The sequence below is a fragment of the Virgibacillus salexigens genome (assembly GCF_014905415.1).
Taxonomy (GTDB): Bacteria; Bacillota; Bacilli; order Bacillales; family Amphibacillaceae; genus Virgibacillus; species Virgibacillus salexigens.
This window is the reverse complement of record NZ_BNEO01000001.1, coordinates 57,672-115,342: the sequence shown is the minus strand read 5'-3', so window position 1 is coordinate 115,342 and position 57,671 is coordinate 57,672. Positions and strand designations below refer to the sequence as shown.

Genomic DNA, 57,671 nt, shown 5'->3' with positions numbered 1-57,671 from the left:
GCATTAACAATTAAAGAGACGTTAAAGCGTGCAGGGGATTACGATGGAAATATAGACGATGTCATCATTGGATGTGCAATGCCAGAAGCAGAGCAGGGAATGAATATGGCCAGAAATATTGCTGGCCTTGCAGGGTTAAAACATGATGTGCCAGGTATAACCATTAATCGTTATTGTTCATCTGGATTACAAAGCATTGCTTATGCTGCCGAGCGGATTATGGTAGGAGCAAGTGATTCTATAATTGCTGGTGGAGCAGAATCAATGAGTTTAATTCCAATGGGAGGACACGTGATTAAACCAAATTCATCCCTTGTGCAAAATGCTCCTGGCTACTATATGGGAATGGGGCATACAGCAGAAGAAGTTGCCAATCGATTCAACATATCTAGAGAAGATCAAGATGCGTTTGCTGTGCGCAGTCATGAGCGTGCAGCAAAATCCTTAGAGGAAGGGAAATTTAAAGACGAAATCGTGTCAGTAGAAGTAACCCATCGGTTTATTAATACAAATAATAAGCCAGAAGAAAAAACAGTGACATTTCAAATAGATGAAGGAGTAAGGCCAGGTACCACCATAGATGTTTTAGCAAAACTGCGACCAGCCTTCCATATAGAAGGAACGGTTACTGCAGGTAATTCTTCGCAAATGAGTGATGGTGCGGCTTCCGTTTTATTAATGGACCGTGAAAAAGCAGAAGGGGAAGGGTTAACACCGTTGGTTAAATTCCGTTCTTTTGCGGTGGCAGGTGTCGAACCAGAGATTATGGGGGTTGGCCCAATTGCTGCTATTCCAAAGGCTCTAAAGATTGCAGGTTTAGAACTATCTGATATTGGATTGTTTGAATTAAATGAAGCATTTGCCTCTCAATCAGTAAGAGTGATTCAAGCGTTAGATTTGGATGTTGAAAAAGTCAATGTCAACGGTGGTGCCATTGCTCTTGGTCATCCGCTCGGTATGACAGGGACAAAATTAACATTAAGTTTGATGCATGAGATGAAGCGGAGAAACGTACAATTTGGTGTCGTAACCATGTGTATCGGAGGTGGAATGGGAGCTGCTGGAGTATTTGAACTTGTTTAACTATGGAACTTTTCTCTTCAATAAATAACAAAAAGGGGTAGATGATATTGAGTGAAACAAAAGAAAAAGTTTTTAAAGGCGGCGGGTTTCTTGTAGAAGATTTAACGGCAGAAGATATTATTACGCCAGAGGATTTCACAGAAGAACATAAAATGATTGCTAAAACAACCGAGGAGTTTGTAAACGGAGAGGTACTTCCTAAAGTAGATAATTTAGAGAACCACGAATTTGAATATTCGGTAGATCTATTAAAAAAAGCTGGTGACTTAGGCTTACTGGGTGCAGATGTCCCTGAAGAATACGGCGGATTGGGTTTAGATAAAATTAGCTCTTCCTTGATCACCGAGAAATTTTCACGTGCTGGCGGTTTTTCTGTCACGCATGGTGCTCATGTTGGGATTGGGTCCTTACCGATAGTGTTTTTTGGTAACGAAGCGCAAAAGAAAAAATACCTTCCTAAATTAGCATCTGGGGAATTGCTTGCTGCTTATGCGTTGACAGAACCTAGTTCTGGATCAGATGCCTTAGGTGCAAAAACAACAGCAAAATTAAATGAAGCAGGCACCCATTATATTTTAAACGGAGAAAAACAATGGATCACCAACTCTGCATTTGCCGACGTGTTTATAGTGTATGCAAAAATTGACGGAGAGCATTTCTCAGCTTTTATTGTCGAAAGAGCATTTTCTGGTGTATCCACAAGCCCAGAAGAAAAGAAAATGGGAATTAAAAGTTCTTCTACACGAACCTTAATATTAGAAGATGTTGAAGTACCAATTGAAAATCTATTAGGAGAAAAAGGTCGAGGTCATGTTATTGCGTTTAATATTTTGAATGTTGGTCGTTATAAATTGGCAATTGGCGGTGTTGGTAGTTCGAAGCGAGGCTTAGAAATAGCTACAAAATATGTAAATGAGCGAAAGCAGTTTAATACACCTATCTCTAGCTTTGCTTTAACGAAAGAGAAATTGGCTACGATGGCATCGGAAACATATGCAAATGAAAGTGCTGTTTATCGTACAGTGGGACTTTTTGAGCAACGCATGGGTTCGTTAACACAAGAACAATTAAATGATGGAAGAGAAGTTGCTCGTGCCATTGCAGAATACCAAATTGAATGCTCCATGAACAAATATACTTGTACAGAGCTGTTGGATTATGTTGCGGATGAAGCAGTCCAATTACACGGTGGATACGGTTTTATGCAAGAATATGAAGTAGAACGTATGTATCGTGATTCTCGAATTAATCGTATTTTTGAAGGTACAAATGAAATTAATCGATTGCTTGTGCCAGGTACCTTATTGAAGAAGGCAATGAAGGGAGAACTTCCTTTACTTCAGAAAGCACAAGGGCTCCAAGAAGAATTAATGATGTTAATGCCAGAAGAAGTTGGAACGGAAACATTGGAACAGGAAAAACATTTACTCAAAAATGCCAAGAAAATCATTCTATTAGCAGCTGGACTTGCGGCTCAAAAATATATGCAAAAAATTGAGCAAGAACAAGAAATCTTAGTAAATCTTGCCGACATGGTGGCTGAGGTTTATAATATGGAATCTGCAATTCTTCGTACCGAAAAAGCGATTAATCATACGGGTGAAGAAAAGAATAAACAAAAGCTGCTATACACACAAGTATACGTACAAGAAGCATTTAACCGAATAGAAGCAGATGCAAAAGAAACATTAATTGCTGTTGAAGAGGGAGACACCTTACGAATGATGCTTTCTTCTTTACGTAAATTAACAAGACATACACCAACAAATGTAATAACGAAAAAACGTGAAATTGCCGGTGCTATTATTGAGGCTGAAAAATACGTCCTTTAATTTATCGAGCTGTTCATCCCTTGCCATAGTGCAAGGGATATTTTATTTGTGATTTATGTGACATACGAAAAAGAATACGGATAGCTGCTCTCTTTTGCTCGATCTTTTCACAGCTCGTTTGCTATAATAATGCTCAATATAGGATTAGGAGGTTTATATATGGAAGTAATATTTTACTGGTACCCAAATTGCGGGACATGCAAAAAAGCAAAAAAATGGTTCGAAGATAATCAGGTTACATATCAACCGATACATATCGTTGAAGAGACACCTAGTAAAGAACAATTGCTTGATCTAATTCAAAAAAGCGGGCTTCCAGCCAAGAAATTTGTTAACACGAGCGGCAAAAAATATCGTGAGCAACATATCAAGGATAAAATTAAAGAAGCAACAAATGAACAAATAGCAGAAATTCTTGCATCGGATGGGATGTTAATAAAACGTCCAATTGTTACAGATGGCTCTAAAGTAACGGTTGGTTTTAAAGAAGAATTGTTTCAAGATCACTGGCTATAAAAATTTAAAAAGAAATGCTGGATAAATGTCATGGAAACTTGTATAGTGAAAGTGGAATGATATATTGGAGGGGATTGTTTTGAGCTTACCAAAGGAATTATTTTACACAAAAGAACATGAATGGGTAAAAAAAGAGGATGGCAATGTACGTATTGGTATTACGGATTTTGCCCAAGATGAACTAGGAGATATTGTTTTTGTTGAACTCCCTGAACCAGGTGATGAATTAGAGATCAATGAACCCTTTGGAAGTGTAGAGTCTGTTAAAACCGTTTCAGAATTATATGCTCCCATTAGTGGCAAGGTTGTCGAAGTGAATGAAGAATTGGAGGACAACCCGGAATATGTAAATGAGTCACCTTACGAAAAAGCTTGGATGGTAGTAGTAGAACCAAGCCAAAAATCAGAGTTAGACGAATTATTATCTGCTGATGGTTATGGAGAAATAATAAGCGAGGATTAATTAAATTTAGTTACAGTAATGGCTGATATGCAATTCAATTGCAATCAGCCTTGTTTTTACAATGAAGAAAATGATTCTATTCAGAGCAGAACTTGTACATTTATTATGAAAACAATCACTAAATAACAGTTTTTCATCATATAATATATGAAAACCTGTCGCTTGATTTTCTGAGGAGTGCTATGTGATGATAACGGATGAATTAGAAAAAATAATCATTGTAGAAGGATTGACAGATAAGAAACAGATTAAAAAGGTGATTTCTGAAGACCTAACCATCATTTGTACAAATGGAACTTTAGGTGTAGAACGTTTTGATCAACTTTTAGAAGATTATGCACTTGATTATAAAGACGTTTATATCCTAGTGGATGAAGATGAATCTGGAATAAAGTTACGCAAACAATTGGCTAGAGAATTACCACATGCTAACCATATTTATATTAGTAGTGAATACCGAGAAGTAGCTACAACACCTGAAAATATACTTGCTCAAACATTAGTGAGCAAACGGATCGCTGTTAATCCGATCTTTTTGATTTAAATTTCATATAGTAAGGTGATATTTTGCAATTAATTACGAATGATCAGCTGAAACAGGATAACTATCTGCTTTATATTTTTACCCCTTTTTGTGGAACATGTAATCTTGCAAGGACGATGCTTTCAAAAATAGAGTCGGTGCATCAAGAAGACATTTTTTATGAAATGAATGCATCCCTCCATCCAGAGTTTATGCAAGAACATCAAATTGAGAGTGTGCCTTGTTTATGTATAAAAAGAGATGGTGAAATTATAGAAAAGGTTTATGCTTTCAAAGATATTCCGAACATCTATAACTTTTTACTAACTTACAAACCTGAAATGTTTGCAAACAAATAAGTGAAAAGTCATTGACATGGGTATAACGGCATGCTAACATTTAGTTTATCGAAAATAAATAGATTCTTTACTCTTATCTTGAGCGGTGGAGGGACTGGCCCTATGAAACCGCGGCAACCTTCGACGAAGTTTATTCGAAAGGTGCTAATTCCTGCGAAGCATAGCTTTGACAGATGAGAGGACGAAATGACGAATTTCAAACGTCTTTCTGTTCTCTTACAGAAAGGCGTTTTTATTTATTTTATAGGGTACAATAATAGATAGTTTGGAATGAAGGAGGAAGACATGTGATATCGATAGAGGGTTTGAGTAAGATTTTTACATCAAACAAGACAGACACAACAGCCGTCGATAATTTGACCCTTTCGATTGATCAAGGAGATATCTTTGGTGTTATCGGTTATAGCGGTGCTGGTAAAAGTACTTTCGTTCGATTACTCAATCGCTTAGAGGAACCAACGAATGGACGAGTAGTTATTAACGATCAAGTCGTGACAGCATTGAATAAAAAGGATCTTAGAATAGCTAGACAAGATATTGGTATGATTTTTCAGCATTTTAATCTGTTATGGTCACGTACGGTGGAAGAGAATATTGCATTTCCATTAGAAATAGCAGGTGTATCGAAAGAAGAACGTTTAGAGCGTGTACATTCATTAATTGATTTAGTTGGGCTTTCAGGAAAAGAACAGTCCTATCCTTCACAATTAAGCGGCGGCCAAAAACAACGTGTTGGAATTGCGCGTGCATTAGCTAATAAACCATCTGTTCTATTATGTGATGAAGCAACTTCGGCTTTAGATCCAGAAACAACAAATGCGATTTTGGATTTATTAGTGGATATTAACCGACAATTAGGTCTAACGATCATTTTAATTACCCATGAGATGCATGTCATTCGCAAAATATGCAATCAAGTGGCAGTGATGGAAAATGGGAAAGTGGTTGAACAAGGAAATGTCTTAGATGTATTCTTGCATCCACAGCAGTCGGTTACCAAAAAATTTGTGAAGCAGGTAATGGGATCTGACGAGGAAGATAATGATATTAACCAATTAATTAAAAACAACGAGCAAGGGAAAATTATTAGGCTTCATTTTGTTGGGGAAACAACCAACGATGCTTTGATCAGCCAAATTATTAAAACATATCAGGTAGATGTGAGTATATTGCAGGGGAAAATCACACAAACTCAGGCAGGGGCTTATGGCACATTGTTCATCCAAATGGGTGGTAATCAGGATGATGTCACCCAAGCGATTACGTTTATTCGTGAACAAACCTCGGTAGAATTGGAGGTTGTCCGTGATGCTGACTGAATTATTTCCAAATCTTAAATTAGAAGACTTAACGACGGCAACATATGAAACATTTTATATGACAATTATTGCTTTAATTGGAACTTTCGTATTTGGAATATTATTAGGTTTATTATTATTCCTTACTAGAAATGGCGGTATGTGGCAAAATAAAGTACTGAACGTTACAACAGCATCGTTTGTTAATATCTTTCGCGCGATTCCATTTATCATATTAATTTTATTGTTATTTCCATTTACAGAGTTTTTAATGGGTACCATACGTGGGCCAAAGGCTGCTTTGCCGGCATTAATTATTGGTTCTGCGCCATTCTATGCAAGGCTAGTGGAAATTGCTTTACGTGAAGTTGATAAAGGGGTTGTAGAAGCTGCCAAAGCAATGGGAGCCAAAACAAGTACTATCATCTTTAAGGTGTTGTTACCAGAATCCATGCCAGCATTAATCTCGGGAATTACGGTAACAGCAATTGCATTAATCGGGTACACAGCTATGGCTGGAGCAATAGGTGCAGGTGGGTTAGGAAGTTATGCATATTATTCTGGTTTCCAACGAAGAGATTTTGATGTCGTACTCATCTGTTCCGTTATTATTGTGGTCATCGTATTTATCTTCCAATTCCTTGGGGACTTTATTACACGAAAATTAGATAAGCGTTAGAAAAATAAGACAAGCAAGAGGAGCGAAAACAATGAAAAAACTAATTACTTCAATCGTACTTTTTATTAGTTTAGGTATTATCTTAGCTGCATGTGGAGGAGAAGAAGGTTCTTCAGATCCAAATACAATAAAAGTAGGCGCTTCAAGCGTTCCTCATGCAGAAATTCTTGAACAAGCCAAGCCAATCCTTGAAGAACAAGGAATTACGCTTGAAATTGAAGAATATGAGGATTATGTTCTTCCTAATGATGACTTAGCAAATGGCGAAATTGATGCCAATTATTTTCAGCATATTCCTTATCTGGAACAAACAATTGAAGATACAGGATATGATTTAGATTATATTGATGGGATTCACATTGAGCCAATGGGTGTTTATTCGAAAGGGATTTCTAGCTTAGAAGCTATTCCTGAAGGAACAGAAGTTGTAATGAGTAATGCCGTAGCAGATCATGGCCGGGTACTATCTTTATTTGAGAAAAATGGTTTAATAAAATTAGATGAAAATGTAAAGAAAGCAGAAGCAACCATTGATGATATTACGGAAAATCCGAAGAACCTGAAGTTTTCGCCAGATTATGGTCCAGCAATGCTTCCTGATTTTTATGAATCAGATGAGAATGCATTAGTTGTGATTAATACAAACTATGCAATTGGGGCTGGCTTAAATCCGCTAGAGGATTCATTAATGGTAGAAGATGAAGATTCTCCATATGTGAATGTAGTTGCAGTGAAAGCAGAGAATAAAGATAATGAAGCATTAAATAAACTAGTGGAAGTATTACATTCAGATGAAATACAGCAATTTATGGAAGAGGAATATGGTGGTGCAGTTGTACCGGTAAGTGGGAATCAAAAATAATGATGGACAAAGGCTATCTCTTTTTAAGGGGATAGCCTTAATTTTTAAACAATTTTGTAATTGGGAGAATAATGAAGGATATGATCGTAAAAAGCGGAACAGAATTTTTTCAGCAAAGTTATAGAGGAAAATTTATTATATAAATGGATAAATGCGTTTTAATTCACTTTGTTTAGGGAAATAAACTTGTGATACGCTTATTAGTGTCAAAAACAAGAAAGGATGATTCCCTATTAATAGTGGAATAGACATGAATTACACTTCAGAAATGGAAAAGGCAATGCAGCAAACCCATCACATTGGTTTTGCTGAATACGAAAGAAAATTAGATAAACGCCTAGCAATTGAGAAAAAGCGTCAACAAGAGCATGAGAAGTGTAAGCATTTTGCTGCTGAATATGAAGGGCATATGAAAAAGTGAAGAATAATTATTAACTATATATGATAACGAAAAAAGGTGCGAATACAATGCGTATTCGCACCTTTTTATTTTGAACTTTATCATGGTGGCATGATATCCTATAAACAAAGGATTTTCCATACTTCAAGGTCTCTGTTTAAAAGAGTTGATAATAAATTCGAAATGATTTAAGATTGTAATGAGAATAAAGTGAGAATGAATCTTACATTCCTTACAGAGTAACAATAAAACTATTTGTATTTGGAGGTATCAATATGGCAGGATCAACATTAGAAATTAAAAACTTACATGTCTCAATTGAAGATAAAGAGATACTTAAAGGTGTAGACCTTACTATAAAAGGTGGAGAATTCCACGCAGTAATGGGACCAAATGGTACAGGGAAATCTACCTTGGCTTCTGCAATTATGGGGCATCCTAAGTATGAAATTACCGAAGGATCGGTTCTTTTAGATGGTGAAGATGTATTGGAAATGGAAGTTGATGAACGTGCACGTGCAGGTTTATTTTTAGCTATGCAATATCCAAGTGAAATTAGTGGTGTTACAACTTCAGACTTCCTTCGTTCTTCCATGAATGCTCGTCGTGGTGAAGGTAATGAAATTTCACTAATGAACTTCATTAAAGAAATGGATAATGTCTTAGACTATCTTGAAATTGATAAAAACATGGCCCAACGATACTTAAATGAAGGATTCTCCGGCGGTGAGAAAAAACGTAACGAAATCCTTCAGCTCATGCTATTGAAACCAGAGATTGCGATTTTAGATGAAATTGATTCTGGACTAGATATTGACGCTTTAAAAGTTGTATCTAAAGGAATCAATAAACTACGTGATGAAAACTTTGGTTGCTTAATCATTACCCACTATCAACGCTTACTTAACTACATTACGCCTGATAAAGTACATGTAATGATGCAAGGCCGTGTGGTTAAGTCGGGTGGTCCTGAACTTGCACAACGCCTTGAATCGGAAGGTTATGAATGGATTAAGGAAGAATTAGGTATTGAAGACGAAACTATCGAGCAAAATGCGTAATGGTAAGGAGGGGTAATATGACTGTGGAAACAAAACTGCCATACGATAAAGAATATATTGATCAGTTTTCGAAAGAAAGAAATGAACCAGAATGGATGCGTGAATTACGCTTCCAAGCACTAGAACAAGCTGATGCTCTTGAATTACCCAAACCTGATAAAACAAAGATCGGTAAGTGGAACTTTAGCCAATTCAAACATACAGCCCCTGGTGATGCTATTCAGTCGCTGAGTGAGTTACCAAGTGAATTACAAGAATTTCTTGATCAGGATAATCTACCTGAGAATCTTCTAATTCAACGAAATCACTCTGTTGCGTACAGTACATTAAGTAAAGACCTCCAAGGCAAAGGAGTAATCTTTACGGATATTTTCACAGCTTTAGAAAAACATGGTGATTTAGTAAAGCGTTATTACATGAAAGATGCAGTTTCGATTGATGAGCATCGTTTGACTGCATTACATGCTGCTTTAATGAACGGCGGTGTCTTTGTATATGTACCAAAAAATGTTGAAGTGGAGGTTCCATTACAGACGATTTTTTGGCAAGAAGACCCAGAGCTAGCACTGTTTAACCATGTTCTTGTTGTAGCGGATGAAGGTAGTTCATTAACTTATGTGGAAAACTATATCTCGCACAATGAACAAGAAGCAACTGTTGCGAACGTTGTAACCGAAGTGATTGCACAAGATAATGCAAAAATTTCATTCGGAGCAGTGGATAATTTTGCTCAAGGTACGACTGCTTATAATAATCGTCGTGGCGTAGCTTACCGTGATGCAACGGTGGATTGGGCATTAGGACAAATGAATGATGGAAATACAGTATCTGAAAACATCACACATTTAGTTGGTGAGAATTCCCTATCCAATGCTAAAACGGTATCGGTTGGTCGAGGAAATCAAACACAGAACTTCACTGCTAAAATCGTTCACTTTGGTAAAAACTCTGAGGGGTATATCTTACAACATGGTGTTATGAAGGATAAATCAACAGCCATTTTTAATGGTATTGGAAAGATTGAACACGGTGCTTCTAAATCAAATGCAGAACAAGAATCTCGTGTACTGATGTTAAGTGAAAAGGCACGTGGTGATGCAAACCCTATTCTGCTGATTGATGAAGATGATGTTACAGCTGGTCATGCCGCATCTGTCGGCCGAGTAGACCCAGTTCAATTGTATTATCTAATGAGTCGTGGTATTACGCAGGAAGAGGCAGAACGCTTGATTATTCATGGTTTCTTAGCACCAGTAGTTAATCAATTACCAATTGAAGCTGTTAAAAATCAATTAACTCAGGTAATTGAAAGGAAGGTTTACTAATGGATGTAAAGGCCATTCGAGAACAATTTCCGATTCTTAATCAGGACGTGAATGGTCATCCTTTTGTATATTTAGATTCTTCAGCAACATCACAGAAGCCAATTTCTGTGATAGAAGCTGTAGATAATTACTACCGAGGCTATAATTCAAATGTGCATCGTGGTGTTCATACACTTGGAACGAAGGCAACAGAAGCGTATGAAGGTGCCAGAGACAAGGTACGTCGGTTTATTGATGCTGAAAGCACTGCTGAGATTATTTTTACCCGTGGTACCACAACATCAATAAATACCGTTGCGTACAGTTATGCAAGAGCAAACTTACAAGCAGGGGATGAGATTGTTATAACTCCGATGGAGCATCATAGCAATATCATTCCTTGGCAACAAGCAGCAAAAGCCACTGGTGCTACATTAAAATATATTCCGTTGCAAGAGGATGGCACATTAAGTCTAGAAGATGTTCGTCAAACCGTAACGGACCGAACGAAACTTGTTGCTGTTACACACGTTTCCAACGTATTAGGGACGGTTAACCCAATTAAAGATATTGCAAACATTGCACATGAGCACGGTGCTGTCATAGTTGTTGACGGTGCTCAAGGTGCACCGCATATTAAAGTAGATGTAACAGATCTTGATTGTGATTTTTACGCATTTTCTGGTCATAAAATGGGAGCACCAACTGGAATTGGTGTTTTATATGGCAAGAAGAAATTACTTGAACAGATGGAACCAGTGGAATTTGGTGGAGAGATGATTGATTTTGTTAATTTATATGACTCTACCTGGAAAGAACTTCCTTGGAAGTTTGAGGGTGGTACACCAATTATCGCTGGGGCTATCGGGCTAGGCGCAGCAATTGATTTTCTTAACGAAATCGGCATGGATCAAATTACAGCGCATGAGCAGCAGTTAGCTAAGTATGCAATGAAGCAAATGCGTACCATTGATGGTATTTCAATCTTTGGTCCAGAGGAACGTGCTGCTCTAGTTACCTTTAATCTAGATGATGTTCATCCACATGATACAGCCACTGTACTTGATGCAGAAGGAATTGCTGTTCGCGCGGGCCATCATTGTGCTCAACCTTTGATGCGTTGGCTTGATGTAACTGCAACTGCTCGAGCAAGTTTCTATCTTTATAATACTGAAGAAGATATTGACCGCTTAGTAGATGGACTTCAAAAAACAAAGGAGTATTTTGGTAATGTCTTTTAACAACCTTGATACACTTTACAGACAAGTTATTATGGATCATTATAAAAATCCAAGGAATAAAGGAAGTCTAGAAGGGGATATTTTAACCGTTGATATGAATAATCCTACTTGTGGTGATCGTATACAACTCCAGTTGCAAGTGGAGGATGGGATTGTCAAGGATGCGAAATTCCAAGGAGAAGGATGTTCTATTAGTATGGCTTCCGCTTCAATGATGACACAAGCAATTAAGGGCAAGAAGATAGAGGATGCAATGAAGATGTCTACCATGTTCTCACAGATGATGTTAGGTGAGGAAGTAGACGAAGAAGGTATTGATCTTGGAGATATTCAAGCATTACAAGGAGTTTCGAAGTTTCCTGCACGAATTAAATGTGCAACCCTTTCTTGGAAAGCGATGGAAAAGGGAGTTAATGAAGGGTAACGTGAGTGTTTAATAGTTGATTTCTACCAATACCTGAAGGAGGGTTTACGAATGGCAAAAAATATGCCAGAAATCGAAGAGTACAAATATGGATTTCATGATCGTGACGTTTCGGTTTTTCGCTCAGGCAAAGGGCTAACACGTGAAGTAGTTGAAGAGATTTCTAAAATGAAAGAAGAGCCACAGTGGATGCTTGATTACCGTTTGAAAGCACTAGAGCATTTTTACGAGCGTCCAATGCCACAATGGGGTGGTGATCTATCTGAGTTGAATTTTGATGAGATTGTATATTATGTAAAACCATCTGAACGACAAGGAAGAACGTGGGATGAAGTACCTGATGAGATTAAACAGACATTTGATAAATTAGGTATTCCAGAAGCAGAACAAAAATACTTGGCAGGCGTATCTGCTCAGTATGAATCTGAAGTTGTTTATCACAGCTTAAAAGAAGATCTTGAAGAGCTTGGTATTGTCTTTAAAGATACAGATACAGCATTAAAAGAAAATGAAGAACTCTTTAAAGAATATTTTGGTAAAGTAATTCCTGCAACCGATAATAAATTTGCAGCATTAAATTCTGCTGTTTGGTCAGGTGGCTCATTTATCTATGTTCCAAAAGGGGTACAGACTTCAACACCATTACAAGCCTATTTCCGTATTAATTCGGAAAATATGGGACAGTTTGAACGAACATTAATTATTGTTGATGAAGGTGCATCCGTGCATTATGTTGAAGGTTGTACAGCTCCTGTTTATACAACAAATTCATTGCATAGTGCTGTGGTTGAGATCTTCGTTAAGAAAGATGCATACTGCCGCTATACAACCATCCAAAACTGGGCAAATAATGTGTATAACTTAGTTACAAAACGTGCAACTTGTGATGCGAATGCAACGATGGAATGGATTGACGGAAACATTGGTTCCAAATTAACAATGAAATACCCAGCTGTTCTGCTAAAAGGAGAAGGTGCTCGCGGAATGACACTTTCCATTGCATTGGCTGGTAAAGGTCAATTACAAGATGCTGGTGCAAAAATGCATCACTTAGCACCAAACACTTCTTCTTCGATTGTTTCCAAATCTATCTCGAAACATGGTGGAAAAGTTTCTTATCGTGGTCTGGTTCACTTTGGAAGAAAAGCAACTGGTGCCCGTTCCAACATTGAATGTGATACCTTGATTATGGATAACGAGTCAACTTCAGATACGATCCCATATAATGAAATTAACAATGACAATATTTCATTAGAACACGAAGCAAAAGTATCTAAAGTCTCAGAAGAACAGCTTTTCTACTTGATGAGCCGTGGCTTATCAGAAGAAGAAGCGACTGAAATGATTGTAATGGGCTTCATTGAGCCATTTACAAAAGAACTTCCAATGGAATATGCAGTCGAAATGAACCGTCTGATCAAATTCGAAATGGAAGGTTCCATCGGTTAAAACAGATAAAACCCTTGTCACAGCAATATTGTGGCAAGGGTTTTTTATAATGGGATATATGTTTGTGCCCGATTTATGCCCTGTAGATTTTCTTAGATCATGTTACAGATGTTGCTTTTGAAATAAACTCTGATAATTTATAAAAAATTTTAATACAAGGACATTGACAATATGGGATGTGACAATACAACAAACGGGCCAGATCGTGGCACAATACTTGCTTTTGATATGTTGTAGTTTACATAAGAGTTGCTCGGAAAAATAAAAGGTGGTGGGAATTTGTTTGTATATATGTTTTTAATAGGGTTGTTAATAGGCCTTGCAATCTATGCACTTACTTATCTTTTTGTAAAAGCAATGGATAATAAGAAAAGGGTTTTAGTGGTTGCGATAATTGGAGGTCTATCTTTAATTGGAAGTCTTACTGTAATAGGTGGATTTGAAGGTATGCCCTTTGGAGTATTAAGTTTAGGAATTCTGGCAATTTCAATTGTATTAGCTTTGTTTGGCCAATGTTCATTAGGGAAAAAGTTAATATATACCATTGTCATTTTGTTTATAATTTCGTATAGTGCATTGATCTATTTCAATCAAGTTGATTACTGGATAGTGAAAAAAACACAATATTCTGGTGGAGATGATTTTGGTTCATATACGGAGCAACTTCAGACAGATACAACTATTCAAGGATACGAAACCTTTACTATTTCAGAGGGAAATAAAGCTGTTATTTTATCTTTAGGTGAAGAAATGGCAGGTAACAACATAGAAGTTCTAGATGTCGAGGAATACGGAAACACAACTGAAATAAAAATAAGAACATTTTATAATAACTCAGTTGAAGCGAACCCTGTCATTGCCATTGGACTAAATCGAGTGCAGTCTGAGATTATTATTACGGATACCGATGGAAGGATTTATGAGAAAGCAACAAAAGATGATTAAAACAAAGTTATCAAATCAACTCTAAGTATATGACTTTAAAAAATTTGTTTTTACTTTTAAACAATCGGGCGCGATTAACTAATAAGCATCGCGCCAATATTCATATAAGGACCCTTTCGCGGAAGACGGGGGGATTATTATTAGTTACAAGTTTTATAAATGGGTGATGATAATTGACTTAGTTGCTATTGGTGTACTGCAATTCTTGGCTGGGACATTTTTTGAATACACAGTAACGATTAGAATTATAGATGGGGTATTGTACATCCTTGCCATTGCTTTTGCCGTGATATACTTGCAGAAAAGGCTAAGGATTTCAAACACAAAAAAATAAGCAATCGGGTGCAATTCCAGAACAAGCGTATGCCATATTAGGAGCAGATTGTTGAGTAAGGGAGGTAATCAGATGGTTCATCTCGAAATTGTAAGTTGTACCAAAACAATACGCCGCATTGGAGGGAATAGAAAATGGATGTAAGGACACTTTTGTTAAAACAATGGGCAAGCTGCTTAGATAAAGAAGACTGGTTTCCACCGCTTGAAAAAGTACTAGAGAATATTACTTTGGAACAGGCAATTTGGACACCAGTTGAGGGGGAACATTGCATTTGGGAATTAGTTTGTCATTTACTTTTCTATGAAAAGAGAATTCTGTTACGCTTTCTTGGTGAAACAGCAAATGAACCAAAGGCAGAAAATAATGACGCTACATATCGATTACCAACTGAGACCTTTCAAAATTGGAAGGAAACAAAACAAGAATACTTTTCTGTTCATCGTGAACTTGAAAAAATACTAGCAAAATCAGAACTAGAAGATTTGTATAGACCGATTCCTGATGATAATCCATTAGTGCTTGAACTGAAGAGTTTAGCAATGCACAACGCATATCATATTGGGCAAATTGTATTCCTCAGTAAAATGCAAGGAGCCTGGGCAGGGAAACGCAGCTTTTAAAAAAGCTTCATTAGCTTTACAGTTATTCGTTTACCGGGCGCTTTTCTTTAATAAGGATTAGCGCTTATTTTCATTATAGATTTAACCCTGCCTATACCTTACTTAACCACCGTGCTCTCTTTTACTTCTCAATAAAAACTCTTGGATATACTATAATGAAATAAGAGTGTTTGAATGAAAAGAATTCTTCTTGGAGTTCTGACAGTTAGTTCAATTCTTGTAGTCATATTCAACTTTATGAATAATAATGGGAAGCCGCAGAGTCAAGTGAATGCAAATGACTCTACAGAAGTTAAAAGTGTAGATATAACTCAATCTGAATTTGGAGAAAAGGTTGCTGAAAAATTGGAATCTAAAGGTTATAGCTCAACTGGTTTAATCATGAGTCAAGACTATGAAAAAAGGATAAAGTATATTGTGGTAATCTCGGAAACTGAAAATAAAGGAAAGGCCACAAAAAAGGATATACAACAAACCTTTGAGAAGGTTGCTAAGTCCTATGAGTCAAAACCATTTACTGTTCAGTTACAGGAAAAGCAACAGTAATATTAGAAAATATGATTCATGTTGTATATCAACCCCCTCAACTAACGGGTGCAGTTGTTGATTAACCACCTCTGTGCGGGAATTGGACCATTTTGTTGAACAAGAAAGCAATTTAAAGTTTAAAAGTTCTATTAAGAAAGGTTGGTTTTAAATTTGGAATTTAAGGAATTCACTGCAGCACAGGTAAGAATAGCTAGACCTACTGATAAATTTGAAGAAATCATAAATTTTTATCAATATGGCTTAGGACTTAAACAAATTCAACAATTTAAAGGGCATAGGGGTTATGAAGGAGTCATATTTGGATTGCCAGATGTTGATTATCATTTAGAATTTACCCGCCATATTGATGGTAGTCCTTGCCCTGCCCCAACAAAAGATAATCTCTTAGTATTTTATATAACTAGTAAAAATGAAATCAATAAAGTATCAGAACGGTTAAGGAAAATGGGATATACAGAGGTTAAACCGGAGAATGGATACTGGAAGGAACAAGGGATTACAATAGAAGATCCCGACGGTTGGCGAATAGTATTAATGAACAGGTCTTATGTCCAATAAATTATTAACTCTGTTTTTTTAGCTGGCTTATTTCATTAACGGGCGCGTTTATCGAATAACGCGTCCTTCTGTTATAGGGCCATTTAATGGAATAAGCAAGGTATCAAAAAAAATTTTAGAATTGAACTTGACAACAAACAGATAATCTTTTATATTTGTTACAGTCAGTACTGACAGTTAAAAAGAATAGAGGTTATTTGAATGACTTCAAGTAGAAAACAGGCTACTTCTGATAAAATCATGAACGTTGCTATAGATCTTATGGCAGATAGAGGATACAATGGCGTATCGACTGAAGAAATTGCAACAAAAGCCGGGTTTAGTGAAAAAACGCTGTTTAGGCACTTTAAAAGCAAACAAAATCTGTTAGAGACAGCCTTTCAACGTTATCATTATGCAGGAAGGATGAAAGATCTCTTTGATGAGAACATAAAATGGGATCTTCATGCAGACTTACTAATGATAAGCCAAACGTATCACAGGATCATGTATCAGAATCGAAAAATGATTCAAATTAGTGCAAGGGGACATAAAGATCTTCCTGGATTTCAGGAGGCTACTCATAAGCATCCTCAACAGTTAAAGGAGTTCTTAACTGAATACTTCAGAGAAATGTGTGAAAAGGGAAAAGTTATTAAAACGGATCCTAAAAGGCAGGCTGTTGCATTTCTATACATGAATTATGGTGCAGCTATGGGACGAATCAATAAGGACCCAATACTAGAAGTTATTCCTATTGAAACCTTTATCGAAGAAAGTGTCTCGATATTTACTAGGGGTTTAACCCCCTAGTCATTTTTTGAAAAATATGTCAGTCAGTAGTGACGATCAAAGGTGGGTATGGTTACTAATCAAATACTTATTCTTGTCATCGTGCACCCTGACCGTTTAGTTGGAAGTATTTTATGGTTTTATGTGATCAGTTTGGAGATGGCAATCACTTATTGTAGTAAAGTCGCGTTACCAGACAAAGTTGTTATTTAATTTGAGGAGGTTAATTAATATGCCGAGAATAAAAGAGAACGAATTTTTTACGGTAATGGTAGAGTTCGAGGTCGACCCAACATATCAACAAGCATTGATTGATGGAATTGCTGATCAAGTCGAACAACACTTTACCCATTTCACTGGATTTGTTTCAGCAAGCTTTCATGCAAGTGAAAATGGAAGTCGGGTGGTGAACTATGGGCAATGGTTGTCAAAGGAAGCTTGGGAGAGTAGCTCTCCAGCAACTGGTTTTGATATAGCCAAAGCATCCATCGCTGAAGTTATTAAGCGCTGTGGGGCCAGGACTGTAGAGGTCGATACCTTTCAAGTTACACGAGTGATCGAGAAAACATGAAGACAAAAAAGTAGCTCTTTATCAATAATACAATGCTTATTTCAAAAAACAATTTTGTTTAAAAGCAACAAAGTTAAAAGTTCCCCTGGATAGAAAGTATATATTTTTATTGGAGGAGTAAAACATGATTAAGATAGCAATTATTATTGGGAGTACGCGTCCGGGTCGCAATGGGGAGGCAGTAGCACGTTGGGTACATGAAATAGCAAATAGACGCAGTGATGCCGAGTTCGAGATTGTGGATATTGCAGAGTATGACTTACCATTGCTCGACGAGCCCATGGGAGCAGCATCCGAGCAGTATACCAAGTCTCATACAAAAAATTGGTCTAAGAAGATTACTTCTTTTGATGGCTATGTTTTCGTTACTCCCGAGTATAACCATGCAACATCCGGCGCTCTTAAGAATGCTATTGATTATTTATATAAGGAGTGGAACAATAAAGCTGCTGGTTTTGTAGGATATGGTGCCAATGGAGGTACTCGTGCAGTCGAGAACTTACGGCTTATCATGGGTGAACTTATGGTTGCCGACGTGCGTGCTCAAGTCGCATTATCACTATTTACTGACTTTAAAAATTTTAGTGATTTTAAACCTGAATCCTTTCAAGAGGAGTCTGTCAACAAAGTAATTGACCAAGTCATTTCTTGGAGCAATGCATTGAGAGTTCTTCGAAATATTGAGTAGATTTATCGTTGAATACTAATTATTGTTGTATAAAAATTAGTAAATGAGTTTCCGTTATCGTGCGCATTTCCGAAGTTGAAATGCGCTCTATTTTTGAATAGGACAATTTAGTTGAAGAAGGACTTTTATAGTTAAACTAGAATTAGAAGTATAAGGGTACTGACAACAATTGTCAAGGAAGTTGTTTAATCATTTATTTGTAAAATGATCAATTTTAAAAAGTGAAATAGGAGGATCTTTAAAATGACGCATCCCGTTTTAAAAATGTACGACTACCACGCATGGGCAAATAGAGTGATCATTGATCGTTTAAAAGAACTGCCAGAGGACATTTATCATAAGGAAATTCAAAGTGGTTTCTCTTCGGTATCAAAGGTGTTATCCCATATTTACATCGTAGACTGTACCTGGTTTGGTGTTATCTCAGGTAAAAGTATGAGTGAAGCGATGACGTCTGCGAATGAATTAAGTGAACAAGTGGAGACAAAAAATATTGATGAAGTGGAAAAGTTATACTTAGATTTATCTGAGCGATATAATGCACTTCTCAACAGCCAAGAAAATCTGGAAAGGGTAATTTCAGTTAATAATCCATATGCAGGGTTGCTTGAGACTTCTGTTTCTGAAACTGTACTACACGTAGTCACTCACGGATCCTATCATCGTGGGAATATAGCCACCATGTTGCGGCAAATGGGACACACCTCTGTCATGCAAGATTATGGACTTTACCTATATCAAAATAGGTAGAGTAACTCAAGCACCAAACTTCATGATTATTCAATTTAAAGGGTTGTTTAGAACAGTTCTTCAACTTTGGTAGTACTAATGTTGATTAAGATTTGAACTAATTTCAACGACCCTGAGTTATTCCATAATAGACCAGCTATAAAAAGTCAAGCATTATTTGTAAATTATTTTCCTGTAAATCCTTTTTTTCTACGCATTTTTGTACGACAAATAGACCACCCGTTTGGGTGATTTTAGAAATTGGATGAATAAGTTGTTTATAATTCTTTGATTAAGCTCGAGGTTCATAAGGCTGTCCATCTCTCAAAATCGCAAATATGATGTGCGTTAATTTCCGAGCGACGGCGCCTACCGCAGTTCCATAAACTTTTTCTCGGTTTCTTAATTTTTGATAATAAAGGGATAATGCAGGATCATGAAAACTAGCCACAAATGCTGCTTGCCAAATAGCGCGTCTCAGATAAGGCGAGCCACGTTTTGACATCTTGGTATAGGAACTGTTGAACTCGCCCGATTGGTTAACGGACGCATCTAGACCGGCAAACGCCACTAACTGTCCAGGACGCTCAAAGCGATTAATGGATCCAATTTCACCTAATATGACGGCAACTGTTAGGTGACTCACTCCAGTAATGGTCGTTAAAAAATGCTTTTGTTGATTCGAGAGCTCCATCATTGTTACCTCGATTTGTACTAATTGTTTTTCAAGTAACATGATTTGTTCCAATAAAAGTTGGATCTGCATCCTAAAAACGTCTGTACCGATGGAAACTCCAAGAAAGCGATGATTTTCCGTTTAACATCGGGGCTTTGGTCAACTAAGGTATAACGTAATCGCTCAAGATGCCGAAGTTGAAGTAAATCTTCTTCTATAAAAGGCGTTTCTTTCGGGGAGTCAATGCGAATTACCTGAGCAATGAGAAAGGCATCCTTCACATCCGTTTTTGTCTTACGAATATAAAAGTTCCGTAAAGCATCGGACTGCATCGGGTTAAAAACAGTAACCTTAAACTCAAGTTTATGAAGGAAAGAAAAAACAGATAACCAATAATGACCGGTGGCTTCCATACCACAAACACAATTTTCGGGTGTAGCTTGGTGTTGATTCAGGAATTTAAGGAGTTTATCACTACCTGTTTTAGAGTTAGCGAAACGTACTGTTTTTCCAATAGAATTGCCTTTTTCGTTAATCAATCCAGTTTCGTGATGACGTTTTCCAATATCAATTCCAAGATAGATCATAACAACACCTCAAAGTAAAATTAACCAGAGTAGAAGGAAAACCTCTAAAACTTGATAGATACCCAACCTCGTTCGATATACGACAACCACGTGTCATCCAGCTCATTCGAATAGGTCTATAAAGAAAGAGGTGCCAGTCTATTGCACGAAGACAATGCTTCAAGGGCGCAGAACGGCATCCTCTCTCTGATTTAAATCCATTATACCTTGAATGAAAGGTACATAGATTTATCACCAGAAAAAATCTGGTTAATAATAATATACGAGGGCGCTTTTCTGGAATAAAGATCAGTGCCGAATCTTGAGGAAAAGGGCCAGATTGTGGAGTAAATCATTAAAGACCAGATGATTAATTATTCTTAACGAGTTATGCTGCAATAAATAATGTAATGAAATGTGGTGATTAAATGAATCAGAGAATAAACCAATACAACCAGCCAATTGGCAAAGCAATGCCTAACTGGCAGAAACGAGCACTCCCTGCAGATATGTATTATGTTGGGAAATATACGATTGTCACTAAGTTGACTTGCGAGCATAGTAAAGCTCTCTATGAATGCTTTAAACACTCGAACCCTAGTAATTGGACTTACTTGCCAGAAGAGCCCCCTCAAAACTATGAAGAATTTGAAAAGATGCTACTGAAAAAAATAGCAAGCAAGACAGAAGTTTTTTATGTTGTGCTGAATAAAGAGACGATCCAGCCTCTTGGAATTTTTAGTTTGATGAGGATTGATCAAGAAAATGGGGTAGTTGAAGTAGGGCATATCAATTTTTCAGATGCATTAAGAAGGACACGCATATCTACTGAGGCACATTATCTATTAGCTGCATATGTATTTGAGGAACTTCAGTACCGACGTTATGAATGGAAATGTGATTCTCTCAATGCTCCTTCTAACAAAACTGCTAAAAGGTTAGGGTTTCAATATGAAGGGACATTTAGAAACAACCAGATTTATAAACAACGTTCACGAAACACCAACTGGTTTTCAATGCTAAAAGAAGAATGGCCACTACATAAACAAGCATTAACCCAATGGTTGGCAGAGGAGAACTTTGATGACAAAGGAGTTCAAGTTCAAAGGTTAGAAGCATTTAAGCAATAAGAACAAAATTGCTTGTTTATTTTTTTAATGCAAAAGGGCGCTTTCCTTTAAGATCGCTTCTTTTTTATAACCCCTAGTGAATATACATGTATAAATAATATTATATGGGGGGCTATGGAGATACGAGGGAGGGCAAATTTAAGTGTTAGTTGGATAACTTTGTTTCTGATGGGTACTGATTTATTTGTGGCGTCTCCGTTATTACCGTTCATTTCGGAAGCATATAAGGTTAGTCCAGAGACGACCGGATGGATGGTAACTGTTTTTGCGGTTACATATGCCTTTTCGGCTCCATTCTTTGGTTGGCTTTCAGATAAAAAGGGACGAAGAACAATTATTACGTTTGGTTTATTATTGTTCGCTATTTCTAACGCGCTAACTGCTTTTGCTTCTTCATTTTTATGGCTAATTGTTAGTCGTATTTTAGCTGGTTTATCCGTTGCTTCAATTACTCCTTTGATATACGCAATCATTGGAGATATAGCTCCACCAAATCGAAGAGGAAAATGGCTTTCGATTGTTGTCTCAGGACACTTAACAGCTCTTTGGGCAGGTGCGCCATTCGGTACGTTATTAGAGCATTTTCTTGGTTGGCGTTCAGTATTGTTGTAATGGCGATCATAGGAGCCATATTGGCGGTAGTGAACTTCAAGACATGGAAATCTATTCCTAAAAGTGATTTAACAAGAAGTCGTCTATTAGAAGGGAATCTTCTAAGAATACTTGGTTCCGTAAGTGTTACTACCATTTGGGCGATTTCCATGTATGCCCTTTATGTTTATTTAGGTGCAGCGCTTTACTCCGAAAATAGATTCTCATCATCAGAAATCGCATTGGCTGTTACCTTTTTTGGTGTCGGTGCTGTTTTAGGAAGCCTTACAAGTGGGCAATTAACAGATAAATTTGGAGAAAGAAAGATTTCGAAGGCTACGCTAATTTTCTTAACTCTAGTACTCATTTGTTTAGGGATATTCTTCTCATCTGGCGATTCGATTTATTTCTTTCTGTTTATATGGGCTTTAGTCGGGTATGCAGGATTTACATCATACCAAGTGAGATTAGCAGTGGAATATCCAAAAGAACGAGGAATTGTTATGGCATGGAATAATACTGCTCTGTATATTGGTATCACCATTGGTTCAATGATTGGAGGTTATGTCATATCTATTTGGGGATATTCTCAACTCCCATATGTTTGTAGTATTGCAGCAATCGCTAGCTTTGTGCTTAGTACCCAAAAGGTAAAAGAAAAAAAGAACCAACTTTTTCAATAGATACTTGACATCAGAACGAGATCTTTTTGTTTTCGTATCAGGTACTTTAATGGGAGATTCCTTTTAGAATTTAAACAATCGTTTTCTAATATCGCGATATTCAAGAAAAGGGCGCTTATCCCGAATTGAACTGCACCTCCAATTTGTTAGTTGTGTCTAACAATTGGGGTGCAGTTCAAATAAAAATGCGCCCAATATTGCTTTCTAGGGCCAATTAATAGATTAACTTTTTTAACATTGTGTGTAATAACGGCGGAGATTAATTTTATTAAATATGTATTAATAAAAGCTGAGCATTATTTTCAAGGTTTTGAGTTATCTTGTATATAATGCTTTTTTCTTTTTTAAGGATTGTTGAAACCATTTTGGATCAGTTGTCGTCTAAAGGCCAAATAACTAAATCTAGCTGAAAATAGGAGGAGTCATGGAAGAGGGGAAGAAAGAAGAGATTCTAGAGAGAGTCATGACCGAATATGGGAGTGATCTAGTTAGATTAGCGTTTAGTTACGTCAAAGACAAAGAAACTGCAAAGGATATGGTTCAGAACACCTTTATTAAATGCTATGAGAACTTAGATAACTTTCGTTTTGAATCATCAATAAAAACCTGGCTATACAGAATTACAATCAATCAATGTAAGGATTATTTTAGAAGTTGGCACTTTCGAAAAGTTCAAGCAAGAAGCTTCTTGGAAAGCGCGATTGGAACTTTTTTACCTTCAGCAGAAGATAAGATGATTAAAAATGCCAAATCTGAAGAGATGAGGAGTCTTATCTTTTCTTTATCCAAAAATTATAGGGAAGTTATCTTTTTGTATTACTATGAGTCTTTATCCATTAAAGAAATAGCCCATGTAGCAGAATTAAATGTCAATACAGTTAAAACAAGACTAAGCAGAGCAAAACAAAGATTAAAAATTTTAATTGAGGAGGGAAATGCTTATGAATAAAAAATTTAAGAAGGAGGTTTTTTCTTATTTGGAAAAGGAAGATCTGAAATTCACGAAAGAAGATAGGATTGAAACATTAAATAAAATTCAAGACAGGAAAGATCAAAAACAAGGCAGCAATAGAACTCTACTTAACACAGGCAAACGTTATGTCGTTCCTGTATTAGGTTCTGTAACGGCAATAATCTTAGCACTTGTTATACTTCTGCCGAATCTAAACTTTGGCAACGAAATGGTTCAAGAAACCGAACAACAAGCATATCAACAAGAAGATTTATCTTTTTCAGTGTTATTACTGGGAAAAGATTCAGCTGGTGAAACGAATCGTAGGAGCAATATTAACATCGTACTGACTTACAATAGCGATGACAACAGTATGAATGTCGTGTCAATTCCTCGTGAGGCGCATGTCGAAATTTTTAATTCTAAAGGAGAAATAATAGACAATGATAAGTTAATGCATGCATCTGCTTATGAGCCAGACCCTGAAGCCGCTATAACAACAGTTTCAAACCTTTTAGATATTTCAATCGATTATTATGCCACTTTTTCGGAAGAGCATATATATAATAAGTTAGGAATTGTTAAGGAGGATTTAAAGGGGAATCGGGAATTAATTAGCGAAATGGGTGATTTAATTAAAGATCAATTGTCCGCTTCAGAAATTAAAGCCCTTTTGGAAGAAAGTGGTAAAAAAAATATTCCAAACGGTTCATTAAACCAAATGGAGGATATGAATTCTGTGTCCATGCAGGTCATCGATATGGCACAGGAGGCAGAGGAAAAAATTATTAAAGGCGTCTATTATACTGAAATTAACCAAAATTTATTGGAAAAGACATCTGACACGTTAAATAAGCACCTGGGTGATAATTAATGCTAGTGGATTTCCACAAACAGGCGCAATTCTGGAATAAGAGTTGTGCTCTTTATTTATGATTATTTATGAAAAGGGTCATTTAATCGAATAAAAGAAATGGTATAGATATAAAGGAATTGTTTTAGTAATCTAGAAGAAGTCTATAGTAATAAATTTTACACATAAGGAGATAAAACTATGGCAAAAAACAAATTACTAAGAATGGACAATGTCGGCATCGCTGTAGAATCCCTTGATAACGCAATCCTTTTCTTTGAGGAGATTGGCTTGAACCTCGAAGGACGAGCCACTGTCGAAGGTGAATGGGCTGGTCGCGTAACCGGATTGGGTTCTCAGTGCGTAGAGATTGCTATGATGGTTACCCGAGATGGTCACAGCCGAATTGAACTTTCACGATTTCTCAACCCACCTACTATATCAGATCACCGGACTGCTCCTGTAAATGCGCTTGGTTATCTACGCGTCATGTTCACCGTTGAAGATATTGACGAAATGGTATCCAGACTCACTAAGTATGGTGCTCAGATCGTTGGCGAAGTGGTTCAGTACGAGGACTCGTATCGGCTCTGCTACATTCGTGGAACCGAAGGAATTCTAATCGGTTTAGCGGAACAACTCGGTAACAAATAAGTAAGTAACGTTTTTATATAAAGCCTTTACTGAAATGTTATATGCCAATCCGTCTCAATTTGAAAAAAATTCTTATTCAATAAAAGGGCGCGCTCACGGAATTAAAGAATACGCCCGCTGTTGGCTCATATGGCCAGATTGTGGAGTAAAAAAGATTTTTAGCAATCGAGAAGAAATCCTTGGCAGTCGTATGAAGTAATGGTATTAAGTTAATGGGCAGGATAGTTCAATAGTATTTGTTACTAAAAAAGATAGTAAGATAAAAATCGGCAACTGTCCCTTTCCCTAGTTTAATTATACCATAGTTTCCTGACCATTTTTAGACTGTTTTTTATTTTTAAAAATTGTTAGCATAAATCAAGTAATGTTGCTTCTTTGACGCAGTCTGCAGCTATTAAATGGGAGGGAAAGATATGAATCAATATGTTTTAGAGCTTCAGGAGATTGATAAAACAAGACAAAGGGCGACCGGAGGCAAAGGGGTTAATTTAGGGGAATTATCAAAAATTCATGGAATACAAGTGCCGGAAGGATTTTGTGTTACGACAGAAGCCTATCAAAAAGCTCTCGAACAAAATGAAGCCTTCTACGCATTGTTGGATCAACTAACACTGCTTAAAGTAGAGGATCGAGATCAAATTGGTGAAATCAGCAGGAGGATTCGAAAAACCATAATGGAAACAGAGGTTCCTTCCGATGTTATGGGCGCAGTCGCTGACTATCTCTCCCAATTTGGCGATGAACATGCTTATGCAGTGCGTTCCAGTGCAACTGCTGAAGATTTACCATATGCCTCTTTTGCCGGTCAGCAAGAAACCTATTTAAATATTATCGGAAAAGAAGCTATTTTGAGTCACATCCGAAAATGTTGGGCTTCCCTATTTACGGATCGTGCGGTAATCTACCGAATGCAAAACGGATTTGATCACAGACAAGTGTATTTATCCGTTATCGTTCAAAGGATGGTTTTCCCACATGCTTCAGGAATTTTATTTACTGCTGACCCCATTACCTCCAATCGAAAGCTGCTATCAATCAATGCCAGTTTTGGACTTGGAGAAGCATTGGTCTCTGGTTTGGTATCCGCCGATTGTTATAAAGTAAAGGAAGAGGAAATCATCGATAAAATGATCGCAATCAAAAAATTGGCCATATACGGACGAAAAGAAGGCGGAACAGAGACCCAGCAGATAGATGCGGATCAGCAAAAGACTCAAACACTTACTGAACAACAAATTTTACATCTGGCACGCATCGGAAAACGGATCGAAGCTTATTTTGGTTGCCCACAAGATATCGAATGGTGTTTGGTTGACGATACATGTTATATTGTTCAGAGTCGTCCAATCACGACTTTATATCCCATCCCTGAAGCGACTGATCAAGAAAATCACGTTTATGTATCTGTTGGGCATCAACAAATGATGACTGAAGCCATGAAACCATTGGGATTGTCTTTTTTCCTGTTAACGACTCCTGCACCCATGCGTAAAGCTGGTGGAAGGTTGTTTGTTGATGTCTCCCATCAACTGGCATCACCTGACAGCAGAAAGAATATAATAGATGCCCTAGGACAATCCGATCCCCTCATAAAAGACGCACTTATGACTATCGTAGAGCGAGAAGACTTTATTAAATCATCACCAAATGATATAAAAGTACAGAGTCCTGAACAAAGCAATAAAGGTATATCGGTTATGGATTCTCAAGCACAAATCGAAAAAGAACTGAAAATTGTTTCTGATTTGATTAAGAGCAGTCAAACATCGATAGAAGGGTTAAAACAAAACATCCAAACGAAATCAGGTTCAGATTTATTTGATTTTATTCTAGAAGATATACTGCGATTAAAGAAGGATCTATTTGACCCACGTATGAGTGTGATTATGGATGCGATGGATGCTTCATCATGGATCAATGAAAAAATGAATAAGTGGTTAGGCGAAAAAAACGCAGCAGACACGCTTTCTCAATCTGTACCAAATAATATTACTTCAGAAATGGGTCTGGCGCTTTTGGATGTTGCCGATGTGATTCGCCCTTATCCGGAAGTAATTGATTTTTTACAGCAAGCAAAAGACAATAACTTTTTGGATGAACTGGTTAAGTTTGACGGTGGAAAGGAAGCTCAGAACGCCATAATAGCTTATCTTAACAACTACGGAATGCGATGTGTTGGAGAAATCGATATTACGAAAACCCGTTGGAGCGAAAAACCAATTACACTTGTCCCTATGATTCTTAGTAATATCAAAAACTTCGAGTCTAATGCCAGCAAACAGAAATTTGAGCAAGGTCGACGTATTGCTTTGAAAAAAGAACAAGAGTTATTAGATCGATTGAAGCAATTACCGGATGGTGGCCAAAAAGCTAAAGAAACAAAACGAATGATTGACCTAATTCGGAATTTCAGCGGGTTTAGGGAATATCCAAAATACGGTATGATTAATCGCTACTTTGTTTATAAACAGGCTTTACTGAAAGAAGCCGAACAGCTCGTACAAGTAGGCGTGGTTCATGAAAAAGAAGATATATACTATCTCACTTTTGAAGAACTTCGTGAAATCGTACGCACACATAAACTGGATGATCAGATCATTAGTAAACGAAAAGATGAGTACAAATTATATGAAAAACTAACTCCTCCACGTGTGATCACGTCTGATGGTGAAATCATTACAGGAGCATACAAACGAGAAAATCTCCCAGCAGATGCTATTTTAGGTCTTCCTGTCTCTTCCGGAGTTATAGAGGGATGCGCTCGGGTCATTTTAAACATGGGAGATGCTGATCTAGAAGATGGAGATATATTAGTCACAGCCTTTACCGACCCTAGCTGGACACCATTGTTTGTATCCATAAAAGGTCTAGTCACCGAAGTTGGCGGACTGATGACCCATGGAGCGGTTATCGCACGTGAATATGGCTTGCCAGCAGTTGTTGGAGTGGAAAATGCTACGAAGCTGATCAAGGATGGACAAAGGATCAGGGTGAACGGAGCAGATGGGTATATAGAAATACTATAATTGATTCAATTAAATCATAAAAGAAGAACGTTTGAATTAGGAGAATCATTAACAATGTGGTGCTTTGCGGTCTAGGGTAAGAACTTTGTCACTGGGACATATAAGGGAACAGTAACTAAAGATAGATATTAATGTATATTAAGTTTATCTTGAAATCGAGTCTTACGTTAAAGGGTGCAAATCTGGAATAAGGTCTTTCCTGAATCGGGCCAGATTGTCGAACAACGCGGTACTCTTGATTTCTAGAAGGGTTGTACGAAAATACTCTTATGATTTATGAGATAAAGATGGCAGTAGTTTGAAATTTTGTCTTTAAGAGGTGTAGTATGTCCAAGGCTGATAAGATGCTCGCCATTTTATGGTTGTTAAAAACGAAAAAACAGATGACTGCTAAACAATTGGCGAATGAACTTGAAATCCATATTCGAAGTGTTTATCGCTATATTGATTCGTTGTGTGCCAGCGGCGTTCCAATTATAGCTGATTCCGGGCATAACGGTGGGTACCGTTTGCTTTATGACTTGACTAAAGCTCCACTTTTTTTTGGCATGGATGAACAGAAGGCACTTGTCCATGCATCCAAATTTGCAGAAGAGGCTGGCTACCCCTTCGGTGACGCATTAAATCGAGCGGTTTCCAAGCTGAAAAGATACACAAATCCGAATCAATCAGAGGAAATTGACCGTCACGAAAAGGGAATTGATGTGATTAGTCCTAAACCTGATTCTTCCTTGAATTCTTTTCTTCAGGAGTTGGAAATATCAGTGGCAGATGGCAAAATGCTCACTATAGTGTATCAAAAAGGATACCAAGCCTCCTTGCAGGAACGTCGGGTTGATCCATATGGATTGACGTATTGGAAGGGAAAATGGTATGTCATCGCCTATTGCCATTTACGCCGTAATATTCGCAGTTTTCGAGTGGATCGCATTCAATCCTTATCCATCACAGATATTATATTTAAAAAGCCAGAAAGTTTTTCAACTCGGCAGTTTTTCCTTCAAAATCTTTTACCTGATAGGGAAAATCAGAACCAACTACTGACGGTTTCCATTCAAGGTACTCCGCATGCCATTAATGATCTGTGTAATCATTGGTTATTTGGACACGCGATTGTGGAACGATCGAAAAATCGGGCTTATTTTAAACTTGATGAAAGTGCCATTTCGACTTATGTTCCTAATTTTTTGCTTACTTATGGAACAACGGTTGATGTTTTAGAACCTACTTTTTTAAAGGAAAAATTAGTTGATGCTGTTTCAAAATTACTTTATCATCACCAAAAATCTGAACTTGACTGACCGCAATTGTCAGTCAAGTTGTTTTATAGTAAGACAAGGTCGTCAGATAAGAGAATGAATGACGATCAAACAATCTTACTTTTTGGAAGGTGATGGAATTGAAACTACTGCAAATTAGACTTTTGGTCAAAGATTTTAGAAAAAGCGTTTCGTTTTACAAAAAACACCTTGAATTACCAATTAGCTTGTATGAGGAAGCCATGGAGTATGCTCTCTTTGACACGGGAGAAACCAAAATTGAACTTTTACCTCGAAACGTGATGGCTAGAGGAGTCGGTGAGGAAAATAAGCCTGTGGATGTGGAAACACAATCATCATTCTTATTTCAGTTTAAGGTGGAAAATGTCGATAAGGCTTACAAGCATCTTCGTGAAAAGGACATTACGTTTGTGAACGAGCCCCATGATCGTACAGAGTGGGGCGCTCGGATTGCTCATTTGTGTGATCCGGATGGAAACTTGATTGAAATCTATACAATGCTGGGGGGAGACGAATAATAAGTGTGTTTTAATTTTTCTTTCTGTGTACGTAATTGTCTAAATGGGGGGTGCTTTTATTGCAAAGTACGCTCTATCTGAATGATGCGAAACGTAATGCCGGAAAAGGGTAGAATGATGATTTATATTGCACTGTTGCGAGGTGTTAACGGAGGTGGAAGAAATAAAATCAAAATGGCCGAATTGAGGCGCGCTCTTGAAGCAATTGGCTTTAGCCAAGTTCAAACATATATTCAAAGCGGTAATATCTTGTTTGAATCGAATGAAAGGGAAGAATCGTTGCAGAAACAAACCGAGAAGAGAATTGAGGAAGAATTCGGCTTTTAGAGGACCGTAAATCGATATTTGAATAAAATAGAAATTAAAGTTGCTAAGGAAAAGCTTTTATTAATAAGATGGTTCAAAGTACTGAAACATTAGACGAAAGGGGATGTAGTAGGGGTAGGCGGCCGTACGAAAAATGGCCGCATATGTCTCAAGGTGTGTTTCTGTTGGTTTTCCTGCCGGTATAACTACTAGACTGCTTGGAGGCAATCACATTATAGAAAAAGGATTTTTTGCTTCCATATACAGGCAAATTTCATAAAAAAAAGTTGCTAGACTAACTGCCAAAGTGCAATAACGTATAATGCAAATTATCTCTAGGTTTTTCCATAATTGATGCGCTTCTTTTAGTAGTGGAACATACTCCGCCCCCTCTTTATATGCAGTTCGAAATAGACGAGTTCCTCCACCGGCAGCTGAGAGGTCATGCCCGATACCGAATTGTTCAAATCCGATAACCGAAGCTTCCTGATAATAAACGTGGGTGGCTTTTGAAAAAAGGTTATCCAGATGATAAGGCTGAGGTAGATGTAAACGGACAAAAGATTATTCCAAGGAAAGTACTAGCTGAAATGATTAAAAAAAATAGTAAACAACAAAATCAGAATCAAAAGCATGAGTCTATATTAGAGGGTGGTCGGGAATCGTTTATCCACAAAAAGGAAACCTATAAAACAGTATTAGGGTCTTTAAAGTTAAAAAATTATTCTTTTTATATGGTATCAATTTTTCTAAGAGTGAATAAATCACTCTTGCTACATGTCTTGTTAAAATCAATTGAACTAAAACAGGACAAAGCGAAATGACTCGACAATATATGGTGGGGAATGGATATGTTTTGTCCAAAGTTCATGTTACCCCCGTAATAGTGTTCTTGTGCCCGGTCAGCTTGATAAAGTATGAATTAGTTTGAAGACTAATAATAGCAAAAACGCATAACATAAACGTTTTGATTAGATAAAACATGAGTTGAAAGTCAAAAATATTCAAATTCGAAATGGAAGGTTCCATCGATTAAAACAGACAAAACCCTTGTCACAGCAATGTTTGTGGCAAGGGTTTTAGTTTGTGATTTATACCTAATGTGTATCTAATCATGATGCAAGGTGTTTACTTCATTTTCACTTGAATATCTTTTACTAATCGGTAGTTGATTACTAACATACCTGCACTTAACAGCAGTAAGATGATTATAGAAGTGAATATAGACAGTGAAAGTCCTTCAAAATGAACACCATACACGGTCACCGTTTCTCCGTTGATAACATTTTCTAGCATCACTAAGACAAAGCCAAAAAAACTTGCGAATATGCCTTTCCACCAGTTATATCGATAGAAAACATGGCCGATAAACCAACCAATGATATAGTAAAGCCATGAAGTTATTATAAATAATAGAAAGTAGCTGATCCAATATCCGAAACTGTGGAATTGTAAATGTTCTGGATAATGAATACCAAATAGTGATAGGACGATTCCTTCTATTACAGGAAGAAGCATACTAATGACCCCAATGGTTATAGTGATCATGAGCGAAGCGATAGCCCCGCCTATAAAATAGGTTCTCCGTGTAAGTCCATGTTCCGTATAATATCGAAGAAACGTGAATACCATCATGATCCCAACAACGAGCATAAAAATAGGGCTAGATTCATTCATAAAATACATAAAGTGATCTATCGCTGGTTCTACTTCACCAAAATAATCTCCAATCCAATGCAAAACACGAAGGATGATAATAATAGCAAATAACCAAATTGACCATTTCAACCATTCTTTATAGAGCTCCCTAATAACAGTTTTATTTAAATGCTGACGCATCATGCTTCCTCCTTTGTGAGATATGTGAATAAATGTTGCAAGGAGATCGGAGAAACTTCAAGATCTTTTAATTTAGCACGTCTCCAGTCTTCCTCCTTGAATTCCCCATAAATTGTTGTAGCCTTGGTACCACCTAGCTTTTCCTCATGCAAAATATGTTTGTTTGCAGTAAATTCATCGACGATCTCGTTAGCTCCAATAAGTTTTACTCCTCGATTCGTGAAGGTTTCAAAATCTTCATCGGCTACTAGTTTGCCATGATGTAGAATGAGAATATGATCAAATAGATGCTCCATTTCAGAGACCAAATGGGTGGAAAGAATAAACATTCTATCGTTTCTTTCATGTTCTTTTAATAGTTCCTGATAAAACATTTCTCTTGTCGGTGCATCAAGCCCTAAATATACCTCATCAAAAATGGTAACTGGTGTGCGATTTGCAAGCCCAAGCATAATGTGGAAAGCAGCAACCATTCCCTTTGAAAATTTACTGAGTGGCTTGTTTACATCAATTTTGAATTTGGAAATTAATTGATCTGCATAAGTTTCATCAAAGTGTGGTCGGTGTAATTTAACTGATTCGAGGTATTTATTTGCATTTTCAATTGCTTCATCTTTATAAACACGGTCGTAACCAAAGTGAATATTTTTCATATGATTAGGGTGTTCAAACAGCTCATTACCATCAAAGGTAATGGTACCTAATGTAGGAAGGCGATAAGAAGCAACTAATGATAACAATGATGTTTTTCCAGCTCCATTTCTTCCGATTAGGCCGTAGATTTTTCCAGATTCCAATACAGTTGTAACATCATTAAGACTTTGTTGTTTTCCATAAGTTAAAGAGATATTTTTTAGTTCAAGTTTATGCGTCATTATGGATTTCCTCCTTTGTTTTCTTGATTAAATCAAATAGTTCTTCTTCTGAAAGTTTCAGTTTTTCAGCTTCTAGGATCATATTTATTAAATAGACAGAAGCAAAATTTTCCTTTCTTTTTTGGAGCAATTTCTGTTGTGCTCCTTTTGCGACAAACATACCAATTCCTCGTTTTTTATAAAGGATCCCTGCTTCGACTAATTGATTCATACCTTTTGCAACAGTAACGTGATTCACTTTATAGAAATTTACGAGTTGCGTTGTGGAAGGTGCCTGTTCTCCTTCTTTGAGAGACCCTCGAACTATTTGATCCTCTACTTTTTCTCGAATTTGTATAAATATTGGTTTTTCCGATTGAAAATGTTGAGCCATATCATCAACGCCTTTATTGTTTGTTATATGGTTATATAGTAAGCTATATAACCATATAAATGCAAGTGTGAATTTATAATAATTTAACGTTCGTTTGTTTCTCTAATAAATTATGTTTTTGCCAAAAGCTCTAAGGTTTAACTTTTATACTGTATAGATCAATATTGTTTTGTGTTGACGTTAACAAATGTTGTAGAAACAGCAATGGTATAAAAGGGTAAACGTACAAGCAGTGTAAATAACAGCACGTGAAAAAATTAGTTTTTTAAGCTAGATTACGAAGGAGGGAGGTTACGGTGTGATTTCTATCTGCAGACGAAGGGAGTTAATGGAAAGTAAACGGCTTGTTGAACGTAGTAATGCGATTGTATAATAGGAGTATAGTTATTTTGAAGTAGCTCTCATCTTGAACGTTTAAAAATTATCGTCCGTGCATACTATTGTTTGAGATTCCATTTCTATGTGTTGATTTGGTCGAGCGCTCCTATGATCGTGAAAAATAATGAAGTAAGGTGATTACCATTAAAAATATAAAAAGTATGTTGTTTTTTCTACTTGGGTGTATATCACTGGGGATAGGAATTGGTGGGATTATACTCCCTGTTTTGCCGGGAGGCCCTTTTTTTCTATTTGCAGCTTTTTGTTTTGGCAAAAGTTCTAAACGTATGGATAATTGGTTTAAACAGACCGCTTTCTATAAGAAATACGTTGTCCGATTCAAAGAGAAAAAAGGGATGTCTCGGAAAGAAAAAATTCGAATTAATCTCATAGCAGATGCATTTATCTTGTTTTCAATTTGGTATATGGACATCCTTTTCATTCAGGTTCTATTAGCGCTTCTGGCCATCTATAAGCATTACTATTTTATTTATAAAATGAAGACGATTAAACCTGAAAAAGAGAATGCAAACAATTATGTTTCTGAATAGAGGAAAGGTATTAATTAAAGGATAAATAGTTAAGACTGATAGATTTACTAGAGCGTTGCAGCAGGGATAACCAGTCGTTGAAATGAATTTCTCTAGTAAATTTCATTCTTTTAGTATAATTATATTTAAATTCATCCATACTATAAGTGAAAAGAGGGGACATGCCCCTCTTCAAAGTAGTGCCCATAATTGTTTGATGAGTAGGATTGTCATAATTATGGGCCAGGTCTTTATAAATATAATATTCTCTTTAACTTGAATATAGATCATTCACATCCCTCCTTTCCCTCCTTTTGTATTTATTATCTCCAGAAATGAGTTGTTTGATTCGGAGGAGAAAGAAGTTCTGTATGGAAAAAAATCGTTATTTAGTTAAAAACCTTGTAATGATAGCACTGGACCTATGTATGGTTAAGTGCTATTTTTATTAAGAAAATTTTTTTGAGGTTCAAGGTTTTAAAAAGTCTCATGTTATAATTGGTTTTCCTATGTGTAAATGTTTATTAAAAGCTAAGGTATACATGTGGGAAATGTTAAAAATCAATGCTAGTATTAAATGAAGAACGTATTTTGATGTAGATGGAAGGGATAGATATTGGTCTTTGTTGTTTGTTTAGTTATAGGGATTATAACAGCATTTGTAGGAGGTTTAATGGGATTAGGCGGGGGGATTGTACTTATACCTAGTTTGCTGTTCCTGAATCAAGCCTCAGATGCTTTTGCCTGGGCAACACCACAAGCAATCGTAGGTATTTCTTTAGTATCAATGGTATTTACAGCAATGTCTTCGACAGTATCTTATTATAAACGTGGTCGTGTTGATGTTCGAACAGGGATCTTATTTTTAACTGGAAGTATACCTGGCGGGATACTCGGATCGTGGTTAAATCAATTTGTAGAAGCTGATGAATTTCTTTTATATTTTGGTTGCATTACCATTGTCATATCTCTTCTTTTTTTTATAAAACGGAAAGAACCATCTATTCACATGAATAGTGAATTAAAAGGTGTACGAACGTTTCATCTTAATGGAACTACTTATCACTATACCGTTTCAAAATGGATAGCCTTTGGTTTATCTTTAGCCGTTGGTATATTATCTGGGTTGTTTGGTATAGGCGGCGGTTCTATTATGGTTCCAGCTATGATTTTATTATTTGGTTTCCCAGCTCACATTGCTACAGCTACATCGATGTTTATGATATTTTTTATTAGCTTAATTGGAGCGGCAACTCATATTGCCCTCGGCCATATCGAGTGGGAGTATCTTCTCTTTTTTATACCAGGTGCATGGGTTGGTGGGAAACTTGGTGCTTGGGTTAATCAACGATTAACAGGAAAGGTGCTTGAATGGATCTTGCGGATTTTATTAATTATAATAGGAATTCGAATGATTTCTCAAGGGCTGTCGTAAGGAGCATAACAAAATGGAAGAGAAAATTTATTTTTATTATACAAATGATTTACATAGCAACTTTAATAACTGGTCTCGTGTTACAAGTTATTTAAAGGATGCAAAAAAACGTTGTGAAGCAATGGGGAATTCGAGTTGGAGAATTGACATTGGAGATCATGTGGATCGTATGCATCCTATTGCAGATGCCTTCAAGGGGAAGGCAAATGTCGAATTAATGAATGAAGCTGATTATGATGTAATTACCTTAGGAAATAACGAGGGGATAACCCTATCACATGATGAATTGTTTCAGCTTTACGATCATGCTCAATTTGATGTCGTTTGTGGTAATTTACATAGTATGGATCAGGTGGAGCCGGACTGGTTGAAGCCTAGCGTAGTACTAGAAACTGTTCATGATGTAACCATTGGTGTAGTTGGGCTCACGGCACCATTTAATGCTTTTTATGAACTATTGGATTGGCACGTCTCTCCACCATATGAACAATTAGAGAAAATCATAGATGATATTAGGGGAAAAGTAGATATTATTATCTTATTGTCTCATTTAGGCTTCAGTGAAGATCAAGAAATTGCTGATAGATTTACAGAAATTGACGTGATTATTGGTGGCCATACGCACCACCTGTTACGAACAGGAGAATATATAAATGATACATTAATTACAGCAGCAGGAAAGCATTGTAATTATGTTGGTGAAGTTATATTAACTTGGGATCATCAAACACAAAAACTCGTAAATAAAGAAGCCTATACTACAAATATTTCACACTTACCGCAAGATAACCAAACGGAAGACAAGGTTACCAAGCTTTTAGAGCAAGCAACCGTTCATTTAGCCGAACCAGTGGTAAACTTAACCGAACCGCTAGCAGTTAATTGGTGGGAAGAAACACCGATTATTAAGGCTTTGGCAGATTCAATAAAATTGCAGACAAACGCCGATTGTTCTATGCTCAATGCCGGTGTATTGTTAGAGGGCCTTCCTGAAGGGGAGGTAACGTATGGAGATATTCATCGAATCTGCCCACATCCAATTAATACATGTGTTGTTGAATTGACCGGTAATGAATTATTAGAAGTTATTCGTACTTCACAAACAGAAGACTTTATGAATTTTCAACTGAAAGGCTTTGGTTTTCGTGGAAAAGTTTTAGGGAAAATGACATTCTCTGGAATAGAACTCGCTACCGAAGAATTAACGAATGGAGATATTTTTATAAGGCAAGCGTTCCTTGATGGACAATCAGCCTTAGAGGCTAATCAAACGTATAGAGTAGCCACTGCAGATACCTTTACATTTGGTAGATTGTTGCCAGAAGTAGCTAAATCGGAAGTAAAACAATATTATTTACCCGCATTTTTAAGAGACATACTAGCGGAAACATTGCAACAATTTGTTAACGAAGGGTAGTGACGCCATGGCCTCCTTTTGCATATAGATATGGTGACTAGGATGAAGGGGAGGCCGTTTACACTTATGATTACAGTAAATCCATTAGAAGTAGAGGATGGTATGTTCTTTACAGCTATTTGTGTTGAGTTGCCTAAGACGAATTTATTAATTATCTCGAATGAAATTGGTTACATTATGTGTGCTGCATTAGATGTGGATTTGTTAAGTGAAAAATTGGCAGATCGAGAAGTTATTGCAGGTCGTGCAGTAGGTGTTCGTACGATTGATGATTTACTACATGCACCACTAGAGAAGGTAACTCATTCTGCAAAGGAACAATATGGTTGGGAAGAAGGTATGATTGGCAAGGATGCCTTAATACGAATATCTTAAGTTAGTGTCTCCTAAGAGGGAGGCATTTTATTTATGTAGATTTTAAATTCTAACTAACTTGAAACAAGCATAAGTTTGTTTCAAGGGGGTTTTCGTATGGGTAGACGACCAAGATTTAAACTGCGAACAACATCTCCAGTAAAGGTTGTTTTTTTAATGACGACAATTGCTTTTGTAATCTTGACCTCCCTTAGTATCATCATCGTGGATAAAGGGATAACCCCGCCTTTAATGGAGATAGCAAATCAAAAAACACAAGAGTTTGCGACACGGACAATCAATGAAGCAGTTAAATCAACGGAAAATATTAGCTTCGATGATTTAATGGAAGTAACGACAAAGGATAATGGCAGTCCAGCAATTGTTGGCTGGAAATCATCTGCTGTCAATCGCGCCTTACGAACAGCTACAAAACGAGCAGAATACTTCTTATATGGAATGAATAAAGGTGAAACGCTGAACACAGATGATCCGGATATGGAGCCGCAGGACTATGGGGATACAGCCAATGATTTAGCTGATAAAGATCCTACTGTGGTAGAGATTCCGATTGGGCAAGCTACAGGAAGTACAATATTATCTAATTTAGGTCCAAAAGTTCCTGTCCATTTTGAAATTGTCGGTAGTATTCAATCAGATGTAGAGTATGAGGTAAAGAAATTTGGGATAAACGCAGTATTAATTGAGATTTATATCCCAGTCACTGTCAATGCACAAATTGTTGTTCCATTTACGACTGAACCATCGGAGATAAGTACTAGGGTCTATGTTGACTCTCGAGTATTAATGGGAGATGTCCCTGACTTTTATGGGGGTGACGAGGGTGGACCAAATATCTCAGTACCAAAAGATGACTTGAATAATAATTAAAACCTTGCTATACTTAATATAATAATTTGAATAATAAACCTTATCAGATCGGTGAGGTAGAGGTGCAATAGATATGAGTACTCAGTCGGAGGATGACAACTAGGATGATGGAGGAAAGGATTTACTGCCGAAGTACAATAGGTGTCAGGCTTATTGTTACTGGTATGCTTTTGAATAAGAAGTATACTGTCATGCAAAGAAGTCGCATGGAGAACTACTGATCGAAATGGAGGATAACGTATATTGTAAAGGCAATGGTAGGTTATTTTCTATCATTGTCTTTTTTTCTGTCTACAAAAGCTACCTTTCTAACGGACACCCCCCACAGTTACTTATCCCATTTTCTTGAACAGTATGTTTTCTTTCCTTTTGTAAACAATCTTATATGGAGGTAACAGCAATGGAAGGAACCATTTTTTCACTTATCCCAGCAGTATTAATGCTGGTACTTGTACTATTAACGAGAAATGTTTTACTGTCTCTAGGGACAGGAATTGTAGTAGGAGCGTTACTCATTCATGATTTTGCAATTTGGGATTCGCTAAAAGAAATAGGAAATAATTTATATACTATTTTTGTTACAGACGGGGCTCCAAATACTGGTAATCTACTGTTATTAGGATTTCTCCTTTTACTTGGAATGATGACTGCTTTTCTACAAGCCTCAGGAGGAAGCCGTGCTTTTGGAGAGTGGATGATTAAACGAGTGAAGACGCGTGTTGGTGCACAAGCGATGAGTGCAGTGCTAGGTATTATCATTTTCATTGATGATTATTTTAACAGTTTAGCAGTAGGACAAATAGCTCGTCCGTTAACAGACCGACATCGAATTTCTCGAGCAAAGCTTGCTTACATTATCGATTCAACTTCAGCACCGGTAACTGTTATTTCACCAATTTCTAGTTGGGGAGCATATATCATCGGTATTATTGGTGGATTACTTGCAGCAAATGGTATCACATCAATGGAACCATTAGAAGCATTTATTAAAATGATACCTTTTAATTTATACGCTTTGGGAGCTATTTTACTTGTGTTTCTTGTAGCCTATCTCAAGATGGATATTGGCCCAATGAGGAAACATGAAAAAAGGGCGGTTAAAACTGGAGCATTAATAGATCCAGAACAAGATAATGTACCAGGAGATTTAAGTGATACATTTGAAGCTCATCAATCTGGGAAAATATATCATTTGCTTGTTCCAATTGGAGTACTTATTGCAGCCACGATCATTTCAATGCTAATAACTGGAGCAAATGCTAGTGAAGGTGAAATAAGTATATTAACTATTTTTGCAAATACAAACGTAAACCTTTCTCTATTTATTGGTGGGCTTACAGCAGTATTAACTGCCTATATCTTCCATGCAGTACAAGGGAAACCAAAAAATAATGCAGAAAAAATTATCGTTGAAGGTATAAAGACGATGCTGCCAGCAATTTATATTCTTTTATTGGCTTGGATGATTGGGTCGATTATCGGAACATTAAAAACTGGAGAATACTTGGCACAAATTGTGAATAATTCATCCATTAGCCCTTCACTATTGCCATTCTTATTTTTTATTATTGCAGGCTTTATGGCATTAGCAACAGGAACGTCATGGGGAACATTTGGAATTATGCTGCCAATAGCAGCAGAAGTGACTGTGATTACAGATATAGATATGTTATTACCTTCCATGGCAGCCGTACTTGCAGGTTCTGTATTTGGCGATCATTGTACACCAATATCTGATACGACAATTTTATCCTCTACTGGTGCCGGCTCCAATCATATAGATCATGTGCTTACACAGTTGCCATATGCTATTTTAGCAGCAGTTTCGGCTGCAGTAGGATATTTATTAATTGGGTTTACCAACCAAGTGATCCTGCCGTTATTAGTAACAATTGCTATCATTACAGCCTTTGCTGTACTTATTCATTTCCTGAAAAATACAAAATCAAGTAAACATTAATCGTACATCCATCCTTTTCTTCAAGAGGATGGATGTTTTTGTCAAGATCAATATCGGTCAATTGGCAATATCTTGAATTTTAAATAATTTCTTTGACATAGGCGAAAAGTACCGTTATAATACAAGCATAAATATCAGAAAAAAACAAACTTTTAAAACATTCCTTTAAACTATGAACATATAAATAGTTTAAAAAGGGGAAAAGGGGGAAGTCTTCGTATGGATACTCGTTCACAGTGGGGAACAAGAGCAGGGTTTATTATGGCTGCTGTTGGGTCAGCAATCGGTTTAGGTAATATTTGGCGCTTTCCTGCGGTTGCTTATGAGAATGGTGGAGGAGCATTTATCATTCCATATTTATTTGCATTATTAACCGCTGGAATTCCTATACTTATTATGGAGTTCACACTAGGTCATAAATACCGTGGATCTGCACCATTATCCTATAAGCGATTAAATAAAAAAACCGAATTCGTTGGTTGGTGGGCTGTTTTAGTAGCCTTCGTAATATCTACCTATTACTCTGTTATTATTGCCTGGGCAATATCTTATTCCGTTTTTTCCTTTAATTTAAGCTGGGGATCAGACACCGAAGGATTTTTAATGAATGACTTTTTAAATCGAACGGTAGACCCAGGTCAAGCAGGAAGTCTTGTGCCAGGAGTACTAATACCGCTTATTATTGTGTGGATTGTGGTATTGGGTATTTTATTCAAAGGTGTAAAGAGAGGAATAGAAGTAGCCAATCGGATATTTATCCCTGCATTAGTAATTATTTTCCTTATTATTGTTATTCGAGCCGTAACTTTAGACGGTGCTTTGGCTGGATTGGAAGCCTTCTTTTCACCAGATTTTAGTAAGATTTGGTCTGGGGAAGTATGGGTAGCAGCATACGGTCAAATATTTTTCAGTCTCTCGATTGCATTTGCGATTATGATTACTTATTCAAGCTATTTACCTAAGAAATCAGATATTACAAATAATGCATTTATCACTGGATTTGGTAATTCAAGCTTTGAGTTACTTGCAGGTATAGGGGTATTCTCTGTACTAGGCTTTATGGCAACACAATCTGGGGTGGGGGTAGATGAGGTTGTTTCCGGTGGAGTGGGATTAGCATTTGTCGTATTCCCAGCTATTATTAATGAATTTCCTGGACTAAATGGATTATTTGGATTCTTATTTTTTGCATCGTTGGTTTTAGCCGGCCTAACGTCGTTAATGTCAATCACAGAGACGTATATCGCAGGTTTAGTTGATAAATTTAAAATCTCTAGAACGAAAGCAGTATTATTCGGTGGTGGAACAGCTGCCATTATTTCCTTACTATTTGCTACGCAAGGTGGGTTATACTTCCTAGATGCAGCAGATTATTTTATTAATCAATTTGGCGTGGCATTAGTTGGATTAGTAGAAGTTGTGCTTATTGCATGGATACTCCGTGAAGTGAAGAATATCAAAGCACATGCAGACGAAGTCTCCGATATTCGTTTAGGCTGGTGGTGGACTTTAAGTCTAAATGTTATTACACCCATTGTTTTAGGATATATGATGTTTGATTTATTCCGTCAAAATTTGATGAAGCAATTTGATACTCCAACAGGCAACTATGAAGGTTATCCAGATGTGTTTATTCTATATGGTGGTTGGGCTGTTGCAGCAGCTGCATTGATAATTGGTGTCATTATGTCCCTGACGAAATGGAAGCAAAATGGAACCCAAGCGAATCAACAGTCAGATAAAAGGGAGGCCAAATAATATGAGTGGTAGTGCCATCTTACTTATGATTCTTTCAGTTGTAATTATTTGGGGAGGTTTAGCTGCTAGTATTACCTATGCGGTTAAAAAATCGAAGCAATAGATTAAACATAAAGGCTGTACTGAACTTGAGCAAAATCAGTACAGTCTTTTTTTAGGTTGGGAATAGGTATTGCCAATCGTCATTATTTTGTTATAATATACATAAGATTCAGAACATACTATTCGGTAGGTATGTTATTTTATATATGAGGATGGGAGGAAAGAAAATGGAATTTTCGTATTCTGATAAGGTACTAAATTTACAAACCAAGCTACATCAGTTTATGGAAGAGTTTATTTACCCGAATGAGCAAGTATACAAGGAACAACTTAAATCCCAAGCAAACCGTTGGTCTCGTATCCCGCCAATCCTGGAAGAGTTAAAAGAAAGGGCGAAGGAAAGGGGATTATGGAACTTATTTCTACCTAATAGTGATGTTGGTGGGGGATTAACCAACCTAGAATATGCTCCTCTATGTGAGATTATGGGAAGGTCCTCGATCGCACCCGAGGTATTTAATTGCAGTGCTCCAGATACTGGAAATATGGAAGTACTTGAACGTTATGGATCCCCAGCTCAAAAAGAAGAATGGTTACAACCATTATTAGAAGGGAAAATACGATCTTGTTTTTCTATGACGGAGCCAGATGCTGCCTCAAGTGATGCAACGAACATTGGTACGAGTATTAAAAAAGAAGGAAATGAGTATGTTATCAATGGTCGAAAATGGTGGTCGTCAGGTGCTGGAGATCCTCGTTGCCAAATTGCTATTGTTATGGGGAAATCGAATCCGACAGCTCGAAAACATGAACAACAATCAATGATCCTTGTACCTTTAAATACAGAAGGTGTGAAAGTTGAACGGATGCTTCCTGTATTCGGTTATGATGATGCACCGCATGGCCATGCTGAAATCACCTATGATAATGTGAGAGTTCCTGAAGCAAATATGATATGGGGAGAGGGAAAAGGATTTGCTATTGCTCAAGGGCGATTAGGACCAGGAAGAATCCATCATTGTATGCGATTAATTGGTTTAGCAGAGCGTTCACTAGAACAATTATGTAAGCGTATTCAAGAGCGTGAAACCTTTGGAAAAAAATTAGCAGAGCAGGGCGTTATTCAAGAATGGGTGGCTAATTCACGCATTGAGATAGAACAATCCAGGCTATTAACGTTGAAAGCAGCTTATATGATGGATACGGTAGGAAATAAAGATGCAAAAGCTGAGATTGCAATGATTAAAGTTGTAGCACCTAATATGGCTTTACAGGTGATTGATCGAGCTATCCAGGCATTTGGTGCTGCCGGAGTGAGTGATGATTTCCACTTAGCCGCTGGATGGGCAAATGCACGTACACTTAGATTAGCAGATGGGCCAGATGAAGTTCATCGGCGTCAGATAGCTAAATTAGAAATGAGAAAATATAAACAAAAGGTGGAGTTGTCATGAGTGTTACTGAATTATTCAATCTTGCAGGGAAAACAGCGATTATTACCGGAGGAGGGCGTGGACTTGGTGCACATATTGCCGAGGCTTATGCAGAAAGTGGAGCAAATGTCATCTTATGTTCTCGAAAGATAGATGCTTGTAAGGAAAAAAGTGAAGAACTTATGCAACGCTTTGACATCGATGCACTAGCATGTGAATGCGATATTTCTAAACAAGAAGATGTTAAAAAAGTTGTAGAGGCAACAGTAGAACACTTTGGAAGGATTGATATTTTAGTAAATAATAGTGGGGCAACGTGGGGCGCTCCAGTTATTGAAATGCCATTTGAGGCATGGGAAAAGGTGATAAATGTAAATATAACAGGCACCTATTTGATGAGCTTGGAAGTAGGAAAAATCATGATTCAACAAAAACAAGGGAAAATTATAAATCTTGCGTCGGTTGCAGGCTTTGGTGGGTCTGACCCAACTGTTATGAATACCATTGGCTATAATACAAGTAAAGGGGCTGTGATGACTTTTACAAAGGATTTAGCTGTTAAATGGGGTAAATATAATATTAAGGTAAATGCAATTGCGCCTGGATTTTTTCCAACGAAAATGTCCAAAGGTTTGTTAGATAAAGGAGGAGACAAAATTTTGGCAGGTACCCCGTTGAATCGTTTTGGTAAAGATGAAGATATTAAAGGAGCTGCACTGTTTTTGGCCTCACGGGCATCTGACTTTGTAACAGGTGATATATTGCGAGTAGATGGTGGATCGAGTGCTTATGCTTAAGCGAAACGAGAAGGGATATATGTGAAAGAAAAATTAATTGAACAAAGCATATTATTGTTTGAAAAACAAGGGTTTAATGCAACATCTATTCAAGATATTGTGAAAAAGTTAAATGTTACAAAAGGAACGTTCTATTATTACTTCACAAGTAAAGAGCAGCTGCTAATGGAAATTCACGATGACTACATTACGAATCTACTAGATCGTCAATTAAAAATTATTAGTAGGTCATCGCTGTCCCAAAAAGAAAAGCTGATTGAGATTATTCGGTTATTAATTATAGATATTCAAGATCATGGGTCTAGCGCAAGAGTTTTCTTCCGTGAATTACGACATTTATCTGAGGGCAATGTAGCAGCAATTAAAAAGGTTCGCAGGGAATTTCTTGAAAATGTAAAGAATGTAGTGCAAGAAGGTATAAATCAAGGGGAATTCACAAATACACTTCGGGGAGATATGGTCGCATTTGGTGTTGTTGGCATTACCAATTGGAGTTATAACTGGTTTAATCCAGATGGGGATGTTACCCCAGAAGAATTAGCTAGAATATATTATCAAATGATTTTACATGGTATTTTAAACGAATGATTAGGGAGGGATAGTATGAAAGCTTCACAGGAAACGATTCAAGTCCGTAAAGGGGAAGAACTAAATAAAGATAGGTTAGCTGCATTTATTACAGGTCATCTTCCTGAGGTACCTGAGGGTGAGTTACAAATTGAGCAATTTGGCGCGGGTCATTCAAATTTGACCTATTTATTGCGAATTGGCGATTGGGAGGCTGTATTACGTCGTCCTCCCTTTGGTCCGGTCGCTCCCAAAGCTCATGATATGCAAAGAGAATGTAAGATATTAGCTAGCTTACATCCTTTCTATCCCGCTGCTCCTAAACCATACATTTTTTCTGATGATATATCAATTGTCGGGAGTAATTTCTTTATCATGGAAAGACGGAAAGGAATTGTGGTTGATACTGAATTTCCAGATAATATTACGTATACCCCGGCGATCGGAAAACGTATTTCCAAATTAATGGTAGAAAAGTTGGCTGAATTACATCAAATAGATTATACGAAAACGGATTTAGTCACAATGTCAAAACCTGATGGATTTATGGAAAGGCAAGTAGGTGGATGGACAAAGCGATATGAACGAGCTAAAACAGAAGAAATTCCAGGTGTAGATGAATTAACAAATTGGTTGAAATTAAATATTCCCACTTCTGAAAACCCAGCGATTATCCATTATGATTACAAGATGAATAACGCGATGTATTCGGAAGATTTTACAACATTAGAAGGGTTATTTGATTGGGAAATGACAACTGTTGGTGATCCATTGGCAGATGTAGGAGTTGCTTTAGTATATTGGATGGAATCTACCGATCCAGAAATGATAAAAAATGGTTTTGGCAAGCCGCCTGTGACAATAAAGGAAGGGTTCTTTACGAGAGAAGAATTTATGAATGAATATGCAAAGAAAAGCGGGAAAGATTTATCAAATATGCATTTCTACCTTACCTTCGCCTACTTTAAACTTGCTGTTATTTGCCAACAAATCTATTACCGTTATCATCAAGGTCAAACGAATGATGAACGATTTCGTCATCTTAATCATTATGTAGCAAGTTTAATTGAATATGCTCGAAGTTATAGCAAGGGTGTGGTGAAATGAAAATTCACCTCCTTTTAAAAAAGGAAGAAATAGATCCTGTACAAATGAATCAAGAAAAACTCGCCGTTGTCTTTGATGTATTGTTAGCCACGTCGACAATAACAGCTTGTTTAAAAGCAGGAGCTAAAAGTATCATTCCTGTATTAAATGAGGAAGAAGCTTTAATAGAAGCGGAAAGGCATTCACCTGAAGAAATACTGTTAGTAGGGGAATATAATGGCATAACCATTGATGGATTCCATGATCCCAATCCAACTAGATTACAAGAGCATGTGAAAGGGAAAAAGGTGATTCTTTCAACGACAAATGGTACCGTGGCAATACGTAAATCAACTTCCGCTAAAAGCATATACGTAGCTTCGTTATTAAATGCTGATGCTGTTAGTAATCACATTGTAACTACTTATACAAATGAAACTATTGTTGCAGTGTGTTCGGGATCTAAAAATCAATTTTGTATAGAGGACTTCTATGGTGCAGGCTACTTTATCAGCTGTATGGTAAAGCAAATAGGTTTTGAAAATGTGGAATTGACGGATAGCGCGCTGGCAGCAAAGCTGTTTTTTGAAAATACAGTAGATTCCAGCGTCCAACTGCTCCTTCATACTCGAATCGGCAAAATGCTGGAAAGTAATGCTTATGATGCTGTTGAATATATAAGCCGTTGTGGAGTGTATCAAATTGTTCCTAAGTTATGGAAGCAAAAATATGTAATGTTAGAAGATACAGTTGTAGATCATGCCTATTGAGGAACGACAAAGTAAATGTAATCAATAAGGGGGCGATAGGAACATGTATACAAATCATTTTGCGTATTGGCCAGAACGTTTATCTAGAACGCTAACAGTCCCGGAAACTACCTTATTTGATAACCTATTGTTTACTAGTAAACAATATCCTGAAAAAGTTGCCATCTATTATTATGGTCAATCTTATACTTATAAGAAGTTATTACAAGAAGTTGAAGCACTTGCAGGATATATGGAACAAACATGTCATGTTGCAAAAGGTGATAAAATCTTACTATTTATGCAAAACTCTCCACAATTTCTTATCAGCTTTTTTGCTATCCTACGATTGCGTGCAGTGGTTGTACCAATTAACCCCATGAGTATAACAAAAGATCTCCATTTTTATTTAGAAGATTGCCAAATTAGCCATGCAATTGTAGGAATGGAACTATATGAAAAAGTACTTCCATTAAAAGAGACAACTTCTCTTAAAAACATTCTTGTCACTTCTTATGCTAGTTATATTCACCCTAATCATCATTTAGAAGATTTGCCCTCAGAAGTTACCTTACCTGTAATTACCCTTGAGCAAGATGTCTGGTGGGAGGAGGCATTAGTTTATAACTATCAAGCTTCTTCATATCATGGAAAAAGCGATGATCTTGCGGTTATTCCATATACATCTGGAACAACTGGGCTCCCTAAAGGATGCAAGCATACAAATCGCACTGTGCAAGCAAATACAGTTAGTGCTTATCATTGGATGAACTTTACATCAGATACCGTCGTGTTAACGACCTTGCCGTTATATCATGTTACCGGTTTGGTGCATAGTGCTCTTACGCCGATTTTTGGTGGGAGCAGCATGGTGATTTTGACGAGATGGGATCGAGATGTGGCAGGAAAGGTAATCGAAACATATAACTGTACGCATTGGACAAATATAAGTACCATGCTGATTGATTTTTTAGCCAATCCTAAACTGAGTACCTATGATATATCATCCTTACAGTCTATTGGTGGAGGAGGAGCGCCATTACCCGAGGCAGTAGGGGAAGCCTTGTTTAATCGAACTGGACTAAGATATATAGAGGGTTATGGACTTTCAGAAACCATATCACATACTCATTTTAATCCCCCGCATCGTTCCAAGCTGCAATGTTTAGGAATCCCAACTTTTGATCTGGATGCTAGAATCATTGATTTGCATACCAAGGAAATACTGGGACCTTATGAAAATGGAGAGTTGGTTGTTTCTGGACCACAAGTGTTTGAAGGCTATTATAATCGTGTGGAAGAGAACGAGGAGGCGCATATTCAAATCGATGGGAAAACATTCTTTCGTACGGGTGATATTGTACAAATGGACAATGAGGGATACTATTTTTTAGTTGACCGGTTAAAAAGGATGATTAATGCTTCGGGTTATAAAGTTTGGCCAACAGAAGTAGAATCAATCTTATATAATCATCCAGCTGTACAACAAGCATGTGTGGTTCGTACACCGGATGAAAAGCGTGGAGAAACGGTAAAAGCTTTCATTATCATCAAGGAGACTTACAAAGGATATGTAACAGAAAAGGAAATAATTGAGTGGTCTAAACAACAGATGGCAGCTTATAAATATCCTAGAGTTATCGAGTTTATTGATCATTTTCCTACCACTAGTAGTGGAAAAATATTATGGCGTCAGTTACAAGAACAAGGTGAATCATCTAGCTTGAATATGTAAGCGTATTCTTAATGGGATGGAGGAATGATAATGGAGAAAGTCTGGCATAAGCATTACCCAGATCATATTGCCAAGGAGATAGTAATTCCTAATAAAACATTACCAGACATGCTAACAGATACAATTGGTAACTATGGTGAAAGACCAGCCTTGTGTTTTTATGGTAAGGAAACAACATATCAAGCATTAGGAGTTCAAGTAGATCGATTTACCAGTGCGATTCAACAACAGGGTCTAAAAAAAGGCAACAGAGCAGCTATTATGTTACCAAACTGCCCACAATATGTTATTAGTTATTATGGGATTTTACAAGCCGGAGGAATTGTTACCCAACTAAATCCGATGCTTGTTGCGAAAGAAATGGAAGAAATACTAAATGATTCCGGTGCAGAGACAATTATCATATATGATGCATTATTGCCGAGTTTAAATCAAATTATCGACCAAACACCAATTAAACATGTAATAAAAGTAAGCCTAAGTGGATACGAGGTTGAAGATGGAATAGCAATTGGATTTGCAACATTTCTGCAATCCGTGAATCAATCATTTACTCCTGTCAAGATTGATCCTAGTGAAGATATAGCAATACTTCAATATACAGGTGGCACGACAGGGAGATCAAAAGGAGCAATGCTGACACATCGAAATCTTTTAGCAAACGTCATGCAATCATATGAATTTTTTAAAGATCATATTGATTTCGGCATGGAACGATATTTAAGTGTTATCCCGCTATTTCATGTTTACGGTATGACTTCTTGTATGAATTTATCAATATATACTGGAGCAATGAATATTCTCTTACCCAAATTTGATATTGAGGAAGTATTACAGACCATAAAAGATGTGCAGCCAACTTCTTTCCCTGGTGTCCCGACCATGTATATTGCTTTAATAAACCATCCAAAAGTGAAGGAATATGCAGTTAACAGTATTGAGATTTGTAATAGTGGAAGCGCCCCCATGCCTGGAGAAATCATGAAAGAATTTGAAAGTAAAACTGGTGCAAAAATTCTAGAAGGATATGGTCTATCTGAAAGTTCACCAACAACCCATTGTAATCCTCTTTTCGGAGAAAGAAAACCAGGCAGTGTCGGCATAGGTTTTCCATCAACGGACTATAAAATCGTGGATTTAGTTTACGGTACAGAGGAATTACCAGTTGGGGAAGTTGGAGAAATCGTTATTAAAGGTCCACAGGTAATGAAAGGTTATTGGAATATGGAAGAAGAAACAGCACAAACATTAAGAGATGGCTGGCTTTATACGGGGGATATAGCTTACATGGATAAAGACGGTTATTTATATATCGTTGATCGAAAGAAAGATTTAATTATCGCAAGTGGATACAATGTTTATCCAAGGGATATAGAAGAAGTTATTTATCAACATGAAGCAGTTCAAGAAGCTGTAGTCGTTGGTATACCTGACCCATATCGTGGAGAAACAGTAAAAGCGGTTATTGTGTTGAAAGAAGGTAGTCAATGTACAGACCAGGAAATAATTAATTTTTGCAAAAGTAGCCTAGCACCTTATAAAGTTCCAAAGGTTATTGAATTTCGAAAAAAACTACCGAAAACATCAGTAGGCAAAATTCTTCGTCGCAAAATTAGAGAAGAGTTACATTAAATTAAAGGGGGATAAGTAACATGCGTAGTTGGAAAGTAACTACATTAGGAGAACCAAAAGATGTTTTAGAGATTCAAGAAGAAGTAGAACCGGTTCCTGCAGCTGGAGATGTCTTAATTGAAGTTCAGGCTTCTTCGCTCAATTTTTTTGATATATTACTATGTCAAGGCAAATACCAAGAACGCCCTCCTATTCCGTTTACTCCTGGAGCGGAAGTTTGTGGTATTATTCGTGCTGTTGGGGAGGAGGTAAGTAAGCTAAAAGTTGGTCAATTGGTCATTGCTACACCTGAGCTCCCAAGTGGCGGTCTCACAGAAACAGTATGCGTGAAAGAAGCTGCTGTTTATGTTATATCGGATAATTTATCTGCTGCTGAGGCTGCTGGAATGTTTATCACGTATCAAACATCCTATTATGCATTATTTCACCGAGGAGGCATCGCGGAAGATGACGTGCTATTAGTTCATGCTGGGGCAGGTGGCGTAGGTTCTGCAGCTATTCAATTAGGGAAATCAATTGGTTGTAGAGTCATTGCTACTGCAGGAGGAATGGAGAAGGTACAAGTTTGTAAAGAACTAGGTGCAGATGTTGCGATAGATTATACTAAAGATGATTTCGTCGACATTGTTAAACAAGAAACAAATGGCAAAGGTGCAGATGTTATATTTGATCCTGTTGGTGCTGATGTATTTGATCGATCACGAAAATGTGTTGCCTTTGATGGGCGCATACTGGTTATTGGATTTGCTGGAGGGCGCATTCCGGAAGCTCCAGTGAATCATGCATTAGTAAAGAATTATTCCATTGTTGGTGTGCATTGGGGGCTTTTTAGAAAAAAACATCCGGACAATGTTGTCGCTATTCATCAATCCTTGATGAAATTGTATGATCAAGGTCTTATAAAACCATTGGTTTATCAAGAATTTGATTTTAAAGAAGTACCTCATGCATTAGAAGTATTAGGAGACAGAGGAACTTATGGGAAATTAATTGTCACTCCATAAATAAGTATACGATGGACAAGGAGAGAAGAAATGCGATTAGTAAATAAAGTTGCTGTTATAACGGGTGGTGCTGGTGGGATTGGAGAAGCAACCGCAAAATGCTTTGCAAAAGAAGGAGCACATCTTATTTTAGCTGATCGAGTAAGCAGGTCGGAAGTAATGTTTATCGATGAACTCATTGATGCTGGTGTCGAAGCAACTTATATACAAACAGATATTACAGATCCGAAGGAAATGAAAAGCTTATTTCAAGCTACGATCGATAAATATGGAAGTATTCACGTTTTATTTAATAATGCAGGCGTAAATAGTGTAGAGAAGAAAATTCCAGATATAACAATAGATGAGTGGCAACAAGTGTTAAACATTAACCAGAATGGTGTTTTTCTAGCAATGAAGTATGGTATTCCTCATATGGAATCTGGGGGTTCTATCATCAATACAGCAAGTATTGCAGGGATAAAGGGACAGAAATTAGTTGCTGCTTACTCAGCTTCAAAAAGTAGCGTTATTGCGCTTACGAAAACGGCAGCAACGGAGTTTGGCAGAAAAAATATTCGAGTGAATGCAATTGCTCCAGGAATTATTGATACGGGAATGATTAAGGATTGGAAACAGTCGGAAAAATGGCCGATCTTATCAACATCGAATGCTTTAAAGAGAATTGGGAAACCCGAGGAAATTGCAAACGTTGTTCTTTTTTTGGCATCGGATGAATCTTCATTTATTACTGGCGAGACCTTAGTAGTAGATGGAGGCACCTTGAACATATAAGAGCAGGGGGAAGGATGTCCCTGCTCTTTTAGTCTTTCTGTTTCGCAATCCGTTCCCATTTTTTTAAGTAAGGATATGGATCGAAGGACCATTCACTTGTACCATTATCTTTATACATGCCATAATGCAGATGCGGAGGGAACTTCCCTGATGTTCCAGGTGGGCCATATCCAGTTGAACCGACACTCCCTAAAACATCTCCTGGTTTTACTACTTGACCAACTTTTATGTCATCATCATATCCATTCATGTGCCCATAATAATGATAAATATTATAGATATCTCTAATTCCAATGCGCCAGCCTCCATATAAGTTCCAGCCTATCATTTCAATAACGCCATAGGTAGTTGATTTTACTGGTGTTCCATACCCTGCAAAAATATCCGTGCCTTCATGGATCCGTAATCCGCCAAAACCTCTTCGATCTCCCCATGTACTCCGATAACTGTAATTATGAGAAATAGATACAGGAAAATCGCGGTCAGTAAGATTTATGTCTTGAAACGTTTGGAAGACCTTTGCTGTATTCATGATCGTCTGAACGGACAAATCGCGATTATAATAATTCCATAAGGCAATTTTTATATCGTCTTTTGTCTGCCCATATTCCAAAATGTAATTACCGATCGTTTGTAAAATGTCCTCTGGGTTTTCTGGATCTGCCTTTCCATCACCATTTCCGTCTTTTCCTTTACCATTAAAAAACATAATTAGTCGTTCATCATGAATCATGGAAGAATTACCTAGTCCAAACCATAATTCTGGTGGAACATCGATTGATACCACTTTCTCATCATCTGCATTCTTTTTTATGTTTCGTTCATAGTTATCAATAGCAGCAAAGTAATACCAAGGAATCTGTGTTAAGGCTTCTGTCTTTTTAAAAAGCGCCATTCGCTCATCGTATACAGATTCTTCAGCATTCACTGAACTATTTATTAACAGAACGAATAAAACAATAAATAACATAAAAATCCGTTTTAAATACAAAAAACTCACCCTTACTCTTATTCATAAAATAGGAATGCTGCTATAATTATTGAACGTACTGCTTATAACTTTTCCACAAAGTTACCGGATTATGCACAATCGAAAAAAAGGGACTAGCTAGAAATATCCAGCTAGTCCTGTATTACGATTATTCGTTCATCTCGTCAGTCATACCTTGTGGTGATTTTCTCATTTCATCGATGATCTGTTGGATTGTATTATCATAATTTCCATCGGTGGTTCTTGAATTATGAAGACTGTGGATATCATTCATCAGGGTTTCATTATCGGAAACATATACCTTAAAGTATCTTGGCATTACAGACATAGCAGTTTTCTTAGCCATTTGTGCAGATTTTGCTTCATCATATGCATCCGATTTTTGATATGCAATTAAGACTTCCTCATCTGTTACTAACGTTGCTACTTCTTCAAAGGCGTCACTCCGCAACATAATTCGAGTAATCATATTTGCCATTTCAGTACGATCCATGCTTATGGAATGATTTCTCTCGGAATTATTATCCATTTGATCCTTCGTATAGCGTACATAGCCCAGCTTATCATCTGTGCCATCTTCTGATTCTTGTAATTCATTATTTGGATCAAGCTCATCTTTTATTTGCTCACTTTCATTTTTTGCGGTATCATCATTGGCACAGCCAGTTATTAGCAACATAGTCATGAATCCAATGGGAAGCATCCTTTTCCAATCCATGGCTATCCTCCATTCTCTAAGTTGTTTTATCATCATTAGTTTGTAATACTCGGTGAAATTCATACCCGTATTTTTCTGGTGGCTTTTATAAAAAGATGATAAACTGAAAAAGACATTTATCGGCAGAATAACGGAAGTTTTGTTTTAATAAAAAGATGTTTTTGTAAGTAGAGAAGCTAGGTGGACCGATCTTGTCTTATAGCCTTGGACGATTAATATTTAGTAGAACCTAAAAACACCCACAAATAAGTTACAGTATGGGGGGATTCATATGATTGAGCTGCAAGGTAAAAAGTATCAGCTTATAGAAAATCATAAAGAAGGATTTCAAGAAGAAGTCATCAAAGAGCGATATTCAGATATATTAGCGAAATACGATTACATAGTCGGAGATTGGGGTTATGAACAATTACGATTGAAGGGTTTTTATACAGATAAAAACCAAAAAGCAGCATTTGATGCGAAAATTGGTGCGCTGGATGATTATCTTTATGAATATTGTAATTTTGGCTGTGCCTATTTTGTGCTAGAGAAAGTGACTTCAAAAGAGCAGTAGCGTTCTTGCTACTGCTCTTCATCTTTTTCATCGTGAATGATATGTGAACCAGGTATTCTTCTTGGTACTTTTTCATGCTGTTCCCTATCTGGATAGACAAATGCGCTATCTCTTCGCTGCCCTTCTTCCCATGGCGTTGATTTTCCTTCAACGGCTTCGTCTTTGTTTATCGGGGATCCAAATGAGCCTTCTGGAAATTCTTCTGGGATTAATTTATCATGCGCGTTTTCTACATTGGAAAAGTTATCATAATCTTTCTTCTTTCGCATCGTCAAATTCATATCACTCCTTCACTAAAAAATACAAACCAAAAGGTTGTTGGTTTGTATTTTTTGTTTAATTGTTAAACGTATGGCTGGTAAATAAAAGAAACTAGAATTTGGATACTAATTAGTAGGAATGGCAATTGATAAATTAATTTATAAGGGACATCGGTGATATCCGCCATATTTCTTTTCTAACATTTTGCCCAGTCGGAATACGGCATTTTCATTTCCGATGTTACTCATAATTTGTATGGCTATAGGCATGTTATTGTCATCTTTCCCGATTGGTAAGGTTAGTGATGGCAATCCCCATACATTTGCATAAGCAACATAAGGCATGTAGGTAAGAAATTTCCTGCGTATCGAGAAGACTTGCTGATACACCTTCCCATGTGGTAACGCTCCAGTATGATATACTGGGAAGATTAACAAGCGGTTTTTAAGGTAGGCGTGAATTCTTTGATCGCCATTGGAAATAATCTCTTTGATTTCGTTTATTCTGCTAATCGATGGTTGGAATAATTTGGATCCTAAAATTGCTTTTGATAAATATGGCCGAATTCTAGTACGCTCGGTAACCTTTTCTTTTAGAAAAGCTTTTATTATATTTGACCGATCATTATGATAAGCGGCTTTTTCAATTAAATCGCTACCATTACTTGATATCATCTCTTGCCATAACTGCGTGCTTTCCTCAAATAAAGGAGGAATTCGACGATAGGTAGAAAAGGAGCGCATGACTACTTTTTCCACATCATTCAGTAAATTTTTTGTTTCTAAACTTAGAGGCAGCGAGATATTACTTGGAAGAATATCTATTTTAAACTCTCGCAGTGAGTGGTCTTCTGGTTCGCAAGATGATAGGATGGAATATAAAAGTTCCATATCTCTTACCGTCTTCCCCATCGGTCCTATGGTTAGCATTCGAGCTTGCATATCATTTGTGACAGATGGAAAATGGCCATTGGAAGGTATTTGATTACACCCAGGCTTAAATCCCACTACACCATTAAAGTGACTTGGAAAGCGTATGGAGCCTCCAATATCTGAACCAATTCCAGCGACAGCACCTCCTGCTGCTAACAGTGCACCTTCACCTCCACTAGAACCACCACAAGTTCGTGTTATATCCCAAGGATTATTCGTTCTTCCGTATAATTTATTATCCGTTTCCTGGCAAAAACATAAGGCTGGGGTATTTGTCTTACCTAAAATTATTGCTCCAGATTGCTTTAATTTCGTGATCACTTCCGCATCATGGCGAGCAATAAGATCCTTCCTGTGCTCCAGTCCTCCAGTTGTTTTCATCCCTGCTACATGTATCGATTCTTTAATACTAATTGGGATACCAAACAGAGGGGAAGTAGGGGGATGATTCTCTAAATATCTATCCATTTCCTGTGCCTCTTCCATAGCTTCTTCATATCGGTCTTCAATAACAGCGTTTAAAATCGGATTGATTTGTTGTTGTCTTTGAATATAAGCGGCTACAATGGATGTTATCGAGAATTTCTTTTCTTTAATTGCATGGGATATAGCAGTAATATCCAAGTCAAGTATATCTTCCTCACTGGAAGAAACAACAGATCCCATCATATGTCATTCTTCTCCTTATCTGCCAATTTTAAATTGGAGTAACAATCAAAGTACTTCTTTGAGAAAATTTCTGATCTCATCTGCTTCCATATTTGTTTCTTGGAAGATATGTTCAATTCTCCCTCTATCCTGTAAATCCTCCTTCGTTATTTCGGTAAACCGATTTTTTCTAAGGTTAATGATAATGGTTTTATTTGGGCATTCTTCACTCTGGATAAATGCAAAATCATAACGCTGTAAATTGCCCATAAAGCTAATATAGCGTACTTCCTTGGTTATGGTTTCATCTTTAATTAGTTCATAGTTTGTACTCATCATTTCCCTCTTTTCCGAATATTGACATTTTCCTTTACTATACCATGTTCTGCTCAAAAATCCCATATGATATGGTATGATAAATAATGTATTCCATTTTGGAGGTTTGTTACATGTATTTTGTAGAAAGAAGTAAGATAGAACAGACACTTGAATACTTAGATCAATTGTTGGATGTATTGAAGATGAATGATCCAGATACATTGATTGACAAATTAGGGTTAGAAAGAGCTGTGCATATAGTAATAGAATGTACAATAGATGTTGGAAATATGATGATCGATGGTTTTATTATGCGCGATCCTGGTAGTTATGATGATATTATTGACATCTTAATCGATGAAAAAGTTCTTCCATTACAGGAAGAAACTCCGTATAAACAGTTAATTCAGCTTAGAAAGATGTTGATGTCCTCTTATCATGCTGTGGATCATCGACAGCTGCAACAAATTGTACAACGTAATTATCATATCTATAAGCAGTTCTCTAGTCATGTAAGAACCTATTTGGATAATGAGCTAGGTGTAGCAAACGCCTTTTCAAATGAATCATGATAACGATAAAAATCGTTGTTTTAATAGAAGACAGATGACAATATTTATCTGTCTTCTATTATGTTCAACAAGAAAGAAGGGTTACGATGACAAAATCATACCATGGTTACTTAATTGATCTAGATGGGACAATGTATAAGGGGGAGGAACCAATTGAAGCTGCTGCTGATTTCGTTGCTGCTTTAAATGCAAAACAAATCCCTTATGTGTATGTCACTAATAATTCTTCAAAAACCCAAGAAGCTGTTGCTGAAAAACTCACGTATATGGGAATTACCGCTAATAAGGATCAAGTTGTTACTACAAGTATTGCAACAGCTAATTATATTAAAGCACAAAAACATAATGCAAGTTGTTATGTTATTGGGGAAGAAGGAATTCATCAAGCTATTCAGAAGAAGGGGCTTACAATAACAGAAAATGAAGATTGTGACTTTGTAGTTATTGGAATTGACAGAGATATTACCTATGAGAAATTAGCAAAAGCCAGTATAGCAGTACGTAATGGCGCAACGTTCATCTCTACAAATGGGGATGTGGCAATCCCGA

The 57,671-nt window shown here is 37.0% G+C and carries 63 protein-coding genes, 2 pseudogenes and 2 riboswitches (2 of these 67 cut by a window edge); of the genes and pseudogenes, 56 read left to right on the top strand and 9 right to left on the bottom strand.

Annotation, left to right across the window (positions count from 1 at the left end):
• From JKP73_RS00605 to JKP73_RS00485, 25 genes are all read left to right on the top strand, one after another.
• Positions 1-1,083, top strand: the 3' portion of a protein-coding gene (locus tag JKP73_RS00605) for an acetyl-CoA C-acetyltransferase (protein WP_021288981.1). It extends 93 nt beyond the left edge of the window; 1,083 of the gene's 1,176 nt are visible here — the last part of the coding sequence; the start codon falls outside the window, past its left edge; the stop codon is at positions 1,081-1,083.
• A gap of 47 nt (positions 1,084-1,130) precedes the next feature.
• The gene (locus JKP73_RS00600; protein ID WP_021288980.1) at positions 1,131-2,915 is read left to right on the top strand and encodes an acyl-CoA dehydrogenase FadE; all 1,785 of its coding nucleotides are present in this window, start codon (positions 1,131-1,133) and stop codon (positions 2,913-2,915) included.
• Positions 2,916-3,074: 159 nt separating this feature from the next.
• Positions 3,075-3,431 (top strand): arsenate reductase family protein, encoded by a 357-nt coding sequence (locus JKP73_RS00595; protein WP_021288979.1) that lies wholly within the window; start codon positions 3,075-3,077, stop codon positions 3,429-3,431.
• A gap of 79 nt (positions 3,432-3,510) precedes the next feature.
• The gene (gene gcvH / locus JKP73_RS00590; RefSeq protein ID WP_021288978.1) at positions 3,511-3,894 is read left to right on the top strand and encodes a glycine cleavage system protein GcvH; all 384 of its coding nucleotides are present in this window, start codon (positions 3,511-3,513) and stop codon (positions 3,892-3,894) included.
• Between the two features lie 187 nt (positions 3,895-4,081).
• Positions 4,082-4,438, top strand: coding sequence for a toprim domain-containing protein (locus JKP73_RS00585; RefSeq protein WP_021288977.1), 357 nt, complete (start codon positions 4,082-4,084; stop codon positions 4,436-4,438).
• Between the two features lie 23 nt (positions 4,439-4,461).
• Positions 4,462-4,776, top strand: a complete 315-nt coding sequence (locus JKP73_RS00580; RefSeq protein ID WP_021288976.1) for a thioredoxin family protein — start codon at positions 4,462-4,464, stop codon at positions 4,774-4,776.
• A 70-nt stretch (positions 4,777-4,846) separates the two neighbouring features.
• A riboswitch (SAM riboswitch) is annotated at positions 4,847-4,956 on the top strand.
• 107 nt (positions 4,957-5,063) lie between these two features.
• Positions 5,064-6,095: a methionine ABC transporter ATP-binding protein gene (locus JKP73_RS00575; protein ID WP_038243091.1), complete on the top strand. Its 1,032-nt coding sequence runs from the start codon at positions 5,064-5,066 to the stop codon at positions 6,093-6,095.
• Complete coding sequence (locus JKP73_RS00570; RefSeq protein WP_021288974.1) at positions 6,085-6,753, top strand: methionine ABC transporter permease; 669 nt, start codon at positions 6,085-6,087, stop codon at positions 6,751-6,753. The genes JKP73_RS00575 and JKP73_RS00570 overlap by 11 nt, the downstream gene beginning before the upstream one ends.
• Before the next feature lie 31 nt (positions 6,754-6,784).
• A complete protein-coding gene (locus JKP73_RS00565; protein ID WP_021288973.1) occupies positions 6,785-7,615 on the top strand; it encodes a MetQ/NlpA family ABC transporter substrate-binding protein in 831 nt (276 codons plus the stop codon).
• A gap of 250 nt (positions 7,616-7,865) precedes the next feature.
• The gene (locus JKP73_RS00560) at positions 7,866-8,036 is read left to right on the top strand and encodes a YuzK family famiily protein (RefSeq protein ID WP_021288972.1); all 171 of its coding nucleotides are present in this window, start codon (positions 7,866-7,868) and stop codon (positions 8,034-8,036) included.
• A 254-nt stretch (positions 8,037-8,290) separates the two neighbouring features.
• Positions 8,291-9,076, top strand: a complete 786-nt coding sequence (sufC, locus tag JKP73_RS00555) for a Fe-S cluster assembly ATPase SufC (RefSeq protein WP_021288971.1) — start codon at positions 8,291-8,293, stop codon at positions 9,074-9,076.
• A 17-nt stretch (positions 9,077-9,093) separates the two neighbouring features.
• Positions 9,094-10,401 (top strand): Fe-S cluster assembly protein SufD, encoded by a 1,308-nt coding sequence (gene sufD / locus JKP73_RS00550; protein ID WP_038243094.1) that lies wholly within the window; start codon positions 9,094-9,096, stop codon positions 10,399-10,401.
• On the top strand, positions 10,401-11,621 hold the full coding sequence (locus JKP73_RS00545) for a cysteine desulfurase (protein WP_038243098.1): 1,221 nt from the start codon (positions 10,401-10,403) through the stop codon (positions 11,619-11,621). The genes sufD and JKP73_RS00545 overlap by 1 nt, the downstream gene beginning before the upstream one ends.
• The gene (gene sufU / locus JKP73_RS00540) at positions 11,611-12,045 is read left to right on the top strand and encodes a Fe-S cluster assembly sulfur transfer protein SufU (RefSeq protein ID WP_021288968.1); all 435 of its coding nucleotides are present in this window, start codon (positions 11,611-11,613) and stop codon (positions 12,043-12,045) included. The genes JKP73_RS00545 and sufU overlap by 11 nt, the downstream gene beginning before the upstream one ends.
• A gap of 51 nt (positions 12,046-12,096) precedes the next feature.
• The gene (gene sufB, locus JKP73_RS00535; protein ID WP_021288967.1) at positions 12,097-13,494 is read left to right on the top strand and encodes a Fe-S cluster assembly protein SufB; all 1,398 of its coding nucleotides are present in this window, start codon (positions 12,097-12,099) and stop codon (positions 13,492-13,494) included.
• A gap of 279 nt (positions 13,495-13,773) precedes the next feature.
• A complete protein-coding gene (locus JKP73_RS00530; protein ID WP_234447031.1) occupies positions 13,774-14,439 on the top strand; it encodes a YesK family protein in 666 nt (221 codons plus the stop codon).
• A 163-nt stretch (positions 14,440-14,602) separates the two neighbouring features.
• Positions 14,603-14,773 (top strand): hypothetical protein, encoded by a 171-nt coding sequence (locus JKP73_RS00525; RefSeq protein ID WP_200410799.1) that lies wholly within the window; start codon positions 14,603-14,605, stop codon positions 14,771-14,773.
• Positions 14,774-14,907: 134 nt separating this feature from the next.
• A complete protein-coding gene (locus JKP73_RS00520; protein ID WP_021288964.1) occupies positions 14,908-15,396 on the top strand; it encodes a DinB family protein in 489 nt (162 codons plus the stop codon).
• Positions 15,397-15,570: 174 nt separating this feature from the next.
• On the top strand, positions 15,571-15,942 hold the full coding sequence (locus tag JKP73_RS00515) for a hypothetical protein (RefSeq protein ID WP_021288963.1): 372 nt from the start codon (positions 15,571-15,573) through the stop codon (positions 15,940-15,942).
• A gap of 153 nt (positions 15,943-16,095) precedes the next feature.
• Entirely contained in the window at positions 16,096-16,503 is a 408-nt protein-coding gene (locus JKP73_RS00510) for a VOC family protein (protein ID WP_021288962.1), read from the top strand.
• 201 nt (positions 16,504-16,704) lie between these two features.
• Positions 16,705-17,295, top strand: coding sequence for a TetR/AcrR family transcriptional regulator (locus JKP73_RS00505; RefSeq protein WP_038243104.1), 591 nt, complete (start codon positions 16,705-16,707; stop codon positions 17,293-17,295).
• Positions 17,296-17,343: 48 nt separating this feature from the next.
• Positions 17,344-17,487, top strand: coding sequence for a hypothetical protein (locus tag JKP73_RS00500; RefSeq protein WP_155974746.1), 144 nt, complete (start codon positions 17,344-17,346; stop codon positions 17,485-17,487).
• 19 nt (positions 17,488-17,506) lie between these two features.
• A complete protein-coding gene (locus JKP73_RS00495) occupies positions 17,507-17,845 on the top strand; it encodes an antibiotic biosynthesis monooxygenase (protein ID WP_021288960.1) in 339 nt (112 codons plus the stop codon).
• 124 nt (positions 17,846-17,969) lie between these two features.
• Positions 17,970-18,533 carry an NADPH-dependent FMN reductase gene (locus JKP73_RS00490; RefSeq protein WP_200410798.1) on the top strand — a complete coding sequence of 188 codons (564 nt, stop codon included), beginning with the start codon at positions 17,970-17,972 and terminating at the stop codon, positions 18,531-18,533.
• Between the two features lie 243 nt (positions 18,534-18,776).
• Positions 18,777-19,283 carry a DinB family protein gene (locus JKP73_RS00485; protein ID WP_021288958.1) on the top strand — a complete coding sequence of 169 codons (507 nt, stop codon included), beginning with the start codon at positions 18,777-18,779 and terminating at the stop codon, positions 19,281-19,283.
• A gap of 271 nt (positions 19,284-19,554) precedes the next feature.
• Here the strand turns inward: JKP73_RS00485 and JKP73_RS23695 are convergent.
• A pseudogene (locus JKP73_RS23695) lies at positions 19,555-20,525 on the bottom strand (IS110 family RNA-guided transposase).
• Positions 20,526-20,932: 407 nt separating this feature from the next.
• Here JKP73_RS23695 and JKP73_RS00475 point away from each other — a divergent pair.
• The 11 genes and pseudogenes from JKP73_RS00475 to JKP73_RS23590 form a co-directional block, all read left to right on the top strand.
• Positions 20,933-21,634 (top strand): GNAT family N-acetyltransferase, encoded by a 702-nt coding sequence (locus JKP73_RS00475; protein WP_200410797.1) that lies wholly within the window; start codon positions 20,933-20,935, stop codon positions 21,632-21,634.
• 168 nt (positions 21,635-21,802) lie between these two features.
• The gene (locus JKP73_RS22985) at positions 21,803-22,246 is read left to right on the top strand and encodes an MFS transporter (RefSeq protein ID WP_234447029.1); all 444 of its coding nucleotides are present in this window, start codon (positions 21,803-21,805) and stop codon (positions 22,244-22,246) included.
• Entirely contained in the window at positions 22,225-22,908 is a 684-nt protein-coding gene (locus tag JKP73_RS22980) for an MFS transporter (RefSeq protein ID WP_234447028.1), read from the top strand. The genes JKP73_RS22985 and JKP73_RS22980 overlap by 22 nt, the downstream gene beginning before the upstream one ends.
• A 424-nt stretch (positions 22,909-23,332) precedes the next feature.
• On the top strand, positions 23,333-23,857 hold the full coding sequence (locus JKP73_RS00465) for a sigma-70 family RNA polymerase sigma factor (protein WP_200410796.1): 525 nt from the start codon (positions 23,333-23,335) through the stop codon (positions 23,855-23,857).
• Positions 23,850-24,734 carry an LCP family glycopolymer transferase gene (locus JKP73_RS00460; RefSeq protein ID WP_200410795.1) on the top strand — a complete coding sequence of 295 codons (885 nt, stop codon included), beginning with the start codon at positions 23,850-23,852 and terminating at the stop codon, positions 24,732-24,734. The genes JKP73_RS00465 and JKP73_RS00460 overlap by 8 nt, the downstream gene beginning before the upstream one ends.
• 180 nt (positions 24,735-24,914) lie before the next feature.
• Positions 24,915-25,367, top strand: coding sequence for a VOC family protein (locus JKP73_RS00455; protein ID WP_200410794.1), 453 nt, complete (start codon positions 24,915-24,917; stop codon positions 25,365-25,367).
• A 413-nt stretch (positions 25,368-25,780) separates the two neighbouring features.
• Positions 25,781-28,393, top strand: a complete 2,613-nt coding sequence (gene ppsA / locus JKP73_RS00450; RefSeq protein WP_200410793.1) for a phosphoenolpyruvate synthase — start codon at positions 25,781-25,783, stop codon at positions 28,391-28,393.
• 326 nt (positions 28,394-28,719) lie between these two features.
• Entirely contained in the window at positions 28,720-29,694 is a 975-nt protein-coding gene (locus JKP73_RS00445; RefSeq protein WP_160806580.1) for a helix-turn-helix transcriptional regulator, read from the top strand.
• Positions 29,695-29,792: 98 nt separating this feature from the next.
• Positions 29,793-30,191, top strand: a complete 399-nt coding sequence (locus JKP73_RS00440; protein WP_038243110.1) for a VOC family protein — start codon at positions 29,793-29,795, stop codon at positions 30,189-30,191.
• 81 nt (positions 30,192-30,272) lie between these two features.
• Positions 30,273-30,518, top strand: a complete 246-nt coding sequence (locus JKP73_RS00435) for a DUF1697 domain-containing protein (protein ID WP_051739043.1) — start codon at positions 30,273-30,275, stop codon at positions 30,516-30,518.
• Between the two features lie 467 nt (positions 30,519-30,985).
• Positions 30,986-31,198: pseudogene (locus JKP73_RS23590) on the top strand (hypothetical protein); the annotation flags it as partial.
• Positions 31,199-31,625: 427 nt separating this feature from the next.
• Here the strand turns inward: JKP73_RS23590 and JKP73_RS00425 are convergent.
• From JKP73_RS00425 to JKP73_RS00415, 3 genes are read right to left on the bottom strand one after another with little or no spacing between them, the layout of a single operon-like run.
• Positions 31,626-32,339 (bottom strand): hypothetical protein, encoded by a 714-nt coding sequence (locus tag JKP73_RS00425; protein ID WP_148530689.1) that lies wholly within the window; start codon positions 32,337-32,339, stop codon positions 31,626-31,628.
• A complete protein-coding gene (locus tag JKP73_RS00420) occupies positions 32,336-33,211 on the bottom strand; it encodes an ATP-binding cassette domain-containing protein (RefSeq protein ID WP_021288949.1) in 876 nt (291 codons plus the stop codon). The genes JKP73_RS00425 and JKP73_RS00420 overlap by 4 nt, the downstream gene beginning before the upstream one ends.
• The gene (locus JKP73_RS00415) at positions 33,201-33,584 is read right to left on the bottom strand and encodes a GntR family transcriptional regulator (protein WP_021288948.1); all 384 of its coding nucleotides are present in this window, start codon (positions 33,582-33,584) and stop codon (positions 33,201-33,203) included. The genes JKP73_RS00420 and JKP73_RS00415 overlap by 11 nt, the downstream gene beginning before the upstream one ends.
• A gap of 512 nt (positions 33,585-34,096) precedes the next feature.
• On the opposite strand from JKP73_RS00415, the gene JKP73_RS00410 reads away from it, so the two are divergent.
• From JKP73_RS00410 to JKP73_RS00330, 17 genes are all read left to right on the top strand, one after another.
• A complete protein-coding gene (locus JKP73_RS00410; RefSeq protein ID WP_231378647.1) occupies positions 34,097-34,513 on the top strand; it encodes a YbaN family protein in 417 nt (138 codons plus the stop codon).
• Between the two features lie 595 nt (positions 34,514-35,108).
• Complete coding sequence (locus JKP73_RS00405) at positions 35,109-35,927, top strand: sulfite exporter TauE/SafE family protein (RefSeq protein ID WP_038243136.1); 819 nt, start codon at positions 35,109-35,111, stop codon at positions 35,925-35,927.
• Between the two features lie 13 nt (positions 35,928-35,940).
• On the top strand, positions 35,941-37,344 hold the full coding sequence (locus JKP73_RS00400) for a bifunctional metallophosphatase/5'-nucleotidase (RefSeq protein WP_021288944.1): 1,404 nt from the start codon (positions 35,941-35,943) through the stop codon (positions 37,342-37,344).
• 66 nt (positions 37,345-37,410) lie between these two features.
• The gene (locus JKP73_RS00395) at positions 37,411-37,719 is read left to right on the top strand and encodes a YunC family protein (RefSeq protein WP_021288943.1); all 309 of its coding nucleotides are present in this window, start codon (positions 37,411-37,413) and stop codon (positions 37,717-37,719) included.
• Positions 37,720-37,815: 96 nt separating this feature from the next.
• A complete protein-coding gene (gene yunB / locus JKP73_RS00390; RefSeq protein ID WP_038243142.1) occupies positions 37,816-38,589 on the top strand; it encodes a sporulation protein YunB in 774 nt (257 codons plus the stop codon).
• Positions 38,590-38,638: 49 nt separating this feature from the next.
• Positions 38,639-38,814: riboswitch (Lysine riboswitch) on the top strand.
• A 175-nt stretch (positions 38,815-38,989) separates the two neighbouring features.
• Positions 38,990-40,549, top strand: a complete 1,560-nt coding sequence (locus tag JKP73_RS00385; protein WP_021288941.1) for a Na+/H+ antiporter NhaC family protein — start codon at positions 38,990-38,992, stop codon at positions 40,547-40,549.
• A 219-nt stretch (positions 40,550-40,768) separates the two neighbouring features.
• Positions 40,769-42,307, top strand: a complete 1,539-nt coding sequence (locus JKP73_RS00380) for a sodium-dependent transporter (RefSeq protein WP_021288940.1) — start codon at positions 40,769-40,771, stop codon at positions 42,305-42,307.
• Position 42,308: 1 nt separating this feature from the next.
• Positions 42,309-42,410, top strand: a complete 102-nt coding sequence (locus JKP73_RS00375; RefSeq protein ID WP_021288939.1) for a methionine/alanine import family NSS transporter small subunit — start codon at positions 42,309-42,311, stop codon at positions 42,408-42,410.
• A gap of 166 nt (positions 42,411-42,576) precedes the next feature.
• Positions 42,577-43,803 (top strand): acyl-CoA dehydrogenase family protein, encoded by a 1,227-nt coding sequence (locus tag JKP73_RS00370; RefSeq protein ID WP_021288938.1) that lies wholly within the window; start codon positions 42,577-42,579, stop codon positions 43,801-43,803.
• Complete coding sequence (locus JKP73_RS00365; protein WP_160806579.1) at positions 43,800-44,579, top strand: SDR family oxidoreductase; 780 nt, start codon at positions 43,800-43,802, stop codon at positions 44,577-44,579. Before JKP73_RS00370 ends, JKP73_RS00365 begins: the two co-directional genes overlap by 4 nt.
• 21 nt (positions 44,580-44,600) lie before the next feature.
• Positions 44,601-45,167: a TetR/AcrR family transcriptional regulator gene (locus JKP73_RS00360; RefSeq protein WP_021288936.1), complete on the top strand. Its 567-nt coding sequence runs from the start codon at positions 44,601-44,603 to the stop codon at positions 45,165-45,167.
• 15 nt (positions 45,168-45,182) lie between these two features.
• Complete coding sequence (locus tag JKP73_RS00355; RefSeq protein ID WP_200410792.1) at positions 45,183-46,253, top strand: phosphotransferase family protein; 1,071 nt, start codon at positions 45,183-45,185, stop codon at positions 46,251-46,253.
• The gene (locus JKP73_RS00350; RefSeq protein ID WP_021288934.1) at positions 46,250-47,002 is read left to right on the top strand and encodes a 2-phosphosulfolactate phosphatase; all 753 of its coding nucleotides are present in this window, start codon (positions 46,250-46,252) and stop codon (positions 47,000-47,002) included. Before JKP73_RS00355 ends, JKP73_RS00350 begins: the two co-directional genes overlap by 4 nt.
• 43 nt (positions 47,003-47,045) lie before the next feature.
• A complete protein-coding gene (locus JKP73_RS00345; protein WP_021288933.1) occupies positions 47,046-48,716 on the top strand; it encodes a long-chain-fatty-acid--CoA ligase in 1,671 nt (556 codons plus the stop codon).
• A gap of 27 nt (positions 48,717-48,743) precedes the next feature.
• A complete protein-coding gene (locus JKP73_RS00340; protein WP_370457739.1) occupies positions 48,744-50,348 on the top strand; it encodes a long-chain-fatty-acid--CoA ligase in 1,605 nt (534 codons plus the stop codon).
• A 20-nt stretch (positions 50,349-50,368) separates the two neighbouring features.
• A complete protein-coding gene (locus JKP73_RS00335; RefSeq protein ID WP_021288931.1) occupies positions 50,369-51,352 on the top strand; it encodes an NADPH:quinone oxidoreductase family protein in 984 nt (327 codons plus the stop codon).
• Positions 51,353-51,382: 30 nt separating this feature from the next.
• A complete protein-coding gene (locus JKP73_RS00330) occupies positions 51,383-52,126 on the top strand; it encodes an SDR family NAD(P)-dependent oxidoreductase (protein ID WP_160806577.1) in 744 nt (247 codons plus the stop codon).
• A 28-nt stretch (positions 52,127-52,154) separates the two neighbouring features.
• On the opposite strand, the gene JKP73_RS00325 is transcribed toward JKP73_RS00330, so the two are convergent.
• Together JKP73_RS00325 and JKP73_RS00320 are read right to left on the bottom strand one after the other, a co-directional pair.
• Positions 52,155-53,096 (bottom strand): M23 family metallopeptidase, encoded by a 942-nt coding sequence (locus JKP73_RS00325; RefSeq protein ID WP_160806967.1) that lies wholly within the window; start codon positions 53,094-53,096, stop codon positions 52,155-52,157.
• 169 nt (positions 53,097-53,265) lie between these two features.
• Positions 53,266-53,835: a YhcN/YlaJ family sporulation lipoprotein gene (locus tag JKP73_RS00320; RefSeq protein ID WP_021288928.1), complete on the bottom strand. Its 570-nt coding sequence runs from the start codon at positions 53,833-53,835 to the stop codon at positions 53,266-53,268.
• Positions 53,836-54,106: 271 nt separating this feature from the next.
• Between JKP73_RS00320 and JKP73_RS00315 the strand changes: the two genes are divergently transcribed.
• A complete protein-coding gene (locus tag JKP73_RS00315; RefSeq protein WP_021288927.1) occupies positions 54,107-54,391 on the top strand; it encodes a YutD family protein in 285 nt (94 codons plus the stop codon).
• An 8-nt stretch (positions 54,392-54,399) separates the two neighbouring features.
• Here JKP73_RS00315 and JKP73_RS00310 read toward each other — a convergent pair whose 3' ends face one another.
• The 3 genes from JKP73_RS00310 to JKP73_RS00300 form a co-directional block, all read right to left on the bottom strand.
• A complete protein-coding gene (locus JKP73_RS00310; RefSeq protein WP_031334941.1) occupies positions 54,400-54,660 on the bottom strand; it encodes a hypothetical protein in 261 nt (86 codons plus the stop codon).
• 150 nt (positions 54,661-54,810) lie between these two features.
• Positions 54,811-56,253, bottom strand: coding sequence for an amidase (locus JKP73_RS00305; RefSeq protein ID WP_021288925.1), 1,443 nt, complete (start codon positions 56,251-56,253; stop codon positions 54,811-54,813).
• A gap of 45 nt (positions 56,254-56,298) precedes the next feature.
• Positions 56,299-56,571, bottom strand: a complete 273-nt coding sequence (locus JKP73_RS00300; protein ID WP_234447027.1) for an SAV0927 family protein — start codon at positions 56,569-56,571, stop codon at positions 56,299-56,301.
• A gap of 110 nt (positions 56,572-56,681) precedes the next feature.
• Here JKP73_RS00300 and JKP73_RS00295 point away from each other — a divergent pair, with 110 nt between their 5' ends.
• Both JKP73_RS00295 and nucF read left to right on the top strand, forming a co-directional pair.
• The gene (locus JKP73_RS00295; RefSeq protein WP_021288923.1) at positions 56,682-57,122 is read left to right on the top strand and encodes a DUF86 domain-containing protein; all 441 of its coding nucleotides are present in this window, start codon (positions 56,682-56,684) and stop codon (positions 57,120-57,122) included.
• An 86-nt stretch (positions 57,123-57,208) separates the two neighbouring features.
• On the top strand, positions 57,209-57,671 hold the 5' portion of the coding sequence (gene nucF / locus JKP73_RS00290) for a 5' nucleotidase NucF (protein ID WP_021288922.1). Its footprint extends 317 nt past the window's final position; only the first 463 of its 780 coding nucleotides appear in the window; the start codon lies at positions 57,209-57,211; the stop codon falls past the right edge of the window.

Coding starts and splice junctions, on each gene's coding strand:
- JKP73_RS00395 (WP_021288943.1), top strand. CDS start 37,411: ATGATTACAGTAAATCCATTAGAAGTAGAGGATGGTATGTTCTTTACA.
- JKP73_RS00565 (WP_021288973.1), top strand. CDS start 6,785: ATGAAAAAACTAATTACTTCAATCGTACTTTTTATTAGTTTAGGTATT.
- JKP73_RS00465 (WP_200410796.1), top strand. CDS start 23,333: ATGGAAGAGGGGAAGAAAGAAGAGATTCTAGAGAGAGTCATGACCGAA.
- JKP73_RS00365 (WP_160806579.1), top strand. CDS start 43,800: ATGAGTGTTACTGAATTATTCAATCTTGCAGGGAAAACAGCGATTATT.
- JKP73_RS00515 (WP_021288963.1), top strand. CDS start 15,571: ATGAAAAGAATTCTTCTTGGAGTTCTGACAGTTAGTTCAATTCTTGTA.
- JKP73_RS00500 (WP_155974746.1), top strand. CDS start 17,344: ATGGTTACTAATCAAATACTTATTCTTGTCATCGTGCACCCTGACCGT.
- JKP73_RS00325 (WP_160806967.1), bottom strand. CDS start 53,096: ATGTTATTTATTGTTTTATTCGTTCTGTTAATAAATAGTTCAGTGAAT.
- JKP73_RS00425 (WP_148530689.1), bottom strand. CDS start 32,339: ATGATGCGTCAGCATTTAAATAAAACTGTTATTAGGGAGCTCTATAAA.
- JKP73_RS00595 (WP_021288979.1), top strand. CDS start 3,075: ATGGAAGTAATATTTTACTGGTACCCAAATTGCGGGACATGCAAAAAA.
- JKP73_RS00345 (WP_021288933.1), top strand. CDS start 47,046: ATGTATACAAATCATTTTGCGTATTGGCCAGAACGTTTATCTAGAACG.
- JKP73_RS00485 (WP_021288958.1), top strand. CDS start 18,777: ATGACGCATCCCGTTTTAAAAATGTACGACTACCACGCATGGGCAAAT.
- JKP73_RS00495 (WP_021288960.1), top strand. CDS start 17,507: ATGCCGAGAATAAAAGAGAACGAATTTTTTACGGTAATGGTAGAGTTC.
- JKP73_RS00420 (WP_021288949.1), bottom strand. CDS start 33,211: ATGACGCATAAACTTGAACTAAAAAATATCTCTTTAACTTATGGAAAA.
- JKP73_RS00295 (WP_021288923.1), top strand. CDS start 56,682: ATGTATTTTGTAGAAAGAAGTAAGATAGAACAGACACTTGAATACTTA.
- yunB (WP_038243142.1), top strand. CDS start 37,816: ATGGGTAGACGACCAAGATTTAAACTGCGAACAACATCTCCAGTAAAG.
- JKP73_RS00335 (WP_021288931.1), top strand. CDS start 50,369: ATGCGTAGTTGGAAAGTAACTACATTAGGAGAACCAAAAGATGTTTTA.
- JKP73_RS00445 (WP_160806580.1), top strand. CDS start 28,720: ATGTCCAAGGCTGATAAGATGCTCGCCATTTTATGGTTGTTAAAAACG.
- JKP73_RS00455 (WP_200410794.1), top strand. CDS start 24,915: ATGGCAAAAAACAAATTACTAAGAATGGACAATGTCGGCATCGCTGTA.
- JKP73_RS22985 (WP_234447029.1), top strand. CDS start 21,803: ATGGGTACTGATTTATTTGTGGCGTCTCCGTTATTACCGTTCATTTCG.
- JKP73_RS00415 (WP_021288948.1), bottom strand. CDS start 33,584: ATGGCTCAACATTTTCAATCGGAAAAACCAATATTTATACAAATTCGA.
- JKP73_RS00400 (WP_021288944.1), top strand. CDS start 35,941: ATGGAAGAGAAAATTTATTTTTATTATACAAATGATTTACATAGCAAC.
- sufU (WP_021288968.1), top strand. CDS start 11,611: ATGTCTTTTAACAACCTTGATACACTTTACAGACAAGTTATTATGGAT.
- JKP73_RS00355 (WP_200410792.1), top strand. CDS start 45,183: ATGAAAGCTTCACAGGAAACGATTCAAGTCCGTAAAGGGGAAGAACTA.
- JKP73_RS00380 (WP_021288940.1), top strand. CDS start 40,769: ATGGATACTCGTTCACAGTGGGGAACAAGAGCAGGGTTTATTATGGCT.
- JKP73_RS00300 (WP_234447027.1), bottom strand. CDS start 56,571: ATGATGAGTACAAACTATGAACTAATTAAAGATGAAACCATAACCAAG.
- JKP73_RS00330 (WP_160806577.1), top strand. CDS start 51,383: ATGCGATTAGTAAATAAAGTTGCTGTTATAACGGGTGGTGCTGGTGGG.
- JKP73_RS00315 (WP_021288927.1), top strand. CDS start 54,107: ATGATTGAGCTGCAAGGTAAAAAGTATCAGCTTATAGAAAATCATAAA.
- JKP73_RS00305 (WP_021288925.1), bottom strand. CDS start 56,253: ATGATGGGATCTGTTGTTTCTTCCAGTGAGGAAGATATACTTGACTTG.
- JKP73_RS00375 (WP_021288939.1), top strand. CDS start 42,309: ATGAGTGGTAGTGCCATCTTACTTATGATTCTTTCAGTTGTAATTATT.
- JKP73_RS00435 (WP_051739043.1), top strand. CDS start 30,273: ATGATGCGAAACGTAATGCCGGAAAAGGGTAGAATGATGATTTATATT.
- sufD (WP_038243094.1), top strand. CDS start 9,094: ATGACTGTGGAAACAAAACTGCCATACGATAAAGAATATATTGATCAG.
- JKP73_RS00490 (WP_200410798.1), top strand. CDS start 17,970: ATGATTAAGATAGCAATTATTATTGGGAGTACGCGTCCGGGTCGCAAT.
- JKP73_RS00320 (WP_021288928.1), bottom strand. CDS start 53,835: ATGGATTGGAAAAGGATGCTTCCCATTGGATTCATGACTATGTTGCTA.
- JKP73_RS00310 (WP_031334941.1), bottom strand. CDS start 54,660: ATGCGAAAGAAGAAAGATTATGATAACTTTTCCAATGTAGAAAACGCG.
- JKP73_RS00460 (WP_200410795.1), top strand. CDS start 23,850: ATGAATAAAAAATTTAAGAAGGAGGTTTTTTCTTATTTGGAAAAGGAA.
- sufB (WP_021288967.1), top strand. CDS start 12,097: ATGGCAAAAAATATGCCAGAAATCGAAGAGTACAAATATGGATTTCAT.
- JKP73_RS00475 (WP_200410797.1), top strand. CDS start 20,933: ATGAATCAGAGAATAAACCAATACAACCAGCCAATTGGCAAAGCAATG.
- JKP73_RS00505 (WP_038243104.1), top strand. CDS start 16,705: ATGACTTCAAGTAGAAAACAGGCTACTTCTGATAAAATCATGAACGTT.
- JKP73_RS00520 (WP_021288964.1), top strand. CDS start 14,908: ATGGATGTAAGGACACTTTTGTTAAAACAATGGGCAAGCTGCTTAGAT.
- JKP73_RS00570 (WP_021288974.1), top strand. CDS start 6,085: ATGCTGACTGAATTATTTCCAAATCTTAAATTAGAAGACTTAACGACG.
- JKP73_RS00350 (WP_021288934.1), top strand. CDS start 46,250: ATGAAAATTCACCTCCTTTTAAAAAAGGAAGAAATAGATCCTGTACAA.
- JKP73_RS00560 (WP_021288972.1), top strand. CDS start 7,866: ATGAATTACACTTCAGAAATGGAAAAGGCAATGCAGCAAACCCATCAC.
- JKP73_RS00585 (WP_021288977.1), top strand. CDS start 4,082: ATGATAACGGATGAATTAGAAAAAATAATCATTGTAGAAGGATTGACA.
- sufC (WP_021288971.1), top strand. CDS start 8,291: ATGGCAGGATCAACATTAGAAATTAAAAACTTACATGTCTCAATTGAA.
- JKP73_RS00545 (WP_038243098.1), top strand. CDS start 10,401: ATGGATGTAAAGGCCATTCGAGAACAATTTCCGATTCTTAATCAGGAC.
- ppsA (WP_200410793.1), top strand. CDS start 25,781: ATGAATCAATATGTTTTAGAGCTTCAGGAGATTGATAAAACAAGACAA.
- JKP73_RS00385 (WP_021288941.1), top strand. CDS start 38,990: ATGGAAGGAACCATTTTTTCACTTATCCCAGCAGTATTAATGCTGGTA.
- JKP73_RS00370 (WP_021288938.1), top strand. CDS start 42,577: ATGGAATTTTCGTATTCTGATAAGGTACTAAATTTACAAACCAAGCTA.